The following is a 41617-nucleotide window of genomic DNA, read 5'->3' on the forward strand; positions in this document are numbered from 1 at the left end:
CAAACCCTGAACAGAGCTAACCTATAAACGCGGACTTAAAGGGGAGCAGGTCACCACTTGCGCATTGGAGCGCCGATGCGCGAGCTCACGCCAACGCTGGCCGCGTGATAAACTTAATCGACTATCTCAATCGGCAATTTTTCACCGGAGAAATCGACGCATGGTCAGCAGTTATCAACCGCGCAACACCTGATTGGTCGACACATATCGCGTCAGCGCTCGCGGCAACCTTTCTGGAACGTCTCGCTCCGGACGCCTTACTGACCTGTCATGGTCTGTGGGTTCACTATCTTTGCCAACCTCATCTGAGCAATCCAGTGAGCTCTTCGGTCGAACTAATGGTGACAAGGGATTGGCAGCGCATAGCCAAAACTCCCTCGCTTTTCGTTTCACCGGAAACATCGCTTTCATGCTTGCGTGCTGCCATCCGCGATCCGAGCGGCGGATGGACCAAGACCCGTCTGATTTTACAGGCTGCACTGGGAGTATCTTCACTACCTGAAGGAGACCAAACACGTGCAACTATCGAAAAGATGACTGATTAGTCCGCGATCATTTCCCTGCTCAAGGGACAACTGAGGGAATGGACACGGTTTGATAGTTGTATGGCCATCTGAACTGGTCAGATGGCCAAGCTATGGTGGTCAGTTCATGTCAGTCAGAGAAAGCAGATGAATGCGCAAAATCAATCACTTCCGATTCGGCGCCAGGAATCCATAAACATTTTCAACAACTTGCCGGACGCGATTTCCAGAGTGAAAGCATATGCCTGCGCAGAAACCAAAAACCTGCGCAGCATCAGAGGCTTAGCTAGTGCGGGCATCCGGGCGCCAGCATCTAGGCATGAAAAAACCCGCGCCGAAGCGCGGGTTTCTCAAAGACTGAATTGTCCTGAAAGATCAGGTGCCGATGGCGGCCCGGAACGGCTTGTCCCTCCGGAACATCCTCTCGTAGCTGTCGTGGGTAAAGGGCGTGGCCAGTTCGTTCATTCCGGTTTTGTCGCACCATGCCTCCACGAAATCCAAGCGCTCAAGCGACCCTTCCCCCCCTGGCAACCGCAAGTGCCACTGCATCCATGACCATGTCGATGACCAGGCCCCATCGGAATGCCCCTGCTGTCGCCAGGCGGTGCAGGAAATCTCCCGTCGGCAGGTCAGCATCGACATTGAGCCCTGCGCTGATCGCGTAACTGCCAACGATTTCGTTGAGGGTTTCATAGTCCCGCGCCGGATGCCCGGGCATGCTGTTCAGATCGACTTCACCGAACTCGATCCTGGTCATCAACCGATCAAGCTGCTCCTCGCGTTGCACATAGCCACCAAGCTCCGGGACGCCGGACAAGATCAGCATGAGCGGCCAGTCGTGAGATGGCATAAAAGCTTCGCCACTCTTCGTGTCACGCTTGTCTACCTTCATGAGGCCCTTGAATGCGTCCAGGACAGCTTCGACCTCCTTATCCGATTTGCCCCGCATGATGTGCTGAGCCTCATCGTAGTGGATTCCAACGATGCCCTGGAGCTTCGCCTGCTTGATCACGAGATCCCAGATTTCGAACTGTGTCCGGCGCGTACTGCTGGTGATCGGATAGCCCAGAGCCTGCAGCGTTTTGCGGCCAAGATCCTTCCAGGTACCCTTCGCGCCGAGAACGCAACACGCAAAGCGCGCCGGCTTGCCGTCAGGCAAGAGAACGGCGCTTTCGTTGAACTGTTCCAGCATGTCCGAGATCTCAGCGGTCTTACCGGAGCCGGACAGCCCTGTGATCAAGAGGCTGCGCCCCTCAAAGCTCTTCCCGGACCGAAGGCGGCCAAGGTGACGACTGAAGAGCTTCGAGAATTTGCGCTGAAGTTCCTCGCCCCTGGCGAGCGGGAAGTGCCGCTGCGCCAGATCCGCGTTCAGGTTGGCCAACGAGGGAATGATGAAGGGGTTGGTCACAGTTTGCTATCCTTGATGCTACCGAAGGTCATGGTCTTGATGTCGTCAGGGTCTGGCGCCGAAGTGCTCACCTCCCCTGGGGGTACATCCGTCGGTCCAGCGGACTGCGGCGGAGGTGCGCTTGCCCTGGGAGGCGTCGATGGGGACGGCGGTTTGAACGGTGCCGCGCCGGCGGGGCGTGCCGGCACCACCCCTGACGTGCGACCCCTGCTCATGAGGTGCCCGGGGACAGCAGTCGCACCGACATAGGCGGCAGGTCGCGTTTCGACCTGAAGCAGTTTGCTCGCGCGAGCCTCGAGCTGAGCGAGCGTCTGGTAGCTCGACGGATCGCGGGAATCCGGGAAGAAACCGGATTCAAGCGCACGGCGCTTCATCGCTTCGCCCAGGTGCCGATCATGGAGTTCCCGCAAGCTCGGATTGGACTTCGTCGCAGCCTCCAAGATCTCGATGGCTTCTTCGAGCGTCTGATCCTTGAAGACGGTCATGCTCAGGCGGGCTTCCATCACGGCATCTTCCCCCTCAGCGGTGACATGGACCTTCCGCAGGTCGTCGGGATCGAGGTGAACGGTAACCCGCTTCGGGCGTCCCGCTGCAAAGCGTTGGAGTTCCGTAGAGTTGAATGGGATATTGAAAGCCCTTACCCCTTCTGACGTCGTGGTTGCCTGAACCTTCGCGCCCAAATGCAGACACCGGTCGCGCTGCGACGGCGGTTCCATCGGGCCGTAAAGCTGCAGGGCCTCTTCCTGCTTCTGACGAGGGGTCGCACCGTACATCCCGGTGCCGCGATGCGGTCGGAAGGGATACTCATCGATGAAGTATCGTGTGAGGGTGCCATAGAGGTCGTCATGACTGATTTCGGCCGAGGGCTTGGGCTCGTAGCCAGTCAGTTCGCCAGGGCGGCTACCGGTATACCCTGGCCGGAAATTCAGCACGTCCCACTGCGTCGTGCCGAAAAGCCGCTCGACCAGCTGCTTGTCCATGGGCTGGTGCGCGCGCGCCGTCATCACGGCCATGCCCATTCCGAGCTGTCCCGCATAAACGTCTGCATTCCGGGTGGCCGTGCCATTGTCCGCTAGCGCAAGCCCCAGGCGGACGGGCGGCACGGGATCCTGTCTGCAGCCGTATCGCACCTTCTCCTTGGTCTTGTCCCGCGTCGCCATGCGAAGCAGAGCCTTGCTGTGATCAGCATCGGCCGTTTCCGAGATGACCCAGCCCAGCACCTCGCGGGTCGCGACATCAAGGATCACATGGAGCCAGCAGCGGCGAATCTCATTGTCCGCAAGCTCCTGAGGGGCTTCCTTGGGATCGATGACCTCGGCACGAACGACACCGTCGCCGGAGGTGAAAATCGACAGCAGGCACTGGTCCCATTCGAACTTCTCACCAAACGCCAAGGCGCGCACGTCAGTCGACCCAGCTCCCTTGGTGTTGGCCCCGTGTCGCGTCCCACCGCGACCGAGCACGGTGACGACATCGGAAATCGCCTTCGCACGCGTGCGGATCGTCGTGATCGAGGGAAAGTTGATGTCTTGCGCCATCTCTCGGGGAGAGCGGTGGAAGACCTTTGTCGCCAGCTTATATACAGATGCCAGTTTTGGCTGCTTAGGATCATGCCAACAGTTCAGGACGTAGTCGATGAACTGTTCCTGCCATTCGCAGAGCCTTGGCTCCCGACGCCCTTTCATGCGGTCACGATCCGCCAAGACAATTGGGTTATGATCGAAGCGATGGTAGACGTCGCGGTAGCTGGCCAAGGTCCGCCCTTGCGGGACATCGAAGCCGCTTGCGAGCTTCCCGCCGCGGCGTGTCCCGAGAAAATTGTGCCCAGGCGCAAGCTTTTCCGCGCGGGTCAATAGAAGACGGCGATGTGTACCGCTCTTGTTCATGCTGCGCTGGGTGAGCTTCACGCCTTCAGCGCGCAGCTCGTCCTGTGCGATAACAAGAGCGAGGCGCGCCTGGACAATCCGCTGGTCTTTTTCCGAAAGCTGCGCAACGCACTCGAGGCCGTCGGTATGCTTGAGCAGGGCCTTCCGCTTTTCAACATCGGCCGGCTTGATGACCTCGCAATCCCGGTGTCGGATTGCAGTCTCAACCCGCTCAAGCGGCAGCGTGAAACACTCGCCGGTTTCCTTGCATTCCACCGCATAACCGCTCTCCTCGCGAACCGACACCGTCAGTTCTCGACCATCCAGCTTCAGGATGGATCCTTTGGGGATGTTGTAGAGCGGTTGCGAAGTCATGCGTTCAGCGCGACCCGCGAGGGGTAGTCGATGACCCCATGCATGTCCGTCCAGAGCACATTCTGGCCGATGAGCCGCATCGCCGCCTGGTAGCAGCGCCACGGCTCCATGTCGCAATTCGCGATCAGGTCGCTCAGATACCAATAGCTGGTATTGCGTGCGGCATCCTCGACGAGCGTATCCGCGTCATCGTCCGACACCTGCAGATAGTCCCAGATACGGCGCAGGTTGTCGCGATAGGCGCGCGTGTAGTCATCGGTGCAGACGACCATGCAGTCGTCAGCAAAGTCCTCGGTGACCGCGGCGAAGATGTCGTCGATCTCGTCCTGGGTTTCGCGCTTCGCCAAGCTCGTCGCGTTGCGGACGAAAACCGCGCGTCGGTACCCATCCCTGAACGTCAACCGCAAGTCGAACCGATGGGTCCGCACCTTGCGCTTCTGCCGACAGTAGAAGCTGAGTGGAGGAAGCTGCACCTCCAGTCCATAGAGCTCAGGGCTGCGAAGGGCATCCAGAGTGACGGCGTATTCGGACTCGCCATCGAAATGATAGACCTGCCGGATGCCGCCCGTCATCGGCATTGCGATCGCAACCGACACCCGCTTGGCCGTGTCGCTGCGGCTCAGGGGATTGCGAGCACCAGCGTAGGGGAGCACCCCGTGGATCGGCGCCACCACCAAGGCGGGCTGTTCCTTCTTTGGTGCCGGTTGGTCCTGCAACCAATCTTCGTAATTCGACATGCCGTCTCCGTTCCCGGAAACGAGGCGTTTCCGGGGTAGTCATCTTTTCATTCTGGAGCTCAGACCGCGCTTGCCCGGACCGTTTTCGGCCTCTAGCTTGGCAAATGATACACGGGCGACCTTTGCCCCAACTTCCAGGCGCGCACCCGAGGGTGCGCGTTTTCTTTTGCGCAGGACCTGGCCCTCGTGGACCGCCGACCCTGCACAAGGGGAAGGTCCGCGAATCCGCTGAAAATCCAAAACAGAAAAATGCGCCCAGCCTTCAAGGCCCTTGCCGAATTGGAGTCAACCCTCTGAAAATGCGAAAAAAATATCGTGTGTATTTTCTTGAAGTGGCCATGTCGAAGACCGCAGGCACAACGTTCTAGGAGCCGGCAGGACGATGGCGGACATGTTTTCGCAAGGCCATGCACAGAACATCGCGAGGAGAAATTTGCAGCCCTCCCGCCGAGCTATCAGCTATGACGGAAATAAAATGGCGCTCCGATCGCGCCATAGTTGTGTGCCGCGCCATTGTCGACGCTGCCGCAACATGTGCGCAGACGCAGGTCGCCAGCGACGGGCGAGTCGATGGGCGCGGAAAGCCCGGCGGTTTGAAGATCGGCCAGCTTGTACCCATGGTGGGTACAAACTCGCTCGATGCTAAACCTCGACGCAGTGCGCGTTTCTTGCGAAGTGGCCCGAGAGGCGGCTGAGATTGCAAGGTGCAGCCGTTCGCCAGGCAGGAGTTGCGATTGACTGCCGGATGTTAACGACGCAGATCGCGGCGTACACAGGGCGGATTTCGGACCTTCGCTGCGGCGACAAGCCGATCGCCCAACAAAGGTGGAAGCCGACATTCGGAGCGGACCAAGATCGAGGGTTGTTCTGCATCGCCGCATGACCGAGCCAAGCCCTTTTCCGACGGTCAGTCGACAGACCAGACGGCTTGATCTGCTACAATGTCGCCTGACCACCAGTGCTGCCAGCGAGCAGCGCCGCGGCGGCGCACCCTCGGATTTGGCCAAACGACGGCGTCATCTTCTGGCGACCCGAGGAACACTTCCATGAGCACACGTCATGATCGTGCCGAACGCAACCGATCGATCAAAAGCCGCAAGGCAGAGCTGAGATTCCGCCGCCCCATGTAGCACAGGTGGTAGCCGTCGAAGGGCGGGCAGAAGTCGGCGAGGACCCTCCGCACACGTCCGGTGTCGAGGTCAGCGCGGACTTCCGGCAGTGGCAGGTAGCCGAACCCGTGACCCGCCCGCACCGCTTCCATCACGAGGCCGGGGTCGTTCAGGATGAAAGGGCCTGCCAGCTTCTTCACAACCTCGGTGCCCTCGATCTCGAACTCCCAGTCATAGACCGGCCCGTCGGATCGGTGCCGCATCAGGATACAGTTGTGGGCATCAAGATCGTCGGGGTGTCTTGGTGTACCGCGCCGCGCGAGGTAGCCCGCGCTGGCGACCGCCGCCATTTCCAGCTGCGGGCCTACGGGGACTGCGATCATGTCTGGGCTCAGGTGCTCGCCGAGCCGGATCGCGCAGTCAAAGCGGTCTTCGGCAAGGTCAGAAAGCCGCCCTTCGCTGCTGATCTCGATGCGCACGTCGGGATAGTCGCGCACCAGTTGCGAAGCCACCGGCCACAAGATGTCGCGGGTGGCGGGCACGCTGGAGGTCACCCGCACCAGCCCCGAGGGACGCTCGCCAAGCGTGCGGATTTCCTCGATCCGGTTGCCGAGCTGCTGGAAGCTGGGGCGCAGCGCTGCGAGAAGCTGTTCGCCCGCATCGGTGGGGGTCACCTTCCGCGCACTGCGGTTGAGCAGCCGCACGCCGATCTTGTCTTCGAGCCGCCGGATCGTGTGGCTCACGGCAGATTGCGACACGCCGAGACGGTGCCCGGCGCGGGTGAAATTGCCCTCTTCGGTGACGGCGAGCAGGGTCGAAAGGTCGCCGAGCAATTCACGGTCCATGGCGCGCTCCTTCTGTTGCTCGCGGTGTTCTGGGGCAACGAACAGCCTGACGCAAAGGAAAAGCGCCGCCCATGCATGAATCCAGCTCATAGCAACGATAAGGTCAGGCGGCCTTATCCGGCCCCAGGTGCAGCTCCAGATTGGAGGGCAGACGACACATCCGAACCGGAGTTCCCAAGATGACCACCCCGACCGATCCCCAAAACCCTGCCCGCCGCGAGCTGCTGCTGACTGCCGGAATGGGCGCCGCTGCGCTTGGCGTGGCCTCGCTGAGCGCCGAAGCCGTACTGGCGCAGGCGACCACCGAGTGGGACAAGACCTTCCCGCAGAGCGACCGCGTCGACCACCGCAAAGTCAGCTTCACCAACCGCTACGGCATCGCGCTGGTGGGTGATCTCTACCTGCCGAAAGACCGCGGCGACGCGCCTCTTCCGGCCCTTGCGGTCGCCGGCCCCTTCGGCGCCGTCAAGGAGCAGGCCGCGGGCCTCTATGCTCAGGAGATGGCCGAGCGCGGCTTTGCCGCCGTGGCGTTCGATCCCTCCTACATCGGCGAAAGCGGCGGAGCGCCGCGCTACGTCGCCTCGCCCGACATCAACACCGAGGACTTCATGGCCGCGGTCGATTTCCTTGGCCTGCAGGACGCGGTGGACCGCGACCGCATCGGCATGATCGGTATCTGCGGCTTTGGCGGCATGGCGCTCAACGCCGCCTCGCCCGACAAGCGGGTCAAGGCAGTGGCGGTGACGTCCATGTACGACATGAGCCGGGTCAACGCCCGCGGCTATTTCGATGCGATGACCGAGGAAGATCGCACCGAGGCGCTGACCGCCATGAGCCTGCAGCGCTGGGAAGACGCCGCCTCGGACGAGGCTCCGAAGCTGGCCGGCGGTCTGCCCGACACGCTGGACGGCATCGATAACCCGGTGATCGCCATGTACCACGCCTACTACAAAACCGACCGCGGCTATCACCCGCGTTCGCTCAACTCGAACGGCGGCTGGAACGTCACCTCGGCCATGTCCTTCATGAACATGCCGCAACTCACCTACATCCATGAGATCTCGCCGCGTCCGGCGCTGATAATCGCCGGGTCCGAGGCGCATTCCCGCTATTTCAGCGAAGACGCCTATGCCGCAGCACGCGACCCCAAGGAGTTGGTGATCATCGACGGCGCGGATCACTGCGACCTCTACGATCAGAAGGACATCATCCCCTTCGACCGCCTTCAGGCGTTCTTCAAAGGTCACCTCGCGTAAATCCCCGGGCCTGCCCCCGAATGTGGGGGCAGGTCTCATCGCCCCTCTTCCGATCATGGAGACGCCCAATGAAGATGACCCTCGCCGCGCTTGCGCTGAGCCTCGCCGCCCCCGCAGCTTTCGCCCAGCAGATGACGCAGACCACGCCTCTGGAGCGGGGCGGCCAGATCGGCAGCCCCGAGACCTTCACCGGCACGGTCTTCGTCGCGCCGGTCTTCGGCCCCGAGATGAACGATGTCAGCGCAGGTGAAGTGACCTTCCTGCCCGGCGCCCGATCGGCGTGGCACACGCATCCGGTGGGCCAATATCTCGTCGTGACCGCAGGGACCGGCTGGTACCAAGAAGAAGGCGAGGACAAACAGGTGATGCGCACCGGCGATGTGGTGTTCGCCCCGGCGGGCGTGAACCATTGGCACGGCGCAACCGCAGGAACCTCTGTCACCCACTACGCGGTTCAGGCGGTTCAGGACGGCTCCGCGGTGACATGGGGGGGAGCTCGTGACCGACGAGGACTACGGCAGCTGAGACCGAATGCCTGCAACGGGAGACCGGGATGACCGGTCCCCGTCACTTCGCCAAGTCACCGATACTAAGGATGCTCCCATGAAAACCCAGATCATTGCCTCCGCCTTCGCTCTCGCCAGCACCACCGCCTCGGCGCAGGATCTTGCTCGGACCCTTCCTGCCGCCGCCGATGCGGTGGCTCCGGCCCTCGCCGGCTATGCCACCGAAGACCTCTTCGGCTCGGTCTGGACCGATGAGAGGCTCTCGATGCGCGACCGCGCGCTCGTCACCTTCGCGGCGCTGGTCACACGCCACGAGGCGGACACGCTCGGCCCTCACACCGAACTGGCACTCGACGCGGGCGTGACCCCGGCGGAACTGTCGGAAACCATCACCCATCTCGCCTTCTACACCGGCTGGGGCAACGCCACCGCAGCCGCCGAGGCCATGGCCCCGGTCTATGACGCGCGCGGCGTGACCGCCGAAGACCTGCCCGCTCTCGCCCCCGATCTCCTGCCGCTGGACGAAGAGGCCGAAGCCGCGCGGGAAGAGACGGTTCAGTCCAATTTCGCCACCGTCAGCCCCGGTGTCGTCGACACCACGCGCGAGCTGCTGTTCAACGACCTCTGGCTGCGCCCGGCCCTTGCGCCCCGCGACCGCAGCATGGTCACCGTCGCGGCGCTGATCACCGCCGGCCAACCCGAGCAGATGACCTTTCACCTGAACCGCGCGATGGACAACGGGCTGACGCAGGAAGAGGCAGGCGCGATGCTCTCGCATCTTGCCTTCTATGCGGGCTGGCCCAAGGTGTTCTCGGCGATGCCCGTGGCGCGGCAGGTGTTCGAGAGCCACGCAGACTGAAATCCTGAGGCGCGGCCACGGCCACGCCGCCTCACCAACGGAGACATTCCATGAAGATCATCCGAGCTGGCAGCACGCCCTCCGCCCCCGGTCCCGAGGACTACTTTACCGGAACCGTGCGGATCGACCCCATGTTCCAAGCCGACGCCCCGGGCCGCACCAGCGGTGCCCATGTCACCTTCGAGCCCGGCGCCCGCACCGCGTGGCACACCCACCCGGCGGGGCAGACCATCATCATCACCTTCGGCCGCGGCCGGGTGCAGCGCGAAGGCGGCCCGATCAAAGAGGTCACAACCGGCGACGTGGTCTTCTTTCCCGCCGACGAGAAACACTGGCACGGCGCATCGCCCGATACCGCCATGTCGCACATCGCCATTCAGGAGAGCATCGACGGCACGCCGGTGACCTGGCTGGAGAAGGTCTCGGACGCGGACTATTCTGGCTGAAGGCAAGCGCGATGCCGCATATTGTGGTGGCAGCGCGGCGATGACTGCAAGGCCGAGTTCCGACGCTCCGGGACATGGCCGTGAGCGACGGTTTGCTTTGGGACGCCATCGACGGACGTCCATAAACTCCGAGCGTGAGTTCGCCCATGCCTCGGCTTTGCAACCACGGCGAACGGCCGGTCTGGTAAGGCTGCACCACAGCACAGGCGTCTTTGATGAGTGGCAGGAGTGGGCCGTCTCTGCCGGGCGACCCGCTCACCTGAGCCGCCAGCACGCGGCACCACCGCACGGCTCCTCCGAGCCCTTGCACGACATTCGTGCTATGCGCAGCGACAAGCCACTGCAACTGCGAAATTCCGCGGGAAGGTTCGCGATAGCGGACGCCCGCGAAGCTGCTGCGGCGCTCGCCGATGCCAGAGGTCGTTAGACAGGCCCCACCGAGCGCCACGGATGGAACTCGAGGGCAATCCGATGCCGGGCATGGCCGCGCTTAAAGGTTAATTTCCCTTCGTTCTACCGCCGTCGTGCGGATTGATCTGAATCAATGCCCAAGTGAATACGCGGGCTCACCGTATAGCCGCTGGGCGAGGCCTCGATTGTCGAGGGACCGCCGCGAAGGGAGGCTCGCCATGACCACAAGACGCGGCTTTCTGGCAGCCTCTGCTGTCGCGGCGCTCGGAACGGCAGTCCCTCCTCGCGTCCATGCAGAGTTCAGCCCCGCGGGCCCTGCAGTGGACGTCGTCCAATCCACCTATGACCTGGTTCTTCCGGATTTGCGCATGCTGGCCGATGTCAGCCCGTTCGACATCACCGCAGCAACATTGCCGCAACTGCGCGCGACGGTGAATGCCACTGGTGCCGCAAGAGCCATGCCGGAGAAGGTCGAGATCGTGGATGTGCCCGGCAGCCCCGCGAGCTTTCGACTCCTTCGGCCGGCGTTGACCCCGGAGGGCCCGGTGCCCTGCATTCTCTTCATTCACGGCGGCGGCATGATACTCAATCAGGCGCAAAGCTTTGACGCGTTGTGCTATGACTTCGCGCAGCGAACCGGCGCGCTTGTGGCCAATGCAGAATATCGCCTGGCCCCGGAAGCTCCATTCCCCGGGCCGGTGGAGGATTGCTACGCCGTCTTGAGATACCTCCATGATAATGCTGCCGTACTCGGCATCGACCCGTTACGCATTTCGGTGATGGGCCAGTCTGCAGGCGGGGGCCTGGCTGCTGCATTGGCGATCCTCGCCCGTGACCGCGGTGAAGTGGCTGTGAAGGCGCAGTTCCTCATTTACCCGATGCTCGACTATCGCACGGGAACTGCGGCAGCGCCTGTCAATAACCTGACCACTGGAGAATTTGTCTGGACCCGAGCCAACACCCGTTTTGGCTGGGACGCGCTGCGTGGCGACTACCAATTGGACGACAGTCGCATCGGTCAGTTCTCGCCTTCTCATGTTCCTTCGACCGCTGGTCTTCCTGCGGCCTTCGTGGCCGTCGGTGATCTGGATCTCTTTCTTGAAGAAGATACCGAATATGTCCTGCGGATGGTCCGTGAACGTGTGCCCTGCGAACTGCACATCTACGCTGGTGCGCCGCATGGGTTCGATATGGTACCCGGTGCCGCATCCGCTAAGGCTCACGATGCCAATCTGAATGCGGCGTTCTCGCGCCTTCTATGAATTGATTTCTTGGGGAGGGTAGTCAGAGTCCGAATTGTACTTCGGGCGTTCATGCCTCCGCAGTTGAAAACTGGTGCGTCCGTATGCTGGTGGCCCGACGCCACAGCGCCGCACGTCCGCTCCGAGCCCGACCGCGACATTCGCTCGTGCCTTGATCGCACCCATTGCCCGATACGCCCGTAGTTCCCTGCAGGGCCCGACCGCAAGCGCCGAACTCTTCGTCGAGAACGGCGCCAGCTTGGGGAGGTTTTTCGAAATCGGGCAGGGTAAGATCGGAAAGGCCTCTGGCCGCAGAGTTTCGCCCACATCAAAAGGGGATGAAAGCGGATGATCAGCCTCTATACGACGGTCCTTCGGCTGCTGAAGGCAATCCTGAGATCGCGGAAAATTCCCGAGTTCCGCGCGGCGCTGGTGCTTGCTGCCCTAACCCTGCTTTCGGGTACGGTCTTCTATCATGGGGTCGAGGGCTGGCGCTGGATCGATGCTTTCTATTTCAGTGCCACGACCATATCGACAGTCGGTCTCGGCGATCTGTCTCCCCAAACCGACGTCGGCAAGGTCTTTACCGTCATCTACATTTTCGTCGGCGTAGGCATCTTCGTAGCGCTGTTTTCACAGCTCGCCCGTGCGCTGATCAAGCCAGGAAAGGACGACGAAAAATGACCGGAATAACGGGTGAGATCGCGTCATCTTCGATCCCACCCGTTGAATGAATTCGCGATGCTGGCGCGTCCCTCCCGAGGGCCACATCTCGGAACCCTGCTCAGATAGGAAAGGCCGTACAGGCATGCGCGCTTGACGACGCGCTTGCCGCGAGAATGGCCGCTGCGCAGCGCCGCCATGAGGGGGCGGCCTGTCTGCGACAGCGCTCACGGGACAGCTGAATTGATTTCTGACAGGAGCGTGTGGGCTCATCGTGACCACCAACGCGATGCGCATGCTAAACTCCGCGTTCACAAGCTTGGTCATTGGAGAGCGAAACGACAGATGATCTGGATCGTCCTTCACTATTTGATCGTCGGAGCCTGCGTGTTGCGCATCTTGCTCCGTCAGCACCGGGATCCTTCAGCAAGGGCGGCCTGGGTATTGATCACGCTCGCGGTCCCTGTCGTCGGCGTTCTGGCATATCTGCTTTTCGGCGAGACGAGCATCGGTCGTCGACGCCTCGCGCGGCTCAGGCGTATCGAGGAGATGCTCCCGGATGCCGCACGCTTCGCGGCGGACGCGCGTGGCTTGGGCCGCTTGCCAAGGGCTGATGCCCTGTTTCGAGTTGGCGAGTCGATCTCTGGATTTGAGCCCTGTCCCGGGAACGTTGCCGAGCTCATGGCCGACAGCGATGCGACAGTGGATGCCATCGTCGCCGACATCGACGCGGCGACGGAGCACGTGCATCTCCTGTTCTACATCTGGGTTGAGGACAACAACGGAAGCAAGGTCGCGGCCGCGCTCATGCGCGCGGCACAGCGCGGCGTGATGTGCCGTGCGATGGTGGATGATATCGGGTCGCGCCGTCTGATCCGCTCCGCACTTTGGACCACGATGAAGAGCGCAGGGGTCCAGCTGGCTTCGGCCTATCAGGTCGGCAACCCGCTGCTGCGGATCTTCAACGGTCGCATCGATCTGAGAAACCACCGCAAGATCGTCGTCATCGACGGCCGGGTGACCTACTGTGGCAGCCAGAACTGCGCCGATCCGGCCTTCGTGCAGAAGGCGAAATATGCGCCCTGGGTCGACATCATGCTGCGCATCGAAGGGCCCGTCGTCCAGCAGGCGCAGCGGGTCTTCGCCGCCGACTGGATGGAGGCGGTGGATGAAGACCTCTCCGCCCTCGTCGCCCCCAAGATAGCGCCGATCCCGAACGGTTGGCCCGCGCAGGTCGTGGCGACAGGGCCCAGCGTGCGGGCCTCCGCGATGCCCGAGATGTTCACCAGCCTGATCTACGCGGCACGGGACGAGCTGGTGCTGACGACGCCCTACTACGTCCCCACCGAGGCGATCCAGCAAGCACTTTGCGCCGCCGCCTACCGGGGCGTGAAGGTCACCGTCATCTTCCCGGCCCGCAACGACTCCATCTTCGTTGGTGCCACGAGCCGCAGTTACTACGCGGGCCTTCTCGCATCGGGCGTCTCGGTCCGCGAGTATCTTCCCGGCTTGCTGCACAGCAAGACGCTCGTCGTGGATGGCGAGATCGCCCTGATCGGATCGGCCAACCTGGATCGGCGCAGCTTCGATCTGAACTACGAGAACAACATTCTGCTGGTGGACAGGAAGACCTGCGAGAGCATTCGGCAGAGGCAGGACACGTACATCAAAGATGCAAGGCGCGTCACGCCTGAAGAGGTCGCCGCCTGGTCCCTCCCGCAGCGGCTCTGGCAGAACGCCGTGGCCATGGTCGGACCGATCCTCTGAGCGCCATCGGACCGACCGGCGGGCCAGCGGCAGCCTTGCAGGGTCAAGCTCCTATTCCAGGTAGTGGATGTGACCGTCCTTGGAGAGCAAGACAGCAAGCCAGCGAAGACCGGGCACCTCGGAGGCGACAACCATCACGATGACGGTGAGCGGCACGGCGAGGAACGCTCCGAGCGCCCCCCCACAGCAGGGACCAGAACATCAGCGAGACCGTGATCATGAGAATGCTCATGTTCAACGACTTGCCCTGCATCATCGGCGTAATCACGTTGCTGATGACCTGATCGGCTCCGCCGTAGAAGACGATCACCGCCGCCAGCGGCCAGAGGCTGTCGAACTGCGCCAGAGCCACCAGCGAGGGGAGCAGAATGCCGATGAACGCTCCGATGTTCGGGATGAAGCCGACGAAGAAGATCATGATCGCGAGGAAAGACGCAAAATCGAGGCCGATCAGCCGAAAGACAAGGTAAGCCACCGCGCCGCTCATGGCACTTGTCACGGCGTTGACCCACATGAAGTTCTTTATGCCGATGGCCGCGCGCCGGACAATCACCGCGAAGTCCGCGCCATGCGGGTCGGGCGTGGAGAGAATGGCAACCTTCTTCCGCCAGTCCGACCGCTCGAGGACGAGAAACACGAAATAGATCGTGAGCAGGGACACCTGTGCGATGCTGCCGACGAGGCCGCCCGCCAGGAAGACCAGAAGATCGCCGATCTTCAGGCTCTCAAGCGCCTGGTTGATTGCATCGACGGTCCGCGGACCGATGACACCTTCGAGCTTGATCGCCATGCCGCCGAGACGCTCCTGATATCTCGGCAGGGCCTCGACGATCTCCTGCGCGGCGTTCGAACAGATCACCGCAATGATCCAGGTCGTCGAAATGAAGATCACGAGAGCCAGCGCATGGGCCTGCCACCCCGATATGGGCCGCCCGAAAATCGAAATGCGGGAAAGCCTGTCCGTGAAGGCCGTTGCGAGGACAAAGATCAGGAATGCCAGCGCCAGAAGTTTCAGAAGGTCCTGACCAAACCAGAGCGTCACGATGACGAACGGCAAGCCGACTATGGTCTTGAACCAATCAGGAGCAACAACCTGAGCTGATCTCATGTCTTCCTGTCCCAGACGATCTGCGCACAGTCTGCGACAGGGAACGCCTTCCTGTCACCGGTAAAGACCAATTGAAACCCTTGATGGCTGCCGCGCCGGCGCCTCAACCCACTCGGGGATGTTCAATTGCGGGCGGAGCCAAATGGTAGACCGAGCGCTATTGGTACCCAATGTGCGAGCTAAATATGCATTGAATATGTATGATCTGAAATCTCAAGGTTGCGAATAGGATTGCTCCTGCCATGTCCTGCCAACGCGGCGGCGTCGGTCGAACAGGGTCATTTTGAGCACGTTCCTTTGGGAGAAATGATATGTTCACAAGGTCTTGTCGCGGAATTTTTCTAATGTGCGTCCTGACCGGGCTTGGCGCTCCGGCGGTCGCCCAAGACGCGGATCTGCCATCGCTTCAGATGGAAGGCGTTGAACAAATTACAATCGAGGTGGATCTCGATGGCGCCGTCGACCGCCTGTCCAGGGCGGTGCAGTTCCCCACCGTCTCAAATCAGGACCGCAACGACTTCGACACCAAGGCCTTCGATGACTACCACGCTTTCCTCGCAGAGGCCTATCCCAAGGTTCACGCGTCGCTCAAGCGCGAAGTCCTGGGGGACCCGCGGCCCTACAGCCTGCTTTACACTTGGGAGGGCAAGAACCCCGACCTGCCGCCGGCGCTCTTCTATGCTCACCAGGACGTCGTGCCGGTTCCCGAGGACTCGCTCGATCAATGGGATCAGGAGCCTTTCTCGGGGACCGTCGCCGATGGCTACATCTGGGGTCGCGGCGTGCTGGACGACAAGAACCAGATCCATGGCATTCTGGAAGCCGCGGAAATGAAGCTCGAGGAAGGCTGGCAACCCGAACGGACGCTGTATTTCGTCTTCGGGCAGGACGAGGAGGTCGGCGGACCTGAAGGGGCGAGATACGTCGCGGACGTTCTGGAGCAACGCGGGATCGAGCGGTTCGCCTTTGTCATGGACGAGTCCGCGCCGCTGATCCCCGGGGTCTTTCCCGGCATTCCGGACAACACAGCCCTGATCGGCATCGCGCAGAAGGGGTACATCAGTCTCGAGCTGGCCATGCACGGCGTCGGCGGTCATTCCTCGCAGCCACCCGAAGAGTCCAACATCGGGATTCTCGCGAAGGCGATTACGAAGCTTGAGGCTGCGCAGTTCCCCTATCGCATCCATGAGGCCGTCCGCCACCAGTACAGGTACATGGGTCCCGAGCTGGAGGAAGCGAGGCAACCCATGTTCGCGGCGGTCGCCTTCGGAAAAGAGGGCGAGATGACCGACCTCGAGAAGGAGTTCATCGCAGAAATGGCGACCAACCAGGTCACCCGGGCCATGCTGCACACAACCATTGCCGTGACCATGTTCAACGCCGGCATCAAGGACAACGTGCTGCCCCCCGCCGCCACGGCCGTAGTGAACTTTCGCCCGATGCCGGGAGACACGCCCGACGTGATCATCGAACATGTCCGGAAGGCGATCGACGATGATCGGATCACGATCACCGACATCTCGGCCTCCACACCCGCGACAGCTGTCGCGGACCCAGACGGCCCCGGCTACAAGGCGCTGGAAAAGACGATCCGCCAGATTTGGGGCAATGACCTCATCGTGGCGCCCTTCTTCGTCATCGGGGGGTCGGACTCCAAGCACTTCCAAGCAAGGGCCTTTGCGCCGGATGTCTACACGATCACCGGCATCCAGCTGGAATCCATGAAGGAGTTCGCGGGCTTCCATGGTGTCAACGAGCGCATCAAAGTGGACGAGTACGGCAAGACCATCGGCTTTTTCTACCAAATCATGAGCAACCTCGACGATCTTTAGGGAAGACCGGAGTCAGACGGTAGAGAAGGGACTCGCGGCAGTTTGAGCGGTCGGCAGTATCTTTCGTCGTTGGCGGATGCATGCGGGCAGAGCCTGGCGCGGAACCGCGATTGCAATTACCATAGCTCCCACTTTGGCCGTAGCAACATCCGGCGGTCAACTTCGAAGCCAAGAAGCGGCTGGCCATGCGAGCCGCATTTCCATTGAGGCCAAAATACAGGCCCTCTGAAATTCCGGACGTGAGTCGCGCCTCAGAAAGGCGCTTGTACTTCAAAAATGGGAGAGTGCTTCTGTCAAAGGCAACTAATGACGGTTTTCGCCCTTCCGGCAAGGCCTCTCGTTCCTGCAGCACAAATCGAGCATTTGCGGCGAACGGCACGAAGGTCCGCACTGCAGGCCTCGGACCGTTCAAAATGCTGCGGCCTGCATGAATGGCCGCTTCGGTGAAGCGGCGGAGCGGCCCGGTGACGACCGGTTAGGGCCGTTGTGGTGCCAAGCATAGGGCCCGACCGTCCGCCAAAGGGCCGCCGACGAAGCGCTTGTCATGATATCGCCAAGAGAGGTCTAGCAGATCGTCCCGCGAACCTCGTCGTTTATCGCCCAGGCGGTTCCTGCAGACCGAGTGCTGCTTCCGCCAGGATGCGCGCCTCGTCGATGAACCTTGGGTGTTCGGGCAGCGGCCGGCCCCGCACCTCAATCAGATACCCTCCCCGATCCACACCATGGGCTTCAAGACGGATGACCACGGCCACCACCTGCCCATATTCGCGATAGAAGCGTGGCTCCCCTTGGCGACCATTGGACCATCCGTGCTCGGGGCGCGGAAATCGGCTCTGCAATTCCAAGTCGACTGCGTTGATCACATCAGATGCTGGGGCATCAGTGGGTGATTTCAGCAGAATCTGCCGAGCATTCTCTCGCCGGACTAACAGTTTCTCGGTTTTCAGATCTTGGACATTCATGCCTGGCACTCCCGTGTCCGGCGATACCAATCCAGCATATCCGTGCCGGAAGCGTTCCACCAAAGGGTCAGACGCGCGATGGCGTCAAGCCCGGCGCGCACAGCATGTTCCTGACCGGCAAAGACACGCTGCGTCTCCAGCCTTGGCGTGTCGATCGTCAGACCAAGCGAACGGCCCGCCGAGCGCAAATACCCACCGATATCGCGCAAACTTGCGGGGGGGCGGCGCCTTGGCAGCATGCACCCCCCAATCCGCGATCATCAACTTGGCCGAGGCCGTCGAGGCTTTGCTGTCCCATGCCTGAACCGAGATCTTCGGAAGCGTCAGGCCTGGATGACAGCGCAACATGCGCTTGGCCTCGAAGTAGAAGGTCCGCGACCCGGTCGGGCGGGTATCCCCTCCATTGGGATTGCGCTTCAACACCAGGGCCGGATACTCACGCGCCATTAAATCGGCATAGCGGACAAAGAAGTCACCGCTAAAGGGATTGGGCACCGCCTCGTAAGGTGTCTCGGCTTGCAGAATGGCCGCCCGCAGCAGATCCGCCTCGGCGCTGCGCTCATCGCCGATCAACTGTTCATAGGCGACCCTGCGCTGGAAAAGGGACGCATGGCGAGACGCTTCAAGATAGCTCCGCGGCGCAACCAAGACTGAGATCACCTTGTGCCCTTGCGCCTCCAAGGCCGAGATTGTGCGACCGTATCGCAGAGGCTGAGCTTGCCCGCTGCGGGTCACGCTCCAGCCCGCGTCGATCTTGTTCTCGACCAATAGCTGCCAGCCACTGTTGAGATGTATGACCAGATCAATGCTGCCGGCATCGATCGCATGGCGCCTTTGGCGGCCGATCTCGAGCACCGAAACGGCCTCAAATTCGGGACCGATAGCCGCGAGCAGCCGTCTTTGGGCGAACGGGCTGGATTGCAGCAGATCAGTGATGGCGCGATCCGCCTGCGCTTCGCTTATACGGGTGGACATCGGATCAGTCATTGTTGGCTCCCTTCATCCTTGCATTCCAGCGCGCCTCGGCAGCGGCCTCCGCCTGCCGCGCCTTATTGCGCATGAGATCGCGATGATGCCCGAATAAGGCCTCCAGCCGTTGGGCTTCCTCGGTTAGTTCCCGCTCCAAGGTCCCTGAAAGCAATTGCCGCTGGACGGTCGCCGCGACACTGTAGGCCGGAAAGCGGGTCTGCGGCCTGTCCTCCCAAAAGCTTCCAGCCTGACGATCCTCGACGCGAAGATCTGGATCGTTGCTGTCAAACAGTTGCCGCAACATTCCCGGGCTTATTTCCTGCCAGGTAAAGTAAGAGTGCTCATACTCGACGTATGGATTTTCGGGCACGGTGTCCCAATCAAACTCGATATTCTCAACCTGATGTACCCGGCCACCCAAGGTTGCCGCAGTGATCGTGTCACTGCCATCCGTGAACGGGTTGTCAAAGGTCACGACGTTACCTTGTGTGTCGGTCCCGACAAAAACGGTTCGGAACTCCAACAAACTATCGATCCGGTCAAAACCTGTGGCTGGCGCCAAGGCGAGGCGAATGTCCAGCCAATGCTCAAACGTCAAGCCGATCGGCTGACACCCTTTGAGATAGAGCTGACCATCGAGACCAGCGCCCAGCCGTTTCATCGCTAGCCTGACGGAGGGAACAGGTGGGATTTCGTCTGAACATATGCTGCCAGCGGCCAACCCTTCTCCCTGAAACTGTAGCCACAATGACTGACCATCGGCCCTGAATTCACCTTTACGGACGTCATAGATACCGCTGGTCTTCTGAACTTCCCGCCAGAAGGGATCAAGTTTCATGTCCGTAATGACGCTGCGCCCCATCAACGAAAACTGCTGCGCCAAAACAATCCAGGCCTCTTCGTCCCAGTCTTCGGAAAACTCCGTGCCAGTGCCGTAGCTGCAGCCCTCAAAGATCCGGCAAACAAATTCGGCCTGATCTTCGTGCAGGATCTCGGCGATCGCCGTCGCGATGTCGAAATACCGCTTCGGCTTCTTCGCCAGCTTGTCGCGCCTGCGGTCGTCAGAGCCGGGCGGCAGGGTGTAGGTGTAGAGCTGCTTGGTCGAATCCGTGCCCTTGCCACCAAGCTTGGCAAATTGCGCCACATCCACCTTGCGCAGAAGACCGTCATTCTGCAGGCCCTCGAGCAATTCGTGCGTATTGCCCGCAGCGCGCTGCTGGTCTGCCGGCGAAAACGGAGCTTTCCGTCGAAGCGCCGACCGCAACTTCTCTGCGCGCTCTGCACGTCCGCCTTTCTGGGTGCGACCACGACGGTCTTTATTCACTTCCAAGGAAACAACCTCTCCCATTCCCCTTACCCCCGCCCTAGGTAGCGCCGCATCTTGGCCCGGTCGTTGCTTTTGAAGGCCGTCACGACCTGACTTTGACGGTCACTCCAGACGACAGTCACATCGCACAAGCGTTCCAGCGCTTGCCGACTCTTCGCAGCGGAACCTGCTGCGGCCACCGCACGACGACTGACCCGTAGCGCACGACAATCATCCCCGACTAAGTGGTCGACATCGTGTAGCGCCATCACCAGCTCGATGGCATTCTGCTTTATCCCGCGCTGCTGGCAACGCTGACGTGCATGGTCTGACAATTGTATCGTCATCCTGTCTCTCCAACCTGTTCTGCGCTCAAGATGGCTCTAATCGAGGATGCACTCATTCCTAAAATCCGAAATTTAGGCTGAATTAATTCGGAAAGTATAGACACCCTTTTTAAGAAGATATGACATTATTATTTAAGAAATCTCCTCACACGGCAACCATGGCAGAACTCCCGCGCAAATTGATACGCGCTGATCGAGACGGCTTTGCTGAACTTCGTTGCTGGGCACTTCCGGCGCGGACGTGGAGCGGACGCGGCGGAACGAATTGTGCGGCGCCCGCTTTGCCCCCCCCCCTGACACATCGTATCTCCCGCCCGCCTACAGACCTCGGCAGGCACAATGGCCATGAACCACAGCGGTAGCACCCATTGGCGAGGGGGGCCTCGACTTGCATCTGCCAGACTTGGCCAGAGCCCCGGAGGATCAAACTTCATCGCGGCGCACAGAAAATCGGCGGCATCCAAAGTGAGCGGTTGATGCTAGAAGGGGGCCGCTCTCTTGATGTCCCTCCGGGGCGAAACAACGGCTCTGCTGCAGCCGATGCCGCACCGTGGTGAGCAAGCGCCGGTCAAGATCTGCCAGCCGCATTCGGACATGGGGAACTGACGGGCGAGCTGCACTCAGTCGGGCCGGCAGCCTTGGCGACGCCTGCCGCGCAGAATGACCGCTTCTTCCGCAGCTCTATTGGAACAGGCCAAATATTGCTGCAGCTGTTGGCGAACGGCTGCTTTCGGGTAACCACCATGCGGCATGCCGGAGCGCCGACCGGCAGCTATGGGCCGATCAAAGCTTCAGCCACCTTTGAAAAGGGAAGCCTCATCCCGACCAGAACTTCCCATGTCCCAAAATGCCGAAGGGGCCCGTCTGGACCCATTGGCTACCTAGGTGCTAGCGTTCGAGCGGAGTCGCCTGACGAGATAGGGTGAGCGCGCTGGCAGTTTCACTCATCTATGATGTCGAAATCATCTTTTTCGGATGAAGGCTTGCTGCGCCTTTGTGGCTTCGGCGCACCTGCCCTCTTCTTTCCTAGAGCGTAGTCCGCCATGGAGGGAGACGGATGGCCGGGAAACCCTTCCTCGAAGCCCTGCACCATCTCCTTGTAGCTGAGGCCCAATGCAGACATCTTGCAAAGCTCGCGCCCATCGGTCCCGTCCCTGAGCACGAGGCCGCCACCCTTGGGGGCCACTTCAAGACCCCGTTCTTTGAAGCTGTCGATGAATTCGCCCCAAGACCGGCTTTCGTTGTAGATGCGCTGCGCAAGCGCAGCGAGAGCATCCGCATCATCCGGCGTGAGGGCTTTCGCAAGCTGCCCGCCCCGGATCTCCGTGCAGCCTGCCGGATTGGCCCGAGAGACGACACTCTCGACGGCTGTGTCGGGCAACGTTGCGGCAGAAGGTACTTGTCCCGGAGGGGCAAAAACCAGCTCGGGAAGGACGGTCTCCCAAGCATCTCGACGCGCGTAGTGCGCGTATTGCTCGTCACCATCCGACTTGCGCCACTGGACCACAGCTCCGACCGCACCCGAAAGCAGGATCTGCCCCGTCGGATGCTCCCATGACTTCGACATGCGTCCTACTAGGCGGCCCTGCCGGTCCAGCAACTCCCAGTTGGAGGCTCGGTGGTCCAGGTGCAACGGGTCACCCACCCGGCATTCCCGGATTGCACGGTGAACCTCGTGTCGATCTCCCTGGCGACCGGCATATGACAGGTCGGAATGCTTGAGGTTTGGCAGATGGTAGACCCTCGAAGGTAGTCCTCCAGCCGGGAACTGGGGCACGACCTGTCTCTCAACGACGCAGGGGGTGCCGGGCTTCAGGAACGCATGCTCGCCCGAAGCCATAACGATCAGGCCCTTTTGGGCACGCGTCATCGCGACGTAGAAAAGTCGGCGCGGAGCATCACGGTCTTCGTTCTTCGATGCCCGGTCCCAACCGCCATCCAGAATAGCCACATGATCGAACTCAAGCCCCTTGGCCCGGTGGGCTGTCAGCAGGAGCAGCCCGCGTTGCTCGCCCCGTGTCTCACGGGACCATTCGGCCAGCCATTCGACGATATCGGGCACTGGCATGGTCTTTGTCTTCAGCTCTCTCGCCAGCTCGGCGATGCCTTCTGCCAACAGGTCGACCCACTTGTTACCTGGTTGCTCGTTGAGGAGCTCTATGATGTCGGCAACGCCCAGCAGCTCGCCCTGTCGCCGACGCAGACTTGCAACAAGCGCCTGCGTCTCGCGCAGTCGCCAGATGTTTGGCAGGTCCTGATTGGCCATTTCGACCTTGATACCCTGCTTTTCAGCATAGGTCCGGACAGCGCCAAGTCTCTTCCAGTCACGAGAGATGACGGCGGCACGGGCCCAGGACCACTCCGGATCCAGTTTCGACAGCCGCACCATCTCGTCGACGGCAGCGATCGCCTGTGGCACATCGCCGGAGGGGACATTCAGAAGCTGAACCCGGCCCTGTCCAACCCCATCCACCTTTGCGAGGACGCCCCCCCTCAGGATCACGCCTGCGATCTGCGTTGATCCTGATCTCATGATCAACCTTCATCCGATCCGGCGCCGCCGAAATCACCGCATTGGCCGCCGCAATGATGTGGTTGGTGGAACGATAGTTCTCGACCAGGAACGCCGGCCGCGCCTTGTAGTCTTCTTCGAACTGCCGGATGAACCCGACGGAAGCGCCATTGAAGGCATAGATGTTCTGATCGTCGTCCCCGACGGCGAACAGGCTGAGCTTCAGGTCGGCATCCTCGAGAGATCTGCCCGCGACCGCCGAGATAAGCTGATACTCTTCCGGCCCGATGTCCTGATACTCGTCCACGAGGATCCAGCGATAGCCCTGGATCAGGGTCTCGCGCTGCGCTTCGGCTTCGGATTTCGACAGCCCTTCGCCTTCGAGCTGGCGCACCGCCTCCATTACGATGCCATCGAAATCTTCGGTCTCGGCCCGCTGGCCCACAAAACTGGCCCCCACAAGTTTCATCGCCAGCGCATGACAGGTAGAGACGGTGACACCAACGGCATCGTCGCCGACCAAGGAACGCAGCCGCACGCGGATTTCGGCCGCTGCGTGCCGGTTGTAGGCGAGAACCAGAATGCCTCGCGGGTCCTCGCGTTTCATACGCAGCAGATAGGCGATCCGATGGACAAGCACCCGCGTCTTGCCTGACCCCGGGCCCGCCAGGACCAGAACATTCGTCCGGTCCCGGTCATCCGTCACGATATCCTGCTGGACCTTGTTGCCCAGCTTCTCGACGATAGCCTCCCAAGAGGCGCTGGTGGTCTGACGTCGGACCTCGCGGCCCATGCCCGGCATCCACCGTTTCATGAACTGCTCCTTGTTGAGCAGGAAATAGTCCTCTGACAGACGTTCTGCATCGCGCTTGGACCGGAGACCGGTTTCGGCATAGGTCGCCATGACATGGGTCTGGAGTGTCTGCTCGCCGTAGTGGTCTTCCAGCGGCGCGAAATGCGCCTGGGTGAACTGCCCCCCTGCCGGATCGAGATAGACCGTCATGGCAGAGCGGAACACCGTAAGTCCCTTGCCGAGCGTCACCACACCCTGTTCATGCAGCCACATGAGCGCCCGCTCCATGAGCTTGGTCATGTCACCAATGCCACTGGTCTTCAGGATGGCATCCTGTTTCAGCTGTGCCAGCAGGTCGCCGACTGTCGTCTCGACCTGGAGATCCTTGCCCCGAACCCCCTTGTCGAGCCGGCCTGTCAGATAGGTCAGGAGCAGCTCGGCCGCTTGCCACCGCAAGTTTGCCGTTGCCCGAACTGTTTTCCAGGGCCGCACCAGAGTGACCATCAGCGTATTGCGACTGACCCTCCGCAGAGAGATATTCCCGCGACCGCCGTCTTGGCTTCGGCCATCTTGGGCAATCCCCCGCACCAGCCTATCGACCGCATCGGGCCTGACATCCGGATGGCCCTGGTCGCGCAAGCGCTGACAGGTTTCAGAAAGGTTCAAAGGAACCGGGGTTCGGTCATCTATGTCCGGCGCCAGCTCCTGCATCAGTGCGATAAGATTGCCCTCCAGCGCCGAAGACTGAGCCAGTCTCTGTGCCGAGGAACTGGCAACACCAACGTGGACAAAAACAGTAATCGCAACGTCGTTGCACGCGATGCCCAGCGTTTCCAGCGTCGACATGGCCTTTGGTAGCGCACCGGGCGATATCCCCGCCACACCGCAAAGCTCATCGGTCGACACGCCTTCGTCAGCCGGGGCCGAGACCAGATGCGCCACGATGGCCAGAAGTTGGTTGCGATGCGCTAGCGTCAGGTCTGCCCCGGCCAACCGCTGCTTCGCCTCATCCACGGACCGCACCCGCAGGGAGGACGGGAACACCTGAACCCGGTTCTCTTCCCGCGATACAAGATGCGCTTCCTCCAGCCAGGACACAGCAGTCTTGACGCGGGTGTCGTCCGTGGCGCTGTCGCGCTCGAACTCCTGGTCTTTCTCGGACCGGACGATCTCACCAGAAGTTGCAACGACCTTGCCGGTCTTTTTTCGTCCGCTCGTCGATCCGACGCAGCGCCTTGAGGATTGCCCCGATTTCATGCCGGGCGAGGCGCGAACTGGCCGTCAGCCGGAATTGCCGTTCCACATCATCAGCCGCAAACAACAGGACGCAATGGGCGTCCTCCCGGTCCCGTCCGGCGCGCCCGGCCTCCTGAAGGTAGTTCTCCAAAGACCCTGGGATATCGGCGTGGACGACCAAGCGGATGTCGGGCTTGTCGATCCCCATCCCGAAGGCATTGGTCGCGGCGATCACGCGCAGCTCGCCCACCCGGAACTGTTCCTGCACGACCTGCTTGTCGTCCGCGCTCATCCCGGCATGGAAATGCGCCGCATCCACACCCTGAGACTTCAGGAACTCGGCCACCCGCTCGGTTTCCTTGCGCGAGGAACAATAAACCACCGCCCCAGAGCGCCCCTCGGCGGGAAGCAGTGCGTCGAGGACGTTCATCACGTCCGACAATTTGGATGCCTTGTTCGTCGGCCGCACTTCAAACGCCAGGTTTGTCCGCGAGGCGCCCCCGTCAAGCGGCAACAGCTCGACTCCGGCCTTGGACTGGAAGTGTTCGATGATATCCGCAACAACCTCGGGCTTTGCGGTCGCGGTGAGGCAGAGCACAGGCGCGGGTGGTTGATCCTCCGAGAACTCCCTGATGAAGCGGCCAAGGTAGCGATAATCCGGCCGGAAATCATGCCCCCACTTCGACACGCAGTGCGCCTCGTCAATCGCCCAAAGCCCCACTTCGCGTTGCGCCAGCACGCTACGGATCGAGGTGCTGCGAAGCTGCTCAGGAGAGATGATGAGGATCCCGGCGTCGCCCATCCGGACCTTGTCGAGCGCATCCTGACGTTCCGGCATGGACATCATGCCATTGATCGTGACCGAGCAGGAGATCCCGGCACGCTCCATCCCCTGAACCTGATCCGCCATCAAAGCGACCAGGGGAGAAATCACCACCGTCAGCGCACCGATCTTGTCGAACCGCGACAGCGCCGGCACCTGGTAGCACAGCGACTTGCCCGTCCCTGTCGGCAGGATCCCCAGCAGGCTGTTGCCGGACATGGCCTCATCGACGATGCGTTCCTGCAGCGGGCGTCCCTCCGGGTCGACCGGCTTGGCGCGGAAGCTGGGGAACCCGAACCACCTTTCCAAGGCGCGCACCGGGTCGTTCTGCTCGGAGCACCAGTTGCAGGCCGGATCCTTGCAGGAGGTGTCCCGCAGATGCCTGACAATCAGGGAGGCCTCGCGGAACTGCGCCCTCACCCAGGGAGGCATGACGGAGTCGCCGCCTGCCACCGTAATCCACGAGAGGGCATAGGCCATCGGCCAACCGTTCTGAGGGCTGCTGAGGCGTCGCAACGTCTGTTCTACACGCAACCCGCACGCTCGCCCGTCAAGCAACCGCGTGATCGCGGCCGCAGCCTCGTCATAGCTTGGACAACACTTGCCGCGCAGGTAGGAGAACACGGCATCAAAGCCGCCGGCGCGTTCCATGCGCGTGGTCAGATAATGGTAGGCAGCCAGCTCGTCGGGCGCGACATCAGCCAATTTGGCAAAAGCATCCAGCTGATTGGCGAGCACCTCGAAAACAAGGCGCGCGTCCAGTTCGGGATCGTTTACATGCCCGGTGGCAAGGCGCCCGTCATGATAGTGCTTCACAAGGTGGTGGTATGGGTTCCGCGGGAAGGCCAGCGGGTTCAGCCACAGGGTGTCGATTGGCGCCTGTATGATCTGGCCAAGTCGGGGCCGTTTCGCGATCAGATGTTCGAGGTCGTGCTTCAGGAAGTTATGGCCAATGGGATGCGCTACATCACCGACCTGCGCTTCGAGCTGATCGAGGAACTCTTCGGAGATCCCTCCCATTGACTTCAGCACCGGCCGTTCATCACCGCGCACGGCCGCTATTCCAAAGATCTTTGCCCTGGAAGGATCGACCTCAAGATCGATCGACAGGCACCGGGACAAAAGTTGGTTGTGACGCATTTCCATAGATTTATGAGTAACGATGAGAAAGCGCCGAACAAAGCCCGTTCATTTCGTGGTGGGGCCCGAACGCAATGACGTGCCTGATGCGACGGGCAGTGGCGCGACCGCCCGATCGCTCTTCCTCACTCACTGGCAATAGATCGCCATCCAATGCACTCCGAAAGGTATGAACGCGCATCCGCTGACAATCTGGCAATCCCCGCGTACCGCGCCAGATCGAGAACGGAATCCTCGCTCCTGCTCAGTTCAGCCGCATGGCGGTCATAAAGCTCCGCGATCTCCGTGCGGGAAATATCCCGGATAGACCGATCCAGTCCCGACCGGAAGCCGACCCTGTCGGCTTTCGTTCCTACCGCCCAAAGGAAATCGACACCATTCTCGGGATGCAGCTCAACCTGGCCAAGCGCCCTGGAGACCTGCTCGGAGATCCGCCTCCCCGTCCGTTGCCAGCCATGCATTCCGGAGACCCGCTTGCCCAGCAAGGCTATCGGCATGGGCCCTTCGCGCTCGACCACGTCCGCAATCAGGCGCTCAAGGACGGGAATGTAGTCCGCATCGTAGAACCTTTCGGGATCGGGGCTGGCTTCACTCGAACCAGTTTCTCCCACCTCCGGCCTGGCAGCTGACGGCGCTGCACGGGCAAACTGTGCCTCCTGCCGGACAGGCGCTGACGGTGCGATGTCTCCTTCGCCGACCTCCATGATCGGCAGATCGACCTCAGCGACCGCTGCTTCCTCGGCCTCATGTGAGACCTCGATCTCATCGGCATCTTCCGCGAGCATGGCGTCGCGTGCCGCGTCTTCTTCGGCCCGCTTGGCGCGATCGGCCTCGAGGTGCTCCGTCAGCGCGGTGTGGATGCGTTCGACCACGGCCGCAGGATTGCGGAACCAGTCGGTCGACCAGATCCGGAAGATCGTCCAACCAAGGTTTTCCAGCACCGCCTGTCGCACCTTGTCCCGGTCCCGCGCCGTGGCAGAACCGTGATAGGTCGCCCCGTCACACTCGATCCCGGCAAGATAGACGCCCGCATGATCCGGATGCACGACGCCCAGGTCGATGCGGAAGCCCGAGACGCCGATCTGCGGACGCAGCTCCCATCCCTTGGCCTCGATGGCCGCCTTGATCGCGGCCTCGAAGACATTCTCGACCGGCCCGAGCGAGCCGTCATCTTGCGCCGGGAGCGCGACAGGACCACGTGCCGCAAAATCGAGGAAGCCCTTCAGGTGCTTCACCCCGATGGCCTTGGTGCGCGTCAGGTCGATCTGATCGGCCCGGATCGAAGCAAATACATGCAGCTCCGCCCGAGCGCGCGTCACCGCCACGTTCAGGCGCTTCTCGCCGCCGTCTCCGTTCAGAGCGCCGAAGGCCATCGAAAGCTTGCCTGCATGGTCAGGGCCGAAGGTAATCGAGAACAGCATCACGTCCCGCTCATCGCCCTGGATGTTTTCCAGGTTCTTGACGATGACCGGCTCCTCCCGCGCATCCTCGAAGAACCATTCCAGATCCGGGTTCTTCCGCCGCTCCTCGTCCAGAAGGTCGAGGATCAGACCCTGCTGCTCGGCGTTGAAGGTGATGACACCAAGTGTCAGCCGCCCCTCCTCCGGCCAAGTCAGCCATTCATTCATGCGGCGCACCGTCATGCGCACGATGGCGCGGGCTTCGGCCTCGTTGGTCCTGCCCTGACCCCGCGCATAGACGCCATCGACCTGGTGCAGCCTCACCGCTTCCGACGCCGTCGCCGGAGACGGGAAGGTCACGAGGCGGCCGCCGTAGTAATGCCAGTTGGAGAAGGCGATGAGCGCCTCGTCCCGGCTGCGATAGTGCCAATCGAGCTGCTGCGTCGGGATGCCTGCCGCGGCGACCTCGTCCAGGATGGACGCCAGATCCCGCTCTGCTTCAGGCAGCTCGTCCTCACCGGCGTCGCTGCGCCCGAAGAAGTTCGTCGGGGGAAGCTGCTTTGGGTCGCCGACGATGATCGCCTGCTTGCCCCTCGCGATCGCACCGATCGCGTCCCAGGTGGTGATCTGCGACGCCTCGTCGAAGATCACCACGTCGAAAGCCGCCTGCCCCGCAGGGAGATACTGCGCCACCGAAAGTGGGGACATCAGCACGCAGGGGGCCAGCTTGGTGAAGGCGTCGGGCATTTCCGAGATCAGCGTGCGGATCGGCATGCTGGGCCGTTGCAGCCCAAGCTGATGCCGCAGCGTGCCAAGTTCAGACCGACGCGCAACAGCATCCTGGGCTGGCAAGCCATGCTGGATGCGGGACAGGACCTGCCCCGCCGCCATGTCCGTTGCGCGGTCGTCCAATTCCCGGAAGCGCTTGATCGCGTCCTCGTGCGACCAGTGGGAGAACCCTCGCAATTCAGGCTGCGCATCCATGGCCTGTGGCAACCACCAGGCCGCATAGGCCGAGGTGAAGGCGGCATCGACATCGCCCGCGATCCCGCCTTCTTCGACGGCATGGACAAGGGCCTCAAGCCCTGCCCCGCGGGCTTGTGTGCGGACTTCGACCCACCGGGTCCAATCCTGCAGGTGCTCCTTGTTGTCCTGAATGGCCTGCAAGGCTGCCAGCAGCTCGGACAGCGCCATCCCCTCGGGTGAGGCATGCGCCGTCTGCGCGAAAGCCCCGGCATGCTCCTGCCAGCTTTCATGTTTGCGCTGGAAGAGCGTGATCGCGTTGCGCAGGTCACCACCGCTCCGCTGGGCAAGGCTCTGGCGGGCCAGATCCCAACGGGCCGGATCTGCGACCGTGGGCGCGATCTCGGCGAGTACCGTCTTCATCGCCCGCGCCTGGTCCATCCAGTCAGCCAGGCGCGCCGGATCCGTTTCCACGCCCTTGACCACCGGACAACCGGTGAGCGGGCTTGCCTCGACCTCGGCTCTGGCGCGCTTGGCGTCCGCCAGCGCGACGATATCGAATTGGGGATCGGCCTTTCCGCCCTCCGCATAGGTCTGCATAAGCTTGCGCACCGAGGATTTGGCAAAGACCGAGAACGGCCACATCTTCGTCTGTGCAAGTCGCCAGTTGGCATCGAGCTGATCCAGCGGAAGGCTTTCCAGCCGCGCCATTGGATAGCTGGCAGAGGTTCGACCGGCTGCGGTGGTGTAGGCAGCGAGCCTGTCCGTCAGCATCTCTGCCTGCGCCTTCATCTCGACGACATCCCGCGTCAGCGACCAGCTTACATCCTCGCCCGTCTCAGGGATCGACGACAGGAGCAGCAGCGGCGCGACTTCGGACGCCTCGCCAGCGCCTGCCCAGGTCAGCCCGGCATGGCGGGCAAGCGCCTCGGCGGCCTCTGCCAGCTCACGGGTGGCCGTGCCCAGCTTCGCGCCTCGTTCCAGAAGTTCCGCCTGCCAGCCAAAGGACCACTCCTCCGCTTGCACCAGCGGCAGCGGCTTGCGGCCCGCGATGATCTCCTGGCACCGGCCAAGGGCCTCGGCCAGCTTCCTCAGATGCATGTAGCTTTCCGCATCATGCGCATCCTTGTTCGCGAAGCCCAGGCTGAACGGCTGTTCCTGACCGGCGGCCTTGCCGATCGCCTGGAAGACGCTGAAGCCTTGCGTCCCCTTCTTGTGCAGCGCCGTGACATAGGTGTTCAGCTGTTCGCGGGTGACCGTCAGGTCATCCGTCACCTTGATCCAGTCGGCGTGCGACGCGCTGGCCGCCCGCGCCCAGCTGCGGCCCAGCTGAGACAACACCGATTTCCGGTCGGCCTTGTTGGAATGCAGCTCGAGCACCGCATCGCCAAGCCCATGCGACGCAAGCCGCCGCTGCACCACGTCCAGCGCCGCCGATTTCTCGGCCACGAAGAGGACGGTCTTCTGCATGGCGAGGCATTGCGAGATGATATTGGCGATGGTTTGGCTCTTGCCGGTGCCCGGCGGCCCGATCAGGACGAAGTCATGCCCCTCCTGCGCGGCCAGAACGGCGGCAAGTTGGGAAGAGTCTGCGGGCAGCGGCGTGAACAGATCGCGCGGCGCGAGCCTGCGGTCCACATCGACCGCGACCGGCAGTCCCGGCGTCCCTTCGGCCAGGAAAGGCTCGGTCGGGTTGTCCACTAGATGCTTCACCAGCGCGCTTTCGCGCAGGCTGTCGGTCCGCTCTACCAAGTCCTTCCACATCAGGAACTTTGCAAAGGAGAAGGTCGAAAGCGCAAGCTCCTCTACCACCTCGAAGCCGGCAACATCGCGCACCTTACGGCGCATGATCTCGAAGATGCGCGGGAGGTCGAAACCGCTCTCATCCCGCGGCAGATCACCCTCCAGCTCGGGCACCTTCAGGTCGAAGTCCCGCTTGAGAAACTCCAGCAGCGTGGTGTTGAAGCGCACGTCGTCCTCGTGATGCTCGATCACGAACTCCGACTGCGCAGACTTGCGGGAGATCTTCACCGGCACCAGCAGCAGCGGCGCGCGGTAGCTGCGCGTGTCCCCTTCGGACTTCTTCCAGCGCAGGAAGCCGGCGGCCAGGAACAGGGTGTTCGTGCCGCCTTCCTGCATGTCGCTTTTGGCGCGCCGGTGCAGCTCGAGCAGCCGGCGCTCGCTTTCCTTGCGGGTCAGCGGGACCGCGATCTGGCCCCTCGCGAAGGCATCCTGCGCGACCTCTTCAAGGAGCTTGGGCTCTTCCTTCGCCAGAAGGTCGCGCGTGCCAACCGGATCCTCGTCCTTGAGCGCCAGCGCGCGGAACTTCTTGCCGTCGGCCAGCTGATCTTCCAGTGCCGAGACATCAGGGCACAGGAAGGGGAGCGTCTGCTTGCTGTCCTTGAAGTTCAGCAGCCGGTTGCGCAGCGACAGGTCCAGAAGCTTGCGTTGCCAGCGAGAGATCCGGTCCGCTGGCGTCGAGGCCTCATCCTCGATCAGTTCGCCGGGCAGCAGGCCCAGATCCAGCGGGCGCGGCAGGGCTGCCGGACTTGCAGCGACATCTTCCGCCTCGGCCTCCAACTCGGAGCGATGGCTGGCGAGCGGGCGAATCCGGGCCGCCCGGGCACGCCGGATGTCGACTGCCATGACAAAGCTGTGCTCATTGCGCTCGGAGGTCAGTTCGCGCGCCGTATCAACCGCCTGCTCGAACCCGACGCTGGGTTTCTTCGTCAGCAAGGTGGTCTCCATGACCACGAACTCGCGCGCATCGATGGCCTTCCGGACCGTCATCACGTCGGGCTCGCTGATGGTCCCGAAATCCCGCTCCGTCAGCCAGACCCCGGTCCAGGCATGCCCTTCGGAGAAGAGCACGACGGGGTTGAGACCAGCGGCTTCGAAGCAGCCGGCCAGCAGCAGGGCACTATCCAGACAGGTAGCCAGTCCTTCAGACTTGATGCGACCGGGGTCACGCACCTTCTGGCCGCGCAACTCGAAACTTGCCGGAGGCACCGCGTAGGTCAGCCCCATGCCGGTCGCGGCCGACCAGATCGCCCCGGCCAGCATCCATGCACGGGACGGGTCTCGGGACTGGTAGCCATCCATGGCACCGCTCTGTCCGGCCCCCTCCAGTAGTCGGCTGGCCTCCTTGAGGACACCAGCGACAACCGAGTCATTGGGAGAGACGAAGGCCGCAAGCAGATGCGCCATGTCGCCGACACCACCCCATTCGTCTCGGGCCAGCATCTCGATCGGGCGCTGCTCGTGCAGCAGCTCCGTCTCGCGGTGCTTCACAACGAACTGCAGCTCTCCCCACTCTGCCTCGTTAAGGCCGCCCAGGATCACCGTATCCAAGGGCGTTTCCAGGTCGCGCAGCTCTTGTCGTTGCCCCGGCGCCAGCCGATCCACCGTCCAGTTTTTCTGGCGGATCAGACCGGGACTGCACGTCAGTTCGAGAGTGATATTCTCCAGCGGCTCATCTGAAAGGTTCTCCAACACGACATTTTTCAGAACCGAGACACCGTTCTGGGACGATGCAAAGTTTACTTTCTGAGCGACGGACAGCACTAGAACGAGCTGGTCACGCGCCTCTTCCCCGACCGTATCAAACGACATTCTTACGCTACCTGGCCCTTTAATCCCCGAGCCAGTCACTCATACGAGAATGTGTCTGTCAATTGCACGGTCGTTTCGCCGAAGAATTGAGAAACGTGCCTATGCTCCCGCGATCTGACGAAGTCGCAGAAGGAAATTTCAGACGCTTGGCCTCCGGAAACTCAGTATTTCAGGTCAGAACCAACGGAATTTGGAGCTTATCTTATCCCTCATACCCAATAGAAGAACCTGGAAGACGCCTACGCAAACGGCTGCCGCGCCCGGACGCTCTGCTCACTTCACGCCGATGCTCGCACAAGTGTCACCTGATAGCAGAAGGGTGCGGTTTCGCTAATCTCCACGATATCTCCAGCACGCGCACCGTTGTCTGCAAAGAAGCTGCGCACCCAGGATCGGTCACGGAAAATCTTCTTGGTGAGGTCGATATCGGTGACGGCCGGAAGCGCTCCGCCCCAATTAATGGTCAGGGTCCGCGCGGCTGCACTTGCCCTATTGCCCCCGCCAAGGGTTTCCTTCGGGAAAGAGCTGATGCAATCGCGCAAGTAGAAGTGACTGTTATTGAGGTTGCCTTGGGTCAGCACGCTCCGCCCAACGAGACCGCGGATTGGCGTCTCGGCCTCGGGCGTCTGGTCTGCCAGAGGTGATGACAGCTCGGATCGGACGTTGGTGGCCGCACGCGGCGAGTTCCCGGCATCTTCCTCGTCGATGACATCGAAATCCTCCACCACAGCCCGAGCGCCGCCTTCTGCCCTCAGCACGACTTCCGCCGCGGCGCGCGCGTCTTCGCCCGAATCGTGGTGCTCGAACCTCAGACCAAGGTGCTGCTTGAGCGAGGCCAGGCCATGCCCGCCGTTTCCCTTCAGCTCGGGCCATGCCGCGCGAGCGACGGTCACGCTGTTCTGCCAATTCCAGCCCGGCTCCTGCCGGCCAAGCGTGGCACTGGCGGCGCGGATCGCACTGCGGTCGAACCCGGAGTGCTGATAGACCGGGCGACCCGCGAGCCCAGCCTCCAACAGGTCAAGGACTTCCCCGATCGTCGGCGCCCCGACCACCATGTCACGCGTAATGCCGTGCAATCCGCTGAAGACCCAGCGATCCGTTCCAGGGTCGACCAGGGTAACCCAGGTCTCGATGCGGTCATCAGGCAGAACGCAGGCAATCCCGACCTGGCAAATGCTTGCGCGATCATGGTTTGCGGTCTCCACATCGAGGGCGAAGAACCCGAAGGGGCCATCGGGCAGCTTCGGCAGCGCGCCGCTCGTGGAAGCGACATCGCGGGGGCCAGCTGCCTGAACATCCTCACGGGACCGCGCAAGCTGCCGTCCCAGGGCCGCGCGCTCGAAGGGGCTGAGGTCCAGCTCCTCGATCAGGGCATCGACAAGCGCGGTAGGCTCCTCGTAGGGGTCCATTCCGCGGCGGTTCCAAGCGATCATATCCTGGGGCGCAAGCGCGATGACCTGGGCCTCGATGCCGGCGATATCCGCACGATCCGGTAGTGGCACCCAGACGGCTGCGCAATGGCGCGCGATGAAGACGTTGCGTAGGGCCTTCGCGATGTCCCCATCCGCCTTTGTGGCCGGGTCATTGCGCAGACGCCACATCCGCCCGGTGTTGTACATGCGCGAGAAGTAGTGGCTGGTGCTTTCGGACCCGGTTCGGTGGCGCTGATGGATGCGCTTGCGGAAGGTCTCGGAGGCCGAAGAGGTCGAACCGATGTAGCGGAAGGCTCCGGTGTGATCGAAGAGCCCGTAGATGCCACGCGCATCGTCTGGCGCTTCCGAGGTCGGTCGCGGGGTCGCCGCACGCAGCATTGCCAGGATCTCGGCTGCGGTAGGGGTGGTCACGTCGTGTCTCACTCCTTCTCGATACACTGCCAGGCGATACCGCTGACAATGCCCCAGATACCCTCCTCGTTCGGGCGCCGCCAGCGCGGGATCGCGCATTGCATTCGGCCGTGACGCAGGAAAACGCGATTCGGCCAATGCCGTCAGATTTGGGGTAAATTGACACCTCAGATCCGTGTTTCGCGACCACGGCTGCGCCGGTTTTTGCGAAAAACTCCGAACTGGAGACTTCAGCGCGTTTGCGAATAATATTCTTGAATGCCGATAATGGCCCGCAGCTCATGGGCTCCAGTAGCACCGCGACCTTTGCGAAAAAAAATGAGAGCGCTGCGTGGGGCTTGCACACATGACAAGGCTGCGACAGACCTAGTAGAAATGCCGATGGATCAGTCTCTTAGACAGCCCGTCAGGCGTCAATGCCCACTCTCTCTTGCGGGGGGAATGTAGGTCGTCCAGGAGCCCAAGTTGCAGAGCCCCAACATTATCGAAATTCCGGACAACGGCGGAGCGGTCGCAGTAATGGCAGATCTCCATTTCAAGTCATATTTGCGGCATGGAAGTAACCCGCTCGAGCTTCATGGTCTGCAAGATCGGCTGCTCCGTGAAAACGTCGATGCCTTGATCGTCTCGGGTGACCTGTCCGACACCTTCGGCCCGTCACTGCAGGACGCGCTCGCATATCTGAGCCGCTATGTTCCCGCTGGTCGCATCCACCTCCTCCCCGGAAACCATGACTACTATTCTGGGCGGCTGGACGACGAGAACCGGCTGCGTGACCTGGTTCACGCAAGCGGGAGTTGGTTCGCGCAGAAGACCGAACTCCGCCATCGTAGCGACCGGTATCTCTGCGCCACGCTCTGGACCGACTTCGAGCTACTGGGGGATCAGGAGGCTGCCAAGAACTACGCACGCCGGTTCATGCGCGACTTCGACATGATCTCCACCGAAGCGTCTGGTCATGAGTGGCTTGATCCGGACGAGGTGCTGCCGCGCCGCATTGTCCCGGTTACACCTGAGGATATAATCGCCGTACATCGGGATCACCGCGCTTGGCTGGAAGAAAGACTGGCGACCCCACATTTCGCTGGCAATGGCAGGACCTTCGTTATCACGCACCACGGCCCGCACCCGTCTGCCGCGGGTCCAATCGATGGCCTCACGCCAGCCTTCCACTCGGACTTGACAGAAGTCCTCGAGCGGAGCGACATCGAAACCTGGTTCTTCGGTCATTCACACCGACGACTGTCCTCCGTGGTTGCAGGAACACGTATTCAGAATGTTTCAATCGGCTACCCCGACGAAGATCATGGCGCCGGCGAGGATGACCTGGCGGAGGTCTGCTTCATTGCAGCGGCGCTGGCCACGCAGCCCTCGAGTGAGCTTGGGGACCTGCCGGCTGATAGACAGGCACTCGAGCGAGACTTCGGGTACGCGCTTCGGTGCAGCGAAACCGGCATTCCTGTCCTGGTGGACAAGCTCACCCCCTCAACGGGCACCTTTCTGCGCCACGCGTTGAGGGGGTGCGCCTGCCCTATCGTGCCGGAAGGAGACGCGTACTACGCAACCGATGTCATCGTCGCGCTCAGCCAGAGACGGCCAGGTTCTGAATGATGCCGTTTGATGCGATCATTTCGATCTCGGGGATGCTGGTCTGCCTGGTTGGCCTTGTTCATGTCGTCATCGCCTACCGGCGCACGACGCGCTCGGCTGAACCTGATCCGCAGCGCGTAAGACGCTTCGTCGAAAGCGCCCCGCCGATCCCCGGCCACCTGCTTTACGCTCATCAGGATCGATGCCCCACAGCGAGGCCCTCTCGCGCGCAAAAGGCCGAGCCTGCTGAGGAAGACTCAAAAGACCACGAGGCGCCGCGTTGACCACACCACTCCCCCTCGCGCCCGACCTCCAGGATCGGGAAACTGCCTTTTCCTTCGCATCTCGCCTCGCCACGATGAACGGCGTGGATACTGCGGGCTTTTGCACCGACATGGGGCTGTCCTTCAGCAAGGTGATCGACGGCAAGCCCGAAGCCTTGGCCCGTCTGGCAGATCTCAGCGCGGCTGACGTCGAGGACCTGCGGCGCTGGTCGCCCCTCTACCTGGGCAACCGAGAGCACGAGTTCCGCGGCAATCGCTTTCATGCCAAGGCCATCAAGGAAAGCACCGTCCGGGGCTGCCCTGCCTGTCTGCGGGAGGATGCGGAAGCCGCCCCAGACAGTTTTGAAGGCGACATGTACATCAGGGGCCACTGGCTCTTCCGGCCTATTACGCTCTGCCTGAAACATCACCATCCTCTCGTTCCGTTATGGGCCGAGGCCAATGTCAGTCGGCGCTACGACGCTGCCGCTCGCTTGGCCGAGATCGCGCCCGGCGTGTGGGCCGGAGAATTGGACAAGGAGCCGCGCGCGCCCAACCCGTTCGACGTATGGATCGAGGCACGCCTTGCGGGCACTCCCACGGAGAGCTGGCTGGATCAGTTCGACCTCTACGCCGCAGCGCATTTCTGCGAGTTGCTCGGGCGCGCCATCTGGGCGGTCAGGTTCCCGAAGTGGAAGAAGTTCGGCCCGGAACGTGCCTGGATGTCCTTCGAGATGGGCTTCCGCTTCGCGACCGAAGGGGAAGCGACGGTCCGTGATACCCTGATGCAGCTGCAGGAGACCATTGGCGAGGCGACCGACGGCCCCAAGAAGAAGTACGGCGCGCTGTACGACAGGCTCGCGTTCGACCTCCTGGGCGAGGCCTACGCCCCCTTCCGGGAGCTTCTCCGCGACCACATCGCAAGCACCTGGCCACTAGGTCCGGGCGACGATCTCATGGGAGAGCCTGTGCTGGAGCGAAAGGTCCACTCGGTCCGGACCGCCGCGCGCGAACTTGGCATGGATCCCCGGCGCCTGCGCAAGCTGCTGGTCGATGTCGATCTCGTCCGGCCGGCCGAGACTGGCCGCGATGACCAGTGGGAGCTGTTCGATGCCAAGGCAGCGCAGCCACATCTCGACCGCATCAACACCCTGGTGTCCGCAAAGGACTTCCAGGAAGCATTGAGCATGTCCCGCTCGCAGTTCGAACTTTTGCGAAAAGAGGGCCATTTCCCGCCCGCGATCGACGGTGGAGATCACAAGCCACTCTGGGACGTCCGTGCTGCGCACCTGCATCTGGAAAGCCTCTTGACCGGTGCCGAGCCAATCTACGTGACCATGCACGGCTGGGATGACATCCCGACAACCGCGCAAAGCCTTAAGGTCTCCCCCGGCACAGTCCTGAAGCTGCTCGCGGGTGGCAGGGTTCAGCGGATCGGTCGGCACACCAACCGTGATGGCTACGCCAGCATCGTGGTCACGAAAGGCGAAATCGAACGCCTTCTGGAGCGCCCCGAGGCGCCGGGTCTCAGTATCGACGTCTTCGCCCGCCAGTGCGGTCTGACCCGCTCCGCCGCCATGCGGCTGGTGCGTGAGGGACATGTCCCGTCCACGGAAGGCCGACACCCCAAGACCAAGGCACGGCAGCGCTTCTTGGCGCCAGGCGACCTCGCCGCTTTCCATGAGCGGTTCGTGACCCTGCGCGGTCTTGCCGTAGAGCTTGGCATGCCCTGGCAAGCACTCCGGCCCAAGCTGGCGGCTGCGGGGATCGAGCCCTTCAGCCCGGACGGGCAGGACTACGGCGCGGTTTTCGAAAGACGGGCTGCCGACCCGCTCTTACTTGCCGGCGAAGCACGGAAAAGCAAATCATCAAACAAGAAAGATGAGACATGAAGTACATGATTGTCAGGGGGATCGGCGACTTGGAAGCCCAAGCTGCTCACCAGAAGCGCTGTGAGGAGAAGCAAGTCCCGTTCATCTACGCCAGGGCGGAACGAACCCGATGCACCCTCTATTGTGAGTGCATTGATTTGGTCTCGCCGGCGATAGACAAGCTCGTAAATCATGCCGAGGAGATCCAGGTCTTCTTTCAGCAGCTGGATAGTCGCTACCCTAGACCCGCGAAAATTGACCCGGGATACCCAGCGTTTTACTTCTTTAACAAGTTGTTGGTCTCAGACGTGGACGAAGTTGCGACTGAAACCTACGACTTCCTGACAGAAATCTTGACCCGAACACCCGACCCACAACGCCCACTGCAATTTGGACAGAGTGGGTGACGCGCGGCGCAGCGGAGCCAACACGCGCAACGCCACAAACCTTGAAACGAGGCGAGACAAGTCGGCGGCAATATCATGTCGAAACAGAGCAAATTCCTATCACGTATCCTCCGCCACGAACCCGGTCTCGTTGGACTGACGCTCGCCACGAGCGGCTGGGTCCATGTGGATGACCTCTTGCGCGGCATGAGGAAGGTAGGACAACGCCTTACTCTGGTCGAGCTCCGACAGATCGTCGCGGAGAACGACAAGCAACGTTTCACCCTCTCGAAGGACGGGCGCCGCGCCGGATCAGGGCTGCGCAAGGTCACAGCATCGCGGTAGATCTAAAATCGGATCCCCCCAAAAGCCTCCGGTCATCCCGCTTCACGGCATGACGAGCGCAAACTTCGATGCAGTCTTTGCAAAAGGCTTCAGCCCTAGTCGGCGGCCACGCCCCACATATCGCCCCATCGACAACGAACTATGGAAGAGACGCACATGGACTATTCACCTGACGACTGGGTGATCCTGAAGGTTTCGTTTGCGACGCGGGACAGAACTTTCACTCAACTCAGAGTGTTGGGCGGCTGGCGCGGCGGGTATCTCAGTGGGGATGCATGGCGCATAAACTCAGGCATTCAGGCCGTTCATGCGGATGACCTCGAATACCGCTTCGTTGGTCGATCAGGTTCCGTCTATCTATGCCGTCGCGGCGGATATCGCATGTCACGCATCATGGCGTCTGGCCTGGAAGAGCTGAAGCGTCAACCGACCGTTGTCGATGCAGAGGTTCTGGAAGACCGGAATTGGTTTGAACCAGGGCTCCTTGAAGCACTTCTCTCAACGGCGGCTGACGATACAGCGGTGAAGTGACTTCGCCTCGAGACCTGCGTGCGTCAGCGAAGGCCTGATTGATGCGCAGGTGGGAGACCTCAGCCGGAAGTGCCGCTGCTTCCGGCCCTCTCCGGACATTCGCCAAGTTGGGCTTCGCTGCGGAGCAGCTTACCCATACCGGACATCGGCGGCATCGTGCAGCATCGACTGACAGCCCAAGGTGCGCAGCGCGGACAATGCGCCAGTTCGCTGCCGCTATGCCGATGCCTGCTCTCCTGAAGCGGAAGGTGAGCACTATTGGAGCTTAAACCTTCGAACAACGATCATGAGAGATGTGGTTTCGAGATAGACTGAAGTCGCACAATAGGCCCCTGGTCGCAGTTTGATTGGTAAGGTTTCTGCAACAAGGTCGTCACCAATTTCTGCGGCCTGTTAGAGCTTTGTGGTGAAGCCCAACCGGGACCTGCTAAACCTGATTGAATGCTTCGCAACAGCAAATTTCTCAAGGTCACGTACTCGCAAGAAGTTGTTTCAGCGCTGCTGACGGTTCGCCTCGCGCGGAGCCACCGTCTTGTTCAGTAAATACACCGACCAAAGACACTTGCCCAAGTGCCAGTCTCGCGCTGTTCAACATAGGTCCGCCAGACAGGCCTCGTGGGATTGGCGCAGTTTGAAGCATTTCACTGTTGATAGATTTTACCTTGCTTCGTCGATATTGTAGACTAATCAAACCATCGGCTATTTCTTCGGACGTCCCGGTAAATATGTAGGGCTTAGGTTGCAGAGTTGCGCCTGGGCGTTTGAAGTCTCTGGCTAGCCAACCACCGATGGTGATTGGCGAGGAAGGCGTGTTGCTAATATTGCATATCTCCAGGCAAGGTCGACCAGCTAACTGATCTGCATAGAAACATGCAATATCGCGATCTTTCGCAAAGTAAACTTCACTATTGACGTCGCCGACATAGACCCAATTTCCTTCAGCATAAAACGCCTTTTCACCAGCTTCATCCTTTCCGTCATGTCCAAACAAAGTGTGTTTCGCCGTGACCAACATCGGACGTGAATTATGGCTTAGGATGAACCCGGTACCTACTTGGTCAGGGAGAGTGGAATCCTTCGCGTTCGACGCATAAATCGGCACGAGTGTCGGCTGCACAATCCTCGCAAAATTTTCTCCAATAAGTTCTATGCATTTCTCAATCATCCTGTAGCCGTCTAACCTGTGTTCAGTAGATGTTACCAAGTCAAGAATCTCAGCCTGCAAAAGACCGGCCCAATGCGGCCATTTGAACTGCGCCGGGTTTACCGGAGGCTGATCGACGTTAGTTACGCGGCCATTGGTTCATTTTCCAGAGCTGCGTAGAAGTTGGCCTCGGCTTCAGCGGGCGGGATGTTCCCGATCGGCTCGAGGATACGACGGTTGTTGAACCAGTCCACCCATTCGAGCGTCGCGTATTCCACGGCTTCTAAGCTGCGCCATGGTCCACGGCGGTGGATGACCTCAGCCTTGAACAGGCCATTGATCGTCTCGGCCAAGGCGTTGTCGTAACTGTCGCCGACGCTGCCCACGGAAGGTTCGATACCGGCTTCCGCCAAGCGCTCAGTGTAGCGAATAGACAGGTATTGCGAGCCCCTGTCGCTGTGGTGAACCAGCCCCATGCCCTTTCCGGGGCGGCGATCATGGACCGCCTGTTCCAGGGCATCGAGAAGGCGTTTTTGCGCAAATCTAGGGGATTCATCTCGTGAATCCAGCATCCTAGCCGGGCAGCATGAGCAGACCTCCGAAGCCGACCTACAAGACCACCAACTGG

26 protein-coding genes and 1 pseudogene are annotated in these 41617 nt (G+C 61.5%); 14 read left to right on the forward strand and 13 right to left on the reverse strand.

Going from position 1 to position 41617, the window contains the following annotated elements; translation table 11 throughout:
- Positions 1-1029: 1029 nt before the first annotated feature.
- The 4 genes from CLG85_RS21085 to CLG85_RS21100 form a co-directional block, all read right to left on the reverse strand.
- A complete protein-coding gene (locus CLG85_RS21085) occupies positions 1030-1932 on the reverse strand; it encodes an ATP-binding protein (protein ID WP_260349956.1) in 903 nt (300 codons plus the stop codon).
- Entirely contained in the window at positions 1929-4172 is a 2244-nt protein-coding gene (locus CLG85_RS21090) for a TnsB C-terminal domain-containing protein (protein WP_095882363.1), read from the reverse strand. The genes CLG85_RS21085 and CLG85_RS21090 overlap by 4 nt, the downstream gene beginning before the upstream one ends.
- Positions 4169-4909, reverse strand: coding sequence for a hypothetical protein (locus CLG85_RS21095; protein ID WP_095882362.1), 741 nt, complete (start codon positions 4907-4909; stop codon positions 4169-4171). Before CLG85_RS21095 ends, CLG85_RS21090 begins: the two co-directional genes overlap by 4 nt.
- 1057 nt (positions 4910-5966) lie before the next feature.
- Positions 5967-6863, reverse strand: coding sequence for a LysR family transcriptional regulator (locus tag CLG85_RS21100; RefSeq protein WP_095882361.1), 897 nt, complete (start codon positions 6861-6863; stop codon positions 5967-5969).
- Between the two features lie 179 nt (positions 6864-7042).
- Between CLG85_RS21100 and CLG85_RS21105 the strand changes: the two genes are divergently transcribed.
- From CLG85_RS21105 to cls, 7 genes are all read left to right on the forward strand, one after another.
- On the forward strand, positions 7043-8119 hold the full coding sequence (locus CLG85_RS21105) for an alpha/beta hydrolase (RefSeq protein ID WP_095882360.1): 1077 nt from the start codon (positions 7043-7045) through the stop codon (positions 8117-8119).
- A gap of 68 nt (positions 8120-8187) precedes the next feature.
- Positions 8188-8676: a cupin domain-containing protein gene (locus CLG85_RS21110; protein ID WP_260349957.1), complete on the forward strand. Its 489-nt coding sequence runs from the start codon at positions 8188-8190 to the stop codon at positions 8674-8676.
- Between the two features lie 46 nt (positions 8677-8722).
- Entirely contained in the window at positions 8723-9484 is a 762-nt protein-coding gene (locus CLG85_RS21115; RefSeq protein WP_095882358.1) for a carboxymuconolactone decarboxylase family protein, read from the forward strand.
- A 50-nt stretch (positions 9485-9534) separates the two neighbouring features.
- Positions 9535-9930, forward strand: a complete 396-nt coding sequence (locus CLG85_RS21120) for a (R)-mandelonitrile lyase (RefSeq protein WP_095882357.1) — start codon at positions 9535-9537, stop codon at positions 9928-9930.
- A gap of 629 nt (positions 9931-10559) precedes the next feature.
- Entirely contained in the window at positions 10560-11603 is a 1044-nt protein-coding gene (locus CLG85_RS21125; RefSeq protein WP_217989751.1) for an alpha/beta hydrolase, read from the forward strand.
- A gap of 327 nt (positions 11604-11930) precedes the next feature.
- Positions 11931-12266, forward strand: a complete 336-nt coding sequence (locus CLG85_RS21130) for a potassium channel family protein (RefSeq protein WP_095882356.1) — start codon at positions 11931-11933, stop codon at positions 12264-12266.
- A 324-nt stretch (positions 12267-12590) separates the two neighbouring features.
- Positions 12591-14012 carry a cardiolipin synthase gene (gene cls, locus CLG85_RS21135; RefSeq protein ID WP_095882355.1) on the forward strand — a complete coding sequence of 474 codons (1422 nt, stop codon included), beginning with the start codon at positions 12591-12593 and terminating at the stop codon, positions 14010-14012.
- A gap of 43 nt (positions 14013-14055) precedes the next feature.
- On the opposite strand, the gene CLG85_RS21140 is transcribed toward cls, so the two are convergent.
- Positions 14056-15120 carry an AI-2E family transporter gene (locus CLG85_RS21140; RefSeq protein ID WP_260349958.1) on the reverse strand — a complete coding sequence of 355 codons (1065 nt, stop codon included), beginning with the start codon at positions 15118-15120 and terminating at the stop codon, positions 14056-14058.
- A 344-nt stretch (positions 15121-15464) separates the two neighbouring features.
- On the opposite strand from CLG85_RS21140, the gene CLG85_RS21145 reads away from it, so the two are divergent.
- Positions 15465-16952, forward strand: coding sequence for a M20 family peptidase (locus CLG85_RS21145; protein WP_217989750.1), 1488 nt, complete (start codon positions 15465-15467; stop codon positions 16950-16952).
- A gap of 593 nt (positions 16953-17545) precedes the next feature.
- Here the strand turns inward: CLG85_RS21145 and CLG85_RS21150 are convergent.
- The 6 genes and pseudogenes from CLG85_RS21150 to CLG85_RS21175 form a co-directional block, all read right to left on the reverse strand.
- On the reverse strand, positions 17546-17914 hold the full coding sequence (locus CLG85_RS21150; RefSeq protein ID WP_141244557.1) for a hypothetical protein: 369 nt from the start codon (positions 17912-17914) through the stop codon (positions 17546-17548).
- Positions 17915-17998: 84 nt separating this feature from the next.
- On the reverse strand, positions 17999-18901 hold the full coding sequence (locus tag CLG85_RS21155) for a hypothetical protein (protein ID WP_260349959.1): 903 nt from the start codon (positions 18899-18901) through the stop codon (positions 17999-18001).
- Positions 18894-20231 carry a hypothetical protein gene (locus CLG85_RS21160; RefSeq protein WP_095882350.1) on the reverse strand — a complete coding sequence of 446 codons (1338 nt, stop codon included), beginning with the start codon at positions 20229-20231 and terminating at the stop codon, positions 18894-18896. Before CLG85_RS21160 ends, CLG85_RS21155 begins: the two co-directional genes overlap by 8 nt.
- A gap of 1245 nt (positions 20232-21476) precedes the next feature.
- Positions 21477-27046 (reverse strand): annotated as a pseudogene (locus tag CLG85_RS21165) (RecQ family ATP-dependent DNA helicase).
- Between the two features lie 119 nt (positions 27047-27165).
- Positions 27166-33015 carry an anti-phage protein ProA gene (proA, locus tag CLG85_RS28020; RefSeq protein WP_095882348.1) on the reverse strand — a complete coding sequence of 1950 codons (5850 nt, stop codon included), beginning with the start codon at positions 33013-33015 and terminating at the stop codon, positions 27166-27168.
- A gap of 278 nt (positions 33016-33293) precedes the next feature.
- Positions 33294-34859, reverse strand: a complete 1566-nt coding sequence (locus CLG85_RS21175) for an exonuclease domain-containing protein (protein WP_235865395.1) — start codon at positions 34857-34859, stop codon at positions 33294-33296.
- Between the two features lie 465 nt (positions 34860-35324).
- Here CLG85_RS21175 and CLG85_RS21180 point away from each other — a divergent pair, with 465 nt between their 5' ends.
- From CLG85_RS21180 to CLG85_RS21205, 6 genes are all read left to right on the forward strand, one after another.
- Entirely contained in the window at positions 35325-36470 is a 1146-nt protein-coding gene (locus CLG85_RS21180) for a metallophosphoesterase family protein (RefSeq protein WP_095882347.1), read from the forward strand.
- Complete coding sequence (locus CLG85_RS21185) at positions 36467-36733, forward strand: hypothetical protein (protein ID WP_141244556.1); 267 nt, start codon at positions 36467-36469, stop codon at positions 36731-36733. The genes CLG85_RS21180 and CLG85_RS21185 overlap by 4 nt, the downstream gene beginning before the upstream one ends.
- The gene (locus tag CLG85_RS21190) at positions 36730-38604 is read left to right on the forward strand and encodes a TniQ family protein (RefSeq protein ID WP_235865394.1); all 1875 of its coding nucleotides are present in this window, start codon (positions 36730-36732) and stop codon (positions 38602-38604) included. Before CLG85_RS21185 ends, CLG85_RS21190 begins: the two co-directional genes overlap by 4 nt.
- Entirely contained in the window at positions 38601-38990 is a 390-nt protein-coding gene (locus CLG85_RS21195; protein ID WP_095882346.1) for a hypothetical protein, read from the forward strand. The genes CLG85_RS21190 and CLG85_RS21195 overlap by 4 nt, the downstream gene beginning before the upstream one ends.
- 75 nt (positions 38991-39065) lie before the next feature.
- Entirely contained in the window at positions 39066-39314 is a 249-nt protein-coding gene (locus CLG85_RS27865; RefSeq protein WP_095882345.1) for an RNA 2'-phosphotransferase, read from the forward strand.
- Between the two features lie 156 nt (positions 39315-39470).
- Positions 39471-39845 carry a hypothetical protein gene (locus CLG85_RS21205; protein WP_141244555.1) on the forward strand — a complete coding sequence of 125 codons (375 nt, stop codon included), beginning with the start codon at positions 39471-39473 and terminating at the stop codon, positions 39843-39845.
- Between the two features lie 469 nt (positions 39846-40314).
- Here the strand turns inward: CLG85_RS21205 and CLG85_RS21210 are convergent, their stop codons facing one another.
- Positions 40315-41010 carry a trypsin-like peptidase domain-containing protein gene (locus tag CLG85_RS21210; protein ID WP_141244554.1) on the reverse strand — a complete coding sequence of 232 codons (696 nt, stop codon included), beginning with the start codon at positions 41008-41010 and terminating at the stop codon, positions 40315-40317.
- A gap of 122 nt (positions 41011-41132) precedes the next feature.
- On the reverse strand, positions 41133-41617 hold a 485-nt coding region (locus CLG85_RS21215; protein WP_260349960.1), incomplete at its 5' end, for an integrase core domain-containing protein.

The sequence above is a fragment of the Alloyangia mangrovi genome (genome assembly GCF_002300555.2).
In the GTDB taxonomy this organism is placed as follows: Bacteria; Pseudomonadota; Alphaproteobacteria; order Rhodobacterales; family Rhodobacteraceae; genus Salipiger; species Salipiger mangrovi.

Excerpts from the sequence above, each read along its gene's own strand:
- CLG85_RS27865 (WP_095882345.1), top strand. The coding sequence starts at position 39,066 with ATGTCGAAACAGAGCAAATTCCTATCACGTATCCTCCGCCACGAACCC.
- CLG85_RS21205 (WP_141244555.1), top strand. The coding sequence starts at position 39,471 with ATGGACTATTCACCTGACGACTGGGTGATCCTGAAGGTTTCGTTTGCG.
- CLG85_RS21140 (WP_260349958.1), bottom strand. The coding sequence starts at position 15,120 with ATGAGATCAGCTCAGGTTGTTGCTCCTGATTGGTTCAAGACCATAGTC.
- CLG85_RS21150 (WP_141244557.1), bottom strand. The coding sequence starts at position 17,914 with ATGAATGTCCAAGATCTGAAAACCGAGAAACTGTTAGTCCGGCGAGAG.
- CLG85_RS21120 (WP_095882357.1), top strand. The coding sequence starts at position 9,535 with ATGAAGATCATCCGAGCTGGCAGCACGCCCTCCGCCCCCGGTCCCGAG.
- CLG85_RS21155 (WP_260349959.1), bottom strand. The coding sequence starts at position 18,901 with ATGACTGATCCGATGTCCACCCGTATAAGCGAAGCGCAGGCGGATCGC.
- CLG85_RS21115 (WP_095882358.1), top strand. The coding sequence starts at position 8,723 with ATGAAAACCCAGATCATTGCCTCCGCCTTCGCTCTCGCCAGCACCACC.
- CLG85_RS21105 (WP_095882360.1), top strand. The coding sequence starts at position 7,043 with ATGACCACCCCGACCGATCCCCAAAACCCTGCCCGCCGCGAGCTGCTG.
- proA (WP_095882348.1), bottom strand. The coding sequence starts at position 33,015 with ATGTCGTTTGATACGGTCGGGGAAGAGGCGCGTGACCAGCTCGTTCTA.
- cls (WP_095882355.1), top strand. The coding sequence starts at position 12,591 with ATGATCTGGATCGTCCTTCACTATTTGATCGTCGGAGCCTGCGTGTTG.
- CLG85_RS21110 (WP_260349957.1), top strand. The coding sequence starts at position 8,188 with ATGAAGATGACCCTCGCCGCGCTTGCGCTGAGCCTCGCCGCCCCCGCA.
- CLG85_RS21185 (WP_141244556.1), top strand. The coding sequence starts at position 36,467 with ATGATGCCGTTTGATGCGATCATTTCGATCTCGGGGATGCTGGTCTGC.
- CLG85_RS21130 (WP_095882356.1), top strand. The coding sequence starts at position 11,931 with ATGATCAGCCTCTATACGACGGTCCTTCGGCTGCTGAAGGCAATCCTG.
- CLG85_RS21095 (WP_095882362.1), bottom strand. The coding sequence starts at position 4,909 with ATGTCGAATTACGAAGATTGGTTGCAGGACCAACCGGCACCAAAGAAG.
- CLG85_RS21195 (WP_095882346.1), top strand. The coding sequence starts at position 38,601 with ATGAAGTACATGATTGTCAGGGGGATCGGCGACTTGGAAGCCCAAGCT.
- CLG85_RS21145 (WP_217989750.1), top strand. The coding sequence starts at position 15,465 with ATGTGCGTCCTGACCGGGCTTGGCGCTCCGGCGGTCGCCCAAGACGCG.
- CLG85_RS21125 (WP_217989751.1), top strand. The coding sequence starts at position 10,560 with ATGACCACAAGACGCGGCTTTCTGGCAGCCTCTGCTGTCGCGGCGCTC.
- CLG85_RS21210 (WP_141244554.1), bottom strand. The coding sequence starts at position 41,010 with ATGATTGAGAAATGCATAGAACTTATTGGAGAAAATTTTGCGAGGATT.
- CLG85_RS21090 (WP_095882363.1), bottom strand. The coding sequence starts at position 4,172 with ATGACTTCGCAACCGCTCTACAACATCCCCAAAGGATCCATCCTGAAG.
- CLG85_RS21100 (WP_095882361.1), bottom strand. The coding sequence starts at position 6,863 with ATGGACCGTGAATTGCTCGGCGACCTTTCGACCCTGCTCGCCGTCACC.
- CLG85_RS21160 (WP_095882350.1), bottom strand. The coding sequence starts at position 20,231 with ATGGGAGAGGTTGTTTCCTTGGAAGTGAATAAAGACCGTCGTGGTCGC.